The 56,328-nt window shown below is 67.4% G+C and carries 56 protein-coding genes, 1 tRNA gene and 1 pseudogene (1 of these 58 only partly in view); 32 read left to right on the forward strand and 26 right to left on the reverse strand.

Features of this window, described 5'->3' with window-relative positions:
• Positions 1-603: pseudogene (locus ABZ909_RS36850) on the forward strand (manganese transporter); the annotation flags it as partial.
• A gap of 201 nt (positions 604-804) precedes the next feature.
• Here ABZ909_RS36850 and ABZ909_RS36855 read toward each other — a convergent pair.
• From ABZ909_RS36855 to ABZ909_RS36865, 3 genes are all read right to left on the reverse strand, one after another.
• The gene (locus tag ABZ909_RS36855) at positions 805-1,080 is read right to left on the reverse strand and encodes a hypothetical protein (protein ID WP_357009537.1); all 276 of its coding nucleotides are present in this window, start codon (positions 1,078-1,080) and stop codon (positions 805-807) included.
• Positions 1,081-1,328: 248 nt separating this feature from the next.
• On the reverse strand, positions 1,329-2,237 hold the full coding sequence (locus ABZ909_RS36860) for a LysR family transcriptional regulator (RefSeq protein ID WP_357009541.1): 909 nt from the start codon (positions 2,235-2,237) through the stop codon (positions 1,329-1,331).
• A 46-nt stretch (positions 2,238-2,283) separates the two neighbouring features.
• Complete coding sequence (locus ABZ909_RS36865) at positions 2,284-2,838, reverse strand: inositol oxygenase family protein (protein WP_357009544.1); 555 nt, start codon at positions 2,836-2,838, stop codon at positions 2,284-2,286.
• Positions 2,839-3,023: 185 nt separating this feature from the next.
• Here ABZ909_RS36865 and ABZ909_RS36870 point away from each other — a divergent pair, with 185 nt between their 5' ends.
• Positions 3,024-3,791, forward strand: coding sequence for an SDR family oxidoreductase (locus ABZ909_RS36870; RefSeq protein ID WP_357009547.1), 768 nt, complete (start codon positions 3,024-3,026; stop codon positions 3,789-3,791).
• Between the two features lie 145 nt (positions 3,792-3,936).
• Positions 3,937-4,068: a hypothetical protein gene (locus ABZ909_RS36875; RefSeq protein ID WP_357009550.1), complete on the forward strand. Its 132-nt coding sequence runs from the start codon at positions 3,937-3,939 to the stop codon at positions 4,066-4,068.
• On the opposite strand, the gene ABZ909_RS36880 is transcribed toward ABZ909_RS36875, so the two are convergent.
• The 5 genes from ABZ909_RS36880 to ABZ909_RS36900 form a co-directional block, all read right to left on the reverse strand.
• Positions 4,065-5,750, reverse strand: coding sequence for a bifunctional UDP-sugar hydrolase/5'-nucleotidase (locus tag ABZ909_RS36880; protein WP_357009553.1), 1,686 nt, complete (start codon positions 5,748-5,750; stop codon positions 4,065-4,067). The two genes, ABZ909_RS36875 and ABZ909_RS36880, sit on opposite strands and share 4 nt — an antisense overlap.
• A gap of 285 nt (positions 5,751-6,035) precedes the next feature.
• Positions 6,036-7,181: an LLM class flavin-dependent oxidoreductase gene (locus tag ABZ909_RS36885; RefSeq protein ID WP_357009555.1), complete on the reverse strand. Its 1,146-nt coding sequence runs from the start codon at positions 7,179-7,181 to the stop codon at positions 6,036-6,038.
• 10 nt (positions 7,182-7,191) lie between these two features.
• Positions 7,192-8,187, reverse strand: a complete 996-nt coding sequence (locus tag ABZ909_RS36890; RefSeq protein WP_357009557.1) for an ABC transporter substrate-binding protein — start codon at positions 8,185-8,187, stop codon at positions 7,192-7,194.
• Complete coding sequence (locus ABZ909_RS36895; protein ID WP_357009559.1) at positions 8,184-8,981, reverse strand: ABC transporter ATP-binding protein; 798 nt, start codon at positions 8,979-8,981, stop codon at positions 8,184-8,186. The genes ABZ909_RS36890 and ABZ909_RS36895 overlap by 4 nt, the downstream gene beginning before the upstream one ends.
• On the reverse strand, positions 8,954-9,766 hold the full coding sequence (locus ABZ909_RS36900; RefSeq protein WP_357009561.1) for an ABC transporter permease: 813 nt from the start codon (positions 9,764-9,766) through the stop codon (positions 8,954-8,956). The genes ABZ909_RS36895 and ABZ909_RS36900 overlap by 28 nt, the downstream gene beginning before the upstream one ends.
• A gap of 175 nt (positions 9,767-9,941) precedes the next feature.
• Here ABZ909_RS36900 and ABZ909_RS36905 point away from each other — a divergent pair, with 175 nt between their 5' ends.
• Positions 9,942-10,142: a hypothetical protein gene (locus ABZ909_RS36905; RefSeq protein ID WP_357009563.1), complete on the forward strand. Its 201-nt coding sequence runs from the start codon at positions 9,942-9,944 to the stop codon at positions 10,140-10,142.
• A 79-nt stretch (positions 10,143-10,221) separates the two neighbouring features.
• Here ABZ909_RS36905 and ectB read toward each other — a convergent pair whose 3' ends face one another.
• Positions 10,222-11,484, reverse strand: coding sequence for a diaminobutyrate--2-oxoglutarate transaminase (ectB, locus tag ABZ909_RS36910; protein ID WP_357009565.1), 1,263 nt, complete (start codon positions 11,482-11,484; stop codon positions 10,222-10,224).
• Positions 11,485-11,693: 209 nt separating this feature from the next.
• Here ectB and ABZ909_RS36915 point away from each other — a divergent pair, with 209 nt between their 5' ends.
• From ABZ909_RS36915 to ABZ909_RS36925, 3 genes are read left to right on the forward strand one after another with little or no spacing between them, the layout of a single operon-like run.
• Positions 11,694-12,497, forward strand: coding sequence for an ABC-2 family transporter protein (locus tag ABZ909_RS36915; RefSeq protein WP_357009568.1), 804 nt, complete (start codon positions 11,694-11,696; stop codon positions 12,495-12,497).
• Entirely contained in the window at positions 12,490-13,323 is an 834-nt protein-coding gene (locus ABZ909_RS36920; protein ID WP_357009571.1) for an ABC-2 family transporter protein, read from the forward strand. Before ABZ909_RS36915 ends, ABZ909_RS36920 begins: the two co-directional genes overlap by 8 nt.
• The gene (locus ABZ909_RS36925; RefSeq protein WP_357009574.1) at positions 13,320-14,309 is read left to right on the forward strand and encodes an ATP-binding cassette domain-containing protein; all 990 of its coding nucleotides are present in this window, start codon (positions 13,320-13,322) and stop codon (positions 14,307-14,309) included. The genes ABZ909_RS36920 and ABZ909_RS36925 overlap by 4 nt, the downstream gene beginning before the upstream one ends.
• Here ABZ909_RS36925 and ABZ909_RS36930 read toward each other — a convergent pair.
• A complete protein-coding gene (locus ABZ909_RS36930) occupies positions 14,273-14,914 on the reverse strand; it encodes a DUF4389 domain-containing protein (protein WP_357009577.1) in 642 nt (213 codons plus the stop codon). The genes ABZ909_RS36925 and ABZ909_RS36930 overlap by 37 nt on opposite strands.
• Before the next feature lie 274 nt (positions 14,915-15,188).
• Between ABZ909_RS36930 and ABZ909_RS36935 the strand changes: the two genes are divergently transcribed.
• From ABZ909_RS36935 to ABZ909_RS36950, 4 genes are read left to right on the forward strand one after another with little or no spacing between them, the layout of a single operon-like run.
• Positions 15,189-17,738, forward strand: a complete 2,550-nt coding sequence (locus ABZ909_RS36935) for a nitrate- and nitrite sensing domain-containing protein (protein WP_357009579.1) — start codon at positions 15,189-15,191, stop codon at positions 17,736-17,738.
• Between the two features lie 11 nt (positions 17,739-17,749).
• Positions 17,750-18,178 (forward strand): roadblock/LC7 domain-containing protein, encoded by a 429-nt coding sequence (locus tag ABZ909_RS36940; protein ID WP_354834451.1) that lies wholly within the window; start codon positions 17,750-17,752, stop codon positions 18,176-18,178.
• Positions 18,175-18,612: a DUF742 domain-containing protein gene (locus ABZ909_RS36945; protein ID WP_357009582.1), complete on the forward strand. Its 438-nt coding sequence runs from the start codon at positions 18,175-18,177 to the stop codon at positions 18,610-18,612. The genes ABZ909_RS36940 and ABZ909_RS36945 overlap by 4 nt, the downstream gene beginning before the upstream one ends.
• 16 nt (positions 18,613-18,628) lie before the next feature.
• Positions 18,629-19,189, forward strand: coding sequence for an ATP/GTP-binding protein (locus tag ABZ909_RS36950; RefSeq protein ID WP_357009750.1), 561 nt, complete (start codon positions 18,629-18,631; stop codon positions 19,187-19,189).
• A 339-nt stretch (positions 19,190-19,528) separates the two neighbouring features.
• Here ABZ909_RS36950 and ABZ909_RS36955 read toward each other — a convergent pair whose 3' ends face one another.
• On the reverse strand, positions 19,529-19,807 hold the full coding sequence (locus ABZ909_RS36955; RefSeq protein ID WP_357009584.1) for a hypothetical protein: 279 nt from the start codon (positions 19,805-19,807) through the stop codon (positions 19,529-19,531).
• 504 nt (positions 19,808-20,311) lie between these two features.
• Here ABZ909_RS36955 and ABZ909_RS36960 point away from each other — a divergent pair.
• On the forward strand, positions 20,312-20,911 hold the full coding sequence (locus ABZ909_RS36960) for a DUF4254 domain-containing protein (protein WP_357009586.1): 600 nt from the start codon (positions 20,312-20,314) through the stop codon (positions 20,909-20,911).
• A 6-nt stretch (positions 20,912-20,917) separates the two neighbouring features.
• Here ABZ909_RS36960 and ABZ909_RS36965 read toward each other — a convergent pair whose 3' ends face one another.
• The 3 genes from ABZ909_RS36965 to ABZ909_RS36975 are packed head-to-tail and all read right to left on the reverse strand — an operon-like array spanning position 20,918 to position 23,644.
• Positions 20,918-21,256, reverse strand: a complete 339-nt coding sequence (locus ABZ909_RS36965) for a hypothetical protein (protein ID WP_357009589.1) — start codon at positions 21,254-21,256, stop codon at positions 20,918-20,920.
• Complete coding sequence (locus tag ABZ909_RS36970) at positions 21,257-22,405, reverse strand: acyl-CoA desaturase (RefSeq protein WP_357009591.1); 1,149 nt, start codon at positions 22,403-22,405, stop codon at positions 21,257-21,259.
• 30 nt (positions 22,406-22,435) lie between these two features.
• A complete protein-coding gene (locus tag ABZ909_RS36975) occupies positions 22,436-23,644 on the reverse strand; it encodes an FAD-binding oxidoreductase (RefSeq protein WP_357009593.1) in 1,209 nt (402 codons plus the stop codon).
• 222 nt (positions 23,645-23,866) lie between these two features.
• Here ABZ909_RS36975 and ABZ909_RS36980 point away from each other — a divergent pair, with 222 nt between their 5' ends.
• Positions 23,867-24,478, forward strand: a complete 612-nt coding sequence (locus ABZ909_RS36980; protein ID WP_357009595.1) for a TetR family transcriptional regulator — start codon at positions 23,867-23,869, stop codon at positions 24,476-24,478.
• Between the two features lie 71 nt (positions 24,479-24,549).
• Here the strand turns inward: ABZ909_RS36980 and ABZ909_RS36985 are convergent, their stop codons facing one another.
• From ABZ909_RS36985 to ABZ909_RS36995, 3 genes are all read right to left on the reverse strand, one after another.
• Positions 24,550-25,884: an MFS transporter gene (locus ABZ909_RS36985; RefSeq protein WP_357009598.1), complete on the reverse strand. Its 1,335-nt coding sequence runs from the start codon at positions 25,882-25,884 to the stop codon at positions 24,550-24,552.
• A gap of 100 nt (positions 25,885-25,984) precedes the next feature.
• The gene (locus ABZ909_RS36990) at positions 25,985-26,968 is read right to left on the reverse strand and encodes a helix-turn-helix transcriptional regulator (protein ID WP_357009599.1); all 984 of its coding nucleotides are present in this window, start codon (positions 26,966-26,968) and stop codon (positions 25,985-25,987) included.
• Positions 26,969-27,093: 125 nt separating this feature from the next.
• Positions 27,094-27,561, reverse strand: a complete 468-nt coding sequence (locus ABZ909_RS36995) for a hypothetical protein (protein ID WP_357009600.1) — start codon at positions 27,559-27,561, stop codon at positions 27,094-27,096.
• Between the two features lie 414 nt (positions 27,562-27,975).
• On the opposite strand from ABZ909_RS36995, the gene ABZ909_RS37000 reads away from it, so the two are divergent.
• Positions 27,976-29,400, forward strand: coding sequence for an MFS transporter (locus ABZ909_RS37000; RefSeq protein WP_357009602.1), 1,425 nt, complete (start codon positions 27,976-27,978; stop codon positions 29,398-29,400).
• A 24-nt stretch (positions 29,401-29,424) separates the two neighbouring features.
• Here the strand turns inward: ABZ909_RS37000 and ABZ909_RS37005 are convergent, their stop codons facing one another.
• Together ABZ909_RS37005 and ABZ909_RS37010 are read right to left on the reverse strand one after the other, a co-directional pair.
• On the reverse strand, positions 29,425-30,072 hold the full coding sequence (locus ABZ909_RS37005) for a response regulator transcription factor (RefSeq protein ID WP_357009605.1): 648 nt from the start codon (positions 30,070-30,072) through the stop codon (positions 29,425-29,427).
• A 4-nt stretch (positions 30,073-30,076) separates the two neighbouring features.
• Entirely contained in the window at positions 30,077-31,249 is a 1,173-nt protein-coding gene (locus tag ABZ909_RS37010; protein ID WP_357009607.1) for a histidine kinase, read from the reverse strand.
• A gap of 108 nt (positions 31,250-31,357) precedes the next feature.
• Between ABZ909_RS37010 and ABZ909_RS37015 the strand changes: the two genes are divergently transcribed.
• On the forward strand, positions 31,358-32,299 hold the full coding sequence (locus ABZ909_RS37015; protein ID WP_357009609.1) for an ATP-binding cassette domain-containing protein: 942 nt from the start codon (positions 31,358-31,360) through the stop codon (positions 32,297-32,299).
• A gap of 2 nt (positions 32,300-32,301) precedes the next feature.
• The gene (locus ABZ909_RS37020; protein WP_357009611.1) at positions 32,302-33,045 is read left to right on the forward strand and encodes a hypothetical protein; all 744 of its coding nucleotides are present in this window, start codon (positions 32,302-32,304) and stop codon (positions 33,043-33,045) included.
• A gap of 109 nt (positions 33,046-33,154) precedes the next feature.
• On the opposite strand, the gene ABZ909_RS37025 is transcribed toward ABZ909_RS37020, so the two are convergent.
• Positions 33,155-33,358 (reverse strand): cold-shock protein, encoded by a 204-nt coding sequence (locus ABZ909_RS37025; protein ID WP_040813159.1) that lies wholly within the window; start codon positions 33,356-33,358, stop codon positions 33,155-33,157.
• A gap of 476 nt (positions 33,359-33,834) precedes the next feature.
• Between ABZ909_RS37025 and ABZ909_RS37030 the strand changes: the two genes are divergently transcribed.
• The 7 genes from ABZ909_RS37030 to lysA all read left to right on the forward strand — a co-directional run bounded on the left by ABZ909_RS37030 (position 33,835) and on the right by lysA (position 40,620).
• Complete coding sequence (locus ABZ909_RS37030) at positions 33,835-34,269, forward strand: flavodoxin family protein (protein ID WP_357009613.1); 435 nt, start codon at positions 33,835-33,837, stop codon at positions 34,267-34,269.
• A 171-nt stretch (positions 34,270-34,440) separates the two neighbouring features.
• The gene (locus tag ABZ909_RS37035) at positions 34,441-35,019 is read left to right on the forward strand and encodes a PadR family transcriptional regulator (RefSeq protein ID WP_357009616.1); all 579 of its coding nucleotides are present in this window, start codon (positions 34,441-34,443) and stop codon (positions 35,017-35,019) included.
• The gene (locus ABZ909_RS37040; protein ID WP_357009618.1) at positions 35,016-37,043 is read left to right on the forward strand and encodes an NADPH-dependent 2,4-dienoyl-CoA reductase; all 2,028 of its coding nucleotides are present in this window, start codon (positions 35,016-35,018) and stop codon (positions 37,041-37,043) included. Before ABZ909_RS37035 ends, ABZ909_RS37040 begins: the two co-directional genes overlap by 4 nt.
• The gene (locus tag ABZ909_RS37045) at positions 37,043-37,633 is read left to right on the forward strand and encodes a VOC family protein (RefSeq protein ID WP_357009620.1); all 591 of its coding nucleotides are present in this window, start codon (positions 37,043-37,045) and stop codon (positions 37,631-37,633) included. Before ABZ909_RS37040 ends, ABZ909_RS37045 begins: the two co-directional genes overlap by 1 nt.
• A gap of 136 nt (positions 37,634-37,769) precedes the next feature.
• On the forward strand, positions 37,770-38,192 hold the full coding sequence (locus tag ABZ909_RS37050) for a DUF4189 domain-containing protein (protein WP_357009622.1): 423 nt from the start codon (positions 37,770-37,772) through the stop codon (positions 38,190-38,192).
• Positions 38,193-38,346: 154 nt separating this feature from the next.
• Positions 38,347-39,141 carry a mycolate reductase gene (cmrA, locus tag ABZ909_RS37055; protein WP_354834405.1) on the forward strand — a complete coding sequence of 265 codons (795 nt, stop codon included), beginning with the start codon at positions 38,347-38,349 and terminating at the stop codon, positions 39,139-39,141.
• A gap of 132 nt (positions 39,142-39,273) precedes the next feature.
• The gene (gene lysA, locus ABZ909_RS37060; RefSeq protein ID WP_357009627.1) at positions 39,274-40,620 is read left to right on the forward strand and encodes a diaminopimelate decarboxylase; all 1,347 of its coding nucleotides are present in this window, start codon (positions 39,274-39,276) and stop codon (positions 40,618-40,620) included.
• A gap of 6 nt (positions 40,621-40,626) precedes the next feature.
• On the opposite strand, the gene ABZ909_RS37065 is transcribed toward lysA, so the two are convergent.
• On the reverse strand, positions 40,627-42,357 hold the full coding sequence (locus ABZ909_RS37065; protein WP_357009630.1) for a helicase HerA-like domain-containing protein: 1,731 nt from the start codon (positions 42,355-42,357) through the stop codon (positions 40,627-40,629).
• A 192-nt stretch (positions 42,358-42,549) separates the two neighbouring features.
• Between ABZ909_RS37065 and orn the strand changes: the two genes are divergently transcribed.
• Both orn and ABZ909_RS37075 read left to right on the forward strand, forming a co-directional pair.
• Complete coding sequence (gene orn, locus ABZ909_RS37070; protein ID WP_357009633.1) at positions 42,550-43,173, forward strand: oligoribonuclease; 624 nt, start codon at positions 42,550-42,552, stop codon at positions 43,171-43,173.
• A gap of 66 nt (positions 43,174-43,239) precedes the next feature.
• Positions 43,240-43,312, forward strand: a tRNA-His gene (locus ABZ909_RS37075).
• 266 nt (positions 43,313-43,578) lie between these two features.
• Here the strand turns inward: ABZ909_RS37075 and ABZ909_RS37080 are convergent.
• The 4 genes from ABZ909_RS37080 to ABZ909_RS37095 form a co-directional block, all read right to left on the reverse strand.
• The gene (locus ABZ909_RS37080; protein ID WP_357009636.1) at positions 43,579-44,484 is read right to left on the reverse strand and encodes an SDR family oxidoreductase; all 906 of its coding nucleotides are present in this window, start codon (positions 44,482-44,484) and stop codon (positions 43,579-43,581) included.
• Between the two features lie 50 nt (positions 44,485-44,534).
• Positions 44,535-45,365, reverse strand: coding sequence for an SDR family oxidoreductase (locus ABZ909_RS37085; RefSeq protein WP_357009639.1), 831 nt, complete (start codon positions 45,363-45,365; stop codon positions 44,535-44,537).
• Positions 45,366-45,431: 66 nt separating this feature from the next.
• Positions 45,432-46,283, reverse strand: a complete 852-nt coding sequence (locus ABZ909_RS37090; protein WP_357009641.1) for an alpha/beta hydrolase — start codon at positions 46,281-46,283, stop codon at positions 45,432-45,434.
• 114 nt (positions 46,284-46,397) lie between these two features.
• A complete protein-coding gene (locus ABZ909_RS37095) occupies positions 46,398-47,282 on the reverse strand; it encodes an aldo/keto reductase (protein WP_357009644.1) in 885 nt (294 codons plus the stop codon).
• Positions 47,283-47,484: 202 nt separating this feature from the next.
• Here ABZ909_RS37095 and ABZ909_RS37100 point away from each other — a divergent pair, with 202 nt between their 5' ends.
• From ABZ909_RS37100 to ABZ909_RS37125, 6 genes are all read left to right on the forward strand, one after another.
• A complete protein-coding gene (locus ABZ909_RS37100) occupies positions 47,485-47,913 on the forward strand; it encodes a hypothetical protein (RefSeq protein ID WP_357009647.1) in 429 nt (142 codons plus the stop codon).
• Between the two features lie 332 nt (positions 47,914-48,245).
• Positions 48,246-49,100, forward strand: coding sequence for an alpha/beta hydrolase (locus tag ABZ909_RS37105; protein ID WP_357009650.1), 855 nt, complete (start codon positions 48,246-48,248; stop codon positions 49,098-49,100).
• Between the two features lie 133 nt (positions 49,101-49,233).
• On the forward strand, positions 49,234-49,977 hold the full coding sequence (locus tag ABZ909_RS37110) for an MBL fold metallo-hydrolase (protein WP_357009653.1): 744 nt from the start codon (positions 49,234-49,236) through the stop codon (positions 49,975-49,977).
• Between the two features lie 111 nt (positions 49,978-50,088).
• Complete coding sequence (locus ABZ909_RS37115; protein ID WP_357009656.1) at positions 50,089-50,694, forward strand: FHA domain-containing protein; 606 nt, start codon at positions 50,089-50,091, stop codon at positions 50,692-50,694.
• A 237-nt stretch (positions 50,695-50,931) separates the two neighbouring features.
• On the forward strand, positions 50,932-51,687 hold the full coding sequence (locus tag ABZ909_RS37120; protein WP_357009658.1) for an ATP-binding protein: 756 nt from the start codon (positions 50,932-50,934) through the stop codon (positions 51,685-51,687).
• Positions 51,688-51,766: 79 nt separating this feature from the next.
• The gene (locus tag ABZ909_RS37125) at positions 51,767-54,499 is read left to right on the forward strand and encodes an AAA family ATPase (RefSeq protein WP_357009753.1); all 2,733 of its coding nucleotides are present in this window, start codon (positions 51,767-51,769) and stop codon (positions 54,497-54,499) included.
• Between the two features lie 7 nt (positions 54,500-54,506).
• Here the strand turns inward: ABZ909_RS37125 and ABZ909_RS37130 are convergent, their stop codons facing one another.
• Positions 54,507-55,301, reverse strand: a complete 795-nt coding sequence (locus ABZ909_RS37130; RefSeq protein WP_357009661.1) for an alpha/beta hydrolase — start codon at positions 55,299-55,301, stop codon at positions 54,507-54,509.
• Between the two features lie 290 nt (positions 55,302-55,591).
• Between ABZ909_RS37130 and ABZ909_RS37135 the strand changes: the two genes are divergently transcribed.
• Positions 55,592-56,328 carry the start of an AAA family ATPase gene (locus ABZ909_RS37135; RefSeq protein ID WP_357009664.1) on the forward strand. It continues 1,975 nt past the right edge of the window, so only the first 737 of its 2,712 coding nucleotides appear in the window; the start codon lies at positions 55,592-55,594; its stop codon lies off the right edge, out of view.

A 56,328-nucleotide genomic window follows, 5' to 3' on the forward strand; every position in this document is an offset into this window, starting at 1 on the left:
GTCGCCGCCGCGGTGTCCTTCAGCCCCGATCACGTGCTCGGCCTGCTGACCCAGGGCGTACAGGCGCTGGCGGGTGTGCTGCTGCCCTCGGCCACGGTGTTCCTGGTGCTGCTCTGCAACGACAAGGCCGTCCTCGGACCGTGGGTGAACACGGTGCGGCAGAACATCGTCGCGGGCGTCATCGTCTGGTCGCTGGTGCTGCTGTCGCTGGCGCTGACCGCGGCCACCTTCTTCCCCGACTTGTCCACGCTGACCCTCGAAATCGGCTTCGGCGTGGGCGCTCTGGTCGGTGTCCTCGGCGGGGCGGGCATGCTCATCGCCTGGCAGCGCGGTCGTCGCCGCAATGCCGAGCGGACCGCGGCCGAGCTCGGCGGACTGGATCCGGACCAGGTGGAGGAGCTGGACGCCACCCCGCTCACCAAGGCTGAGCGCAAGGCCATCATGGAGGCCGACCGCGACACCTGGCGCACCCCCGCGCTCGACACCCTCGAGCGGCCAGCGTTCTCCGCCGCACGCACGGTGGGAATGTTCGCCCTGCGCGGTTACCTGCTCGTCGCCGTGATCCTGGTGGGCGTCAAAATCTTCCAGTCCATCGGCGGCTGATCCGCCACGACTTGCGGCCGCAGCCCCTGCGCATCATCACCGCTGCGCTCGGGCTGCGGCCGTTTTCGATGAAGCTCAGCAGTGTGCCGAATGAAATCGGTTATCACCGAACAGGTTTGGACAAATCTGGTTCGGGGAATACCCGGGATGCACCGCCACACGGTGTTCATGGTCGCCGACCATGCAGGCGGAGCGATCCCGTCAGAGACCGTCGAGATCGGGAATGGGGGGCAGGACCGGCTCGGGCCACTCCTCCAGGGTTGCCACCTGCAGGTGGATGAAGGCCGCGATGCGGTGACGGGCCGAGGACGGAAGTCGCTCGATATCGGCCGCGCTCAGGACGTGTGCGCCGAGGGAGAGGGGCTGTGGCGCTTCGGGGTCAGGCGATTCCGGAACTACCTCTAGCTTTGGCCGCGAAGCAGTGCCCGGAATGTCTGGCTCATCCGGGTCTGCTGCTGCGGCGGCGGTTCGCACCATGCCGTGACCATAACCCTTTGATAACGCCCGCGGGGAGGCGTTGGCGCACTTGTGTCTTCGGGCTGCGAATTCAGCGAAGCCATTGTATTGGCGAGAGAAATATGCAGGCAGCCTCGGCCCTTTGGAAATTCGGTGGGCCCGCGCCGGAAGACTATGGTGATGGGCGTCACTCTGTCAACACTCCGGACGAAACTCCCCGGAATGATGCGAAAACTCCCGTGGACGCCACGAAAACTCCCGCGGGCGACTCAGAGTGGGCGGCACGCAATGGCATACAAATCACGCGCCGGACCGGTCGGCTTCTGTCCGATCGGCCATACCGCACGCAGCTGCCGCTCCAGATCCAGGCCGGTCACCATGGGCGACATCAGGATGCCCTCGGCCAGTTCGGTGGCCACCGCCAGGGAACTCAGCACGGCCGGCGCGATGCCGTCGGCGACGGCGGTCTTGATCGCCGTGGTCGAGGACAGCTCCAGCGCGACATTCGGCTCCCAGCCCGGCATTCCGGCGGTCATGGCGCGCTCGAAGGAGTTCCGGGTGCCCGATCCGGGCTCGCGATAGATGAGCGGGCTGCGCGCCAGCTCGGCCGCGTCGATCTCGGCCCGGCGGGCCCAGGGGTGACCGGGCGCTACCACCACGACCAGCCGATCCCGGCCCACCACATGGCTTTCCAGTTCGGTCGGCAGGCGCGGGCTCTCCACGAACCCGATGCCAGCCCGGCCCTCGAGCACCGCCTTGGCAACCTCGGCCGAATTGCCCGATTCCAGGGCGATGGAGGTGTCCGGCATCCGCGCGCGCAGGCCCACCAGCCATTTCGGGAACAGGTACTCCGCGACGGTCTGGCTGGCCGCCACCCGCAGCCGCGAATCTCGTTGCGCGCGCAGGCTGTCGATCCCGGCATCCAGCCGCGCGGCCGCGTCCACCACATCGCGCGCCCATTCGACGATGAGCGAGCCCGCCGCCGTCGGCCGCGAGCCGAGCGTAGTCCGCTCCAGCACCGGCACGCCCACCAACTGCTCGAGATAGCGGATGCGCGAGCTGGCGGAGGGCTGACTGATGCCGTGCGCCTTGGCCGCCCGCCCGAGGCTGCCCAGCTCGATCACCGACAACAGCAGATCGAGGGCGGCCAGATCGGGAACGCGTGGGGACAACGGCACGGAGCGAGTCTATGCAGACCGCCCGGCCCGGTCCGGCGACTCGCGGTCAGCGGGCGGCGGCCACCCGCTCGACCACCGGCCGCCAGATCTCGAGGGGATGGACGGTCAGGCCGACCACCTTGCCCGCGTCGTCGGCGCGCCGCAGCGCGAGGGCCGCGGCGAAATCGGGATCGCGCTCGAAGGCCGTGGTCTCCGCGGGCGTCATGGGCCCGCCCTGCGCCACCAGGGTGCGCCGGCTCGACGGCGAAAGCGCCTCGGCGTGTACCGAATCCGTGGCCGCCAGATACCGCTTGGCCACGACGTGCAGTTCGACCAGACGCGCGACCCGCGCGCCGAGCAGGGCCCGGACCGCGTCCCCGCCGTGGACCCCGTGTCCCGCGTCGTCGCCGGGCACCAGCACGTGCCCGATATCGTGCACCAGCCCGGCCACCTGGAGTTCCTCGTCGCCGGGAAAATCCCGGCGCAGGAGCTCTGCGCACTGCCGGTCGTGGTCGAGGATGTCGACCGGATCGCCACTGCGGTCAGGCATGTCCCAGACGTCCGCGCAGCCGGCCAGCAGAGTCATGAGTTCGTCGACGGTGCCGATGGGCGCGCGGTTCACGCCCGCACCCTACGGGAATACCCGCACCGCCACCCGGATTGAAGTAGTTGACATATCAACAATATGGATTAGGGTGCGCCGCCGAGCCGATTCGGCCCGCATCGGACACTATTCAGCAAACCAACTGTGTGGCCGGCGAACGGGTCACCACGCCTGCGCGCCGGTTCCGCTGGAAGGAGCCTCCCATGCACGATCTGAGCGGCAAGACGATTCTCATCACCGGCGCGGCCCGGGGCATCGGCGCCGCGGCCGCCAGGCAGGCGGTCGAGGCCGGCGCGAATGTCGTGATCGCCGACGTGCTCGACGACGAGGGCAAGGCGCTGGCTGCCCAGTTGGGCTCGCGGGTCGCCTATCAGCACCTCGACGTCACCTCCGAACTCGACTGGGCCACCGCGCTGGCCGCGGCCCGCGACGCCTTCGGCGGCAGCGTGCACGGCCTGGTGAACAATGCCGGCATCTCGACCGGGGAGCTCCTGGCCGATGAATCGGTCGAGCACTTCCGCAAGGTCATCGACATCAATCTGGTCGGCGTCTTCCTGGGTATGCGCACCTTCATCCCCGCGCTCAAGCAGGCGGGCGGCGGCTCGATCGTCAATATCTCCTCCGCCGCCGGGCTCATGGGCCTGGCGCTGACCGGCAGCTACGGCGCGTCCAAGTGGGCGGTTCGCGGCATGTCCAAGGTCGCCGCCATCGAGAACGGCATCGACCGGATTCGAGTGAACTCCGTGCACCCGGGCATGACCTACACCCCGATGACCGCACCGGTCGGCATCCAGCTGGGCGAGGGCGGCTATCCCAATACCCCGATGGCCCGGGTCGGCGAGGCCGATGAGATCGCCTCCGCCATCGTCTTCCTGCTCTCGGACGCGTCCTCCTACGTCACCGGTGCGGAACTCGCGGTGGACGGCGGCTGGACCGCCGGGCCGACCGTGAAATACGTGATGGGCCAATAGCACTCCACCCCGGCCGGAAGCCCTGAGACGTGAGAGACCTGGGCTTCGACCATGGCGGCCAAGGCTCCCGCGGCGCTGGACACCGCACCGGCCGGGAAGATCCCCCACGGAGTTCCGATACCGGGATCGGTTCGATGATCCCCGGGTGCAGTGGGTACGCCGGGTCTGGCGGGGAGCGTTCCGCTTCGACCCGCAACCCGCCGACGACCTGGTCCGGGAGTTCGCCGCCGCCTACTACCAGGCGGATCCGGCTCCGGTCGAGGAGTTCCGGCGCTAGTGCTTCTCGATGCGGCTCGCGGGCGGTGTGACCGCCCCGCGGCCGCGCAGGTAGGTCTCCAGGGCGTCGAGATCGATGGGGCCGACCAGGGTTTCGCGGCTCTGCTGGAACACGGTGAAGCCGTCGCCCCCGGCGGCCAGGAAGTTATTGGTCGAAACCCGGTAGACCGCTGCGGGATTCAGCGGCTGCCCGGCCACCCGGACGCTGCCGTCGACCACCTTGTGCCCCTTGGGCGCGGCGTCGGAATAGGTGTAGGTGATGCCCGCGACCGACAGTACGCCGGGCTTGCTCACGTTGTCCCATTGCTGCTCCAGCAGATTCAGGATCTGCTGTCCGGTCAGCGCCACCGCCACCACCTGATTGCCGAAGGGCTGCACCGTGTAGGCCTGCTCGTAGGTGATGTCGCCGCCGGTCAGCCCCGCGCGCACCCCGCCCGGATTCATGAAGGCCGCCACGGCCTGCACGGTGGTCATGGCATCGAGCATGGCGTCGGCGATGACGTCGCCGAGCGGGGAATCCCCGGCCGGAGCGGGCTCGGCGGGCACCGGCGCGGTGGCCGTGCCGATCACCCGCTCGGCCAGCGGTTTCGCCTGTCCGGCAAAGTAATCCACCAGCTGGGCGGCGGCGGGCGCGGGCGTGACATCGCGGGTGACGACCCGGTTGACGGCCTTCGCCTCGACCTTGCCGTCGTGGAAGCGCAGGGTGACGTCGGTGACGAGGCGGCCGAAGGAGGCGGCCTGGGTGACCACCTTGCCGTCCAGTGTGCAGTTGTAGGCCTGATGGCTGTGCGCGGTGAGCAGCACCGACACCGCGGCATCGGTCCGGTGGGCCAGTGCCTGGACGTCGGGTGAGATGCCGGCGCAGCCGTTGTAATCGACCGGGCCGCCGTGGGTTTGCTGGGCGCCGCCGTCGTGGAGCAGCGCCACCACGGTTTCCGCGCCCGCGGCCTTCATCTCGGGCACGTACTTGCCGATGGCATCGGTCTCGTCGCCGAAGCGGTAGCCGCGAATGCCCTCGGGCATGACGATGTGCTCGGTGTCGGTGGTGACGACGCCGATGACGCCGATCTTGTGGCCGCCCAGCTCGAGCATGGTCCACGCCTTCAGCCCCGGCGGGAGCTGGCCGTTGCCGTCGGTGACATTGGCGGCCAGATACGGGAACTTCGCCCCGGTGAACGGCTCGCCCGGCGTGCAGCCGTCGGCGGCGCATCCGCCCTGCTGGAGGCGCTGCAATTCGGCTACGCCGTGGTCGAATTCGTGATTGCCGACCGCCGAGGCCGCGACACCCACCGAGTTCAGGAAGTCGATGGTCGGCTCGTCGTGGAACAGCGAGGAAACGAGTGGGCTGGCCCCGATATTGTCTCCGGCCGACAGGATGGCGCTGTCCGGATAGGCCGCCTTCAACCGCGCCAGATGCGCGGCCAGGTACGCCGCTCCCCCGGCGATGTACGCCCCGACCTTGCCGTTGGCGCCGTCCGGCGGTTGCAGATTCCCGTGCAGGTCGTTGATCCCGAACAGGTGTACTTCACCCGGTTGCGCCTTCGGCAGATCGCCGGTCGACACCAGCGGCACCGCGGTCGAGGTGGCGGGGGTCGCGTTGTCCGCACCCCCGCAGCCCGCCACCAGGCCCAGACTCAGTGCCGCCGCCGCGCACAGTCCCAGAACACGCCGCCGACCGCTCATACCTGTCGACTGTGGCAGACGCGGTCGACGGTCGCACGACGACCGGGTGAATTCCGGTGCTACCGAGCCCTGTTCATCGAGGCCGCGATCCGGCCTGTTCGCCCGAGCCACGGTCGGCACGAGTCACCCGGGTCTGTCGGCCGCGGCGACGGATTCCCAGATGTCCACGATGCGCAGGTTGCTCGCCAGGGACTCGGGTCCGAGCGCCTCGTACACCTCCCGATACCGCTGCAATCCGGCCGCCGCACCCTCGGGTGCGGCGGCCCGGGCCCGGCTACTTCGGGTCTAGCTGCTGGACGCGCTGGCGAACGGGGTCGCGGCGGGCACAGCCGGGCGGCGGATCGGGTGCCGCCACAAGCCCTTTCGCTCCAGGATCGGCAATACGCCCTCACCGAACCAGTAGGCCTCCTCCAGGTGCGGGTAACCGGAGAGCACGAAGTGGGAGATGCCGGCCTTTGAATACTCGATGAGGCGTTCGGCCACCTCCTCGTGCGAGCCGACCAGCGCCGTGCCCGCTCCGCCGCGCACCAGGCCCACGCCCGCCCACAGGTTCGGGGCGATCTCGAGCCGGTCGGTGCTGCCGTTGTGTAGCTCCGACATCCGGCGCTGCCCCTCGGATTCGCTCTTGGCCAGGGCGTTCTGGACGCGCTCGATATCGGCCGGGTCGATCCCGGCCAACAGCTTGTCGGCCACCGCCCACGCCTCCTCGGCGGTGTCGCGGGTGATCACGTGGATGCGCAGGCCGTAGTCCAGCTTGCGGCCGTGGTCCACAGCCAGCCCGCGGATCCAGTCGAGCTTGCGGCTGATCGCCAGCACCGGTTCACCCCAGGTGAGGTAGGTGTCGGCGTACCGGGCCGCGATGGGTCCCGCCGGCGCCGAGGAACCGCCGAAGAACACCGGCGGCACCGGATCGGGCCGATTGCTGAGCAAGGCGTTCTCGACGTGAATGTGCTCGCCGCGGAACGTGACCGGCTCGTGCGAGTTCCACAGCGACCGCACCACGTCCAGGAACTCTCCGGTCCGGGCGTACCGGGCCGCCTTGTCGGCGAAGTCGCCGTAGGCCGCCTGCTCCAGCGGTTCGCCGCCGGTCACCACATTGATGAAGAGCCGTCCCGCGGAATGCCGCTGGAAGGTGCCCGCCATCTGCGCGGCCAGGGTGGGGCTCATCAGGCCCGGGCGCAGGGCCACCAGGAATTTCAGCGTCTCGGTGGTCTCGACCAGCATGGCGGTGGTCAGCCAGGCGTCCTCGCACCAGGAACCGGTGGGGGTGAGCACAGCCTCGAAGCCGTTGGTCTCGGCGGCCGCGGCGATCTGGTTCAGGTAGTGCAGCGAGGCCGGGCGGTCACCCGACATCGGGGTGCCGTGCCCGCCGGCCACCAGCCCGCGGGAGTCGCCGGAGGTGGGCAGGAACCAATGGAACGACAAGCTCATGCGGGGACTCCTAAGCGGTGAATCGGTCGTTGTAGCGGGTGTCGATGAAGTCGGCGATCCGGACCTTGCCCGGAATCAGCTTGGCGTCGGAGAAACCGTCGGCCACTTGCTGTTCCGCGGCGATCGTCGCGTCATCGAGCGGGTGATCCTGGTAGTTGGCGCGATTCACGGCCAGGAGCGTGACGTCGTAGGGCACCCCGGTGATGGCGGCGGACTGTTTGGCCCAGTCCTCGCGATGGCCGGTGATCCACGCGTGCGCACGCTGGATCCGCACCAGCAGGTCCCGCACCGCGGCCGCATTCGCCTTGTTCTGCAACGTCTTCGAGCCCGTGACGAAGAAGCTGTCCGGCTTCACGTAGCCGGTGCCGTCCACCAGCACCCGATTACCGCTCAGTTCGGCCTGGGCCACATAGGGATCCCAGACCGTCCACGCGTCCACCCGCCCGGTGGACAGCGCCGCGAGCGCGTCGGCGGGTTGCAGGTACTGCGGCTCGATATCGGAGAAGGTGAGCCCGGCCTTGGTCAGCACCGACAGCAGGTGGTAGTGCGCGGAGCTGCCCTTGGTGACCGCGATCTTCTTGCCGCGCAGGTCCTTCGGATCCTTGATCGACGAATCCTTGGGCACCACCAGACCGTTTCCGGCCGCCCCGGAGTCGTACGAGCCGACAATCTTGATCTGCGACTTGGCCGCCGCCGCGAACACCGGCGGGGCGTCGCCGACGCCGCCGAAGTCGATGGATCCGGCATTGATGGCCTCGAGCAGCGGCGGTCCAGCCGTGAAGGTGGACCATTCGACCTTGTACGGGAGCCCCTTGCCCTCACCGGAGACGTCCAGCAGGGCTTGCAACGCAAGACCTTTCTGATCGCCGATGTGCAGGGTCACCTGCGACAGGTCCACCGATCCGTCCGCGTTCACGCCCTTGGTGTCGTCATTGCCGGACGAGCACGCCGCACTGAACAGGGCCGTGGCGACCACCAGGGCGGCGAACAGGCGCTTGGATCTCATTCGGTGGTTCCTTCCGGGATGACACCCAGCTCGGCGAGCAATGCCGTACGCAGGGCCAGGAATTCGGGATGGTCGCGCCGGCGCGGGCGCGGCAAGTCGATGGGGATCTCGCGGGCGATTCGGCCACCGTCGAGCACCAGGGCGCGATCGGCGAGCAGCACCGCCTCGTCCACGTCGTGGGTGACCAGCAGCACGCCGGGCCGGTGCCGGGCCCACAGATCCAGCACCAAGCCGTGAATTGTGATGCGGGTCAGGGCATCCAGGGCGCTGAAGGGTTCGTCGAGCAGCAGCAGATCCGGCTCGCGGACCAGGGCGCGGGCCAGCGAGGCCCGCTGCGCCTCACCGCCGGAGAGGGTCAGCGGCCAGGCCGCGCCGCGCTCGGCCAGGCCCACCTCCGCCAGCGCGGCTGCGGCGGCGGCCCTGCGGTTTTCGTGGCGCAGACCGAGAGTCACGTTGTCGCGCACGCGTTTCCACGGCACCAGACGCGGTTCCTGGAAGGCGACCGCGACTTCGCCGGATACGGTGAGCTCGCCGCCGGTCTCATCGTCCAGGCCCGCCAGCGCCCGCAGCAGGGTGGATTTGCCGGAGCCGCTGCGCCCGAGCAGGGCCACGAACTCACCGGGGCGGATGTCGAGATCCAGTCCGTGCAGGACCCGACGTTCGCCGAAGTCCTTGACCAGACCCCGAATTCGCGCCACCGGGGAATCGGCCAGGGCCGCCGCCGTCTCCTCGAGCTCGGCCAGCGTCGCCGCGATCACCGAATCGGTCAGGGTGCCAGGAAGCCGCGTCGCCATGACAGCGCTCTCCTCTCGATCGAACGAACCAACGCGTCGGTGAGCAGCCCGAGCACGCTGTAGACGAGCAGGCCGACCACGATGACGTCGGTGCGCAGGAACTCGCGAGCGTCGTTGATCATGAAGCCCAGACCCGCATCGGCATTGACCTGCTCGGCGACAATGAGCGCCAGCCAGGCCACGCCCAGCGACTGACGCAGGCCGACCAGCGTCTGCGGCAGCGCGCCCGGCAGTACGATGTGCCGGATCAGGCCCGCCCGGCTCAGCCGCTGCACCCGGGCCAGCTCGGCCAGCTTGCCGTCCACGCCGCGGATGCCCGCGAAGGTATTGAGGTACAGGGGAATCGCCACCCCGAAGGCGACCAGCACGATCTTGGGCAGCTCCCCGATCCCGAACCACAGGATGAACAGCGGGATCAGCCCGTAGAACGGCAGCGTCCGCAGCATCTGCATCAGCGGGTCGACCAGGTACTCCCCGGCCCGGCTCAGCCCGGCCAGCAGGGCCAGCCCGATGCCGGCCACCGCGCCGATGGCGAAGCCCAGTGCGGCACGCCGCAGCGACACCGACACCGCCTTGGTGAGCGTGCCGTCCTTGATCAGGTCGACGGCCGTCTGCACGACGGTCACCGGGGAGGCGAGCAGCCGCTCGGGCAGCACACCGGTCGAACTGGCGATCTGCCAGACCACCACCAGCAGCACCGGCGCGACGAAGCGCGCCAGCACGGAGACGCTCGGCAGGCGGGGCCGGCCGGTAATGGGCCTGGCCTGCACGGCAATTGCGGACACGACAGCACCTCGGGCGAACGGGAACGGGGACGGTGGCGGCGGTGGGCCTTCGTCCGCCACACCCTGACCTTGCCGGTCCGGCCCCGCCCGGTCACCGGTTGAAATCCGCGTGATTCTGGGCTTGCCCCTGCCCCGGCTGCCACAATGAATCTGCGACGAGGAGCCGAGGACGACCATGAGCAGTCCGAATCATCCGCTCACCGTCGGATCCCGATTCGGGCCCTACCGGCTCGACCGGCCGCGGGGGATGGGCGAGGTGTTAGACGATCTGCACCTGTTCGTGGTGGTCACCGGATCGATAGCCGAGTATCCCGGCAACTCACCCAAGAACGACGCGGCCCTGCTCGCCTGGTTCCAGCAACACTTCACGACATAGCGAAATAGGTGGTGCCGGGTTCCCTCCGCAGCTGGGAACCCGGCACCGGGTCGGCACCGGTGTGGGCGGTGGCCGACGTCTAGTGGCCGTCGCGGACGATCTCCACGGCGCGGGTGAGAATGCCCAGGCCGTGGGTGATCTCGTCATCGCTGACGGTCAGGGGTGGGAGCAGCTTCACGACTTCGTCGTTGGCGCCGGAGGTTTCGACCAGCAGGCCGTGCTCGAAGGCGACCTGGCAGACCTTCTCGGACTGTGAGGCATCCTCGAAGACCAGGCCGTGCACCAGGCCGCGACCGCGGGTGGAGATGCCGGTGAAGGATTCGGTCAGCGCGACCAGGTGCTCGTGCACGCGCGCGCCCTTGGCCAAGGTGGCGAGCTGCAGGCGGTCGTCGGACCAGTAGTGGCGCAGCGCGACCTCGGCGGTGACGAAGGCCGCGTTGTTACCACGGAAGGTGCCGTTGTGCTCACCGGGCGCCCACTGGTCCAGGTCCCGGCGCATGAGCACCAGCGCCATGGGCAGGCCGTAGCCGCCGATCGACTTCGAGAGCGCGACGATATCGGGGGTGATGCCCGCGACCTCGAAGGAGAAGAACGGGCCGGTGCGGCCGCAGCCCATCTGCACGTCGTCGACAATGAGCAGAATGCCACGGGCCGAGCACAATTCGGACAGCTGCCGCAGCCATTCGGCGCGGGCCACATTGATCCCGCCCTCGCCCTGCACCGTCTCGACGATGACCGCGGCGGGCTTGTCCAGCCCCGACGAGCTGTCGTCGAGGGCGCGGCGCATCCACGAGAAGTCCTCGGGCTCATCGAGGTAGCCGTCGTAGGGCATCGGGGAGGCGTGCACCAGCGGGACGCCCGCGCCGGCGCGCTTGGCGGCATTGCCGGTTACCGACAGTGCACCCAGCGTCATGCCGTGGAAGGCGTTGGTGAAGTTCAGGACGGTGGTGCGGCCGGTGACCTTGCGCGCCAGCTTGAGTGCGGCCTCGACGGCATTGGCTCCGGTCGGGCCGGGGAACTGGACCTTGTAGTCCAGCCCGCGCGGGACGAGCACCAGATCTCGCATGGCCTCGAGCAGCCGGCGCTTGGCGACGGTGGACATGTCCAGGGCGTGGGTGATGCCGTCGCCGAGGAGGTAGTCGATCAGCGCCTGCTTGAGCAGCGGATTGTTGTGGCCGTAGTTGAGCGCGCCCGCGCCGGCGAAGAAGTCGAGGTACTCCTTGCCGTTCTCGTCGGTGAGCCAGGCGCCGCTGGCGGTGTCGAACACCGTCGGCCAGGAACGGCAATAACCACGCACGTTGGATTCGAGAGCCTCGAAAACGTTCGTGTCGGCAATGGTCATCGGCGGTCCTAGCGTCGCAACTAAGTGAAACGCTGATGTTTCTATCACAGGAACCGAGCCGTGAAACCTTTTTCCGGCGAATCGGACGCAGATACTCCGCGCGTGACGCACACCGCAACAAACTGGCATCGAGCATAACTCGGCCCCGAGCGAACAGGTCACGCAACCCGATTGCAGGACAACGACCGCGGCCGTAGTGTCAACCTCTTGTGCGCAGCGACGTGGGGGTCTACTGGCAGCTGGTCAAGGCAGGGTTCCGCAGGCAATCGCATTACCGGCTCGCCATGCTGGCGGGCCTGTTCACCAATCTCGTGTTCGGCTTCGTGCGGGCGGCCGTGCTCATGACGGCCGTGCGCGTGAACAGCGGATTCGGCGGCTACGACCGCGGGACCATCGGCGCCTACATCTGGCTGTCGCAGGGACTGCTGGGAGCCATCGCCTTCTGGATGCTGCCCGACATCGTGGAGCGCATCCGCACCGGGGACGTCGCCATCGACTTCCTGCGGCCCATCGACATCCAATTCGCGCACCTGGCCGAATATCTGGGCCGGGCGGCGTTCTCCCTGCTACCACGCGGCATACCCAGCATTCTCGTCGGCGTGCTCACCTTCGGGCTCGCGTTCCCGGACACGCCGGGACCGTACGTGCTGGGCGCCCTCAGCCTGCTGCTGGCCATGACGCTGTCGTTCCTGTCCATGTTCGCGGTCAGCCTGGCCGGGTTCTGGCTCATCGAGACCCGCGGGCTGCGCGCCCTGCACATGATCCTGGGCACCTTCCTGGCCGGGCTGTTCGCGCCGGTGCACCTGTTTCCGGGCTGGTTGCGCGATATTGCCTACGCGACACCCTTCCCGTCCATGCTGCAGTGGCCCATCGATGTGCTGTCCGGTCGCGTGGCCGGCAGGGAAGCGGTGGAAATCGTTGTCGTGCAATGCTTCTGGTTGGTCGTGCTGGTGGGCGCCGGGCAGCTGCTGCTGCGGGCCGGGCGCCGCAAACTGGAGGTGCAGGGTGGGTGAGGCACGTCCCTCCGCTCCGCCTCTCCGCGCTAGGCTGACGCCCTACCGCGCCGTGCTGGGTTCGCGGGTGCGCGCGCAACGCGCCTATCCGCTGTCCTTCGCCGCGGATGTGGTGAGCGCCTTCCTGATCGGGCTGGTGGAGTTCGCCGAAATGTGGGTGATCTTCCACAATGTGCCCCGGCTGGGCGGTCTGGACCTGAACGCCATGCTGCTGCTGTTCGGCATGAGCAACACCTGTTTCGCCATCGCCGACATGGTGGTCGGGCACGTCGACACGCTCCCCACCTACATCCGGATGGGCAAGCTGGACGCCTTCTACCTGCGGCCGCAACCCCTGCTGCTGCAGCTCATGACCAGCGATATCCAGCTGCGCCGGGTGGCGCGCATCGCGGTGGCCGCCACCGTGCTGTCATTCGGCCTGGCGCGCAACGACATCCAGTGGACCCCGGCGCACCTGGCGCTGTTCGCCGTCACGGTGCTGTCCGGAATCGCGATCTTCGCCGGGCTTTTCGTGTGCGCGGCCGGGGCGCAGTTCTTCCTCATCGACGGCGCGGAGCTGACCAACGCCTTCACCTACGGCGGGTCGTACGCGTCCATGCAACCCACCTCGGTGTTCCCGGCACCGATGAAGCTCGTGTTCGGATTTCTGGTTCCGGTCGCCTTCACCTCCTATCTGCCCGCCATCGCTCTGCTCGGGCTGCCCGGGCCCGCTCCGCTGCCGAGCTGGCTGGCGTGGGCGGCGCCGGTGGCGGCGGCGTGGGTGTGGGCGGCCGCGCTGTTCCTGTGGAGACTCGGGACCAGGCACTATCAAGGAGGCGGCGGGTGAACGGTGCCATCATCGATATCGAGGGGCTGACAAGGACTTTCGTGCTGAGCAAGAAGGAGGGCCGCTGGCGGCGCCGGCGCGAGGTGCTCACCGCGGTGGACGACATGAGCTTCCGGGTCGCGCCGGGCGCGGCGGTCGGTTACATCGGCGCGAACGGGGCGGGCAAGTCCACCACCATCAAGATGATCACCGGCATCCTGGTGCCCTCGGCCGGGCGGCTGCGCACCTGCGGGCTGGACCCGGTGCGGCAACGTCGCGAGCTGGCCGGGCGCATCGGCGTGGTGTTCGGGCAGCGCTCGCAGCTGTGGTGGGATCTGCCACTGCGCGAATCGTTCTCGATCCTGGCCGCCATCCACCGGCTCGCCCCGGCGGCGGCGCGCACCCGCACCACCGAGCTCGTCGAGCAGCTGGAGATGGGCGGCACCCTCGATACCCCGGTTCGGCAGCTGTCGCTGGGCCAGCGCATGCGCGCGGAAGTCGCGGCGGCCCTGCTGCATTCGCCCGAACTGGTCATTCTCGACGAACCGACCATCGGCCTGGATGTGCTCTCCAAGCAGCGATTACGCGAATTCCTGCGCTACGAGCGCACCCAGCGCGGCACCACCCTGCTGCTCACCACACACGATATGGGCGATATCGAGCGGCTGTGCGAGCGGGTGCTGGTGGTGGACCACGGCCGGCTGGTCTACGACGGCTCGCTGACCGGGCTCGGCGCGACCGTCGGTGCGCAACGGGTGCTCACCGTCGATCTCGCCGAGCCCACCCCCGACCTGGCCGACCTGCCCGGCGCCAAACTGCTCGACAGTCAGGGTGCGGGCATGCGGCAGCGGCTGGCCTTCGACACCGAGATCACCACTGCCGCACAGCTGCTCACGGCCGTCTCGGCGCGCGCCGAGGTCCGCGACCTGTCCATCGAGGAACCCGATATCGAGGACGTGGTGCGGCGGCTCTACGAGGCCGCGGCGTCGGGCTCTCTCGCGCCCTGATCGAGCCGGAACGGCGGGTAGGCGTCGGTCATCAGGGACGCGTAGGCGCGCACCCGTAGCGACCAGCGGTTGATACCCATGGCGAAGTCGTAGAGCCCCGGGAGATAGGCCCCGGTGAAGAGCAACCCGATCAGGGCGATGATCACCAGGATCGGGAGCAACGACATCATGTTGCGCCCACCGCCCATGAACGCGGCGACGATCAGATACTGCGGGATCGCCAGCAGCCACCATTTGATCAGGACCAGACCGCGGCTGAGCTGTTCGGGATAGTCGACTTCCAGGTCGGCCGGGTAGCCCGGATCGGGTTGCAGGCTGAAGGGCGGGTAGCGGTCCGTCCCCAGCTGCGAGAAGGCGTAGAAACGCACGCGCCAACTCCAGCGCATCACACCGACATTGAAGTCGAAGAGCGCCCTCGGATACGCGCCGGTAATAAGGATTGCGAAAAAGGCCACGATGGTGACCACCAAATACGCAATGCTCAGGACGATCAGTACGAGCACGTGTGGAATGGCAAGTATCCACTTAACTATCCACATCCAGCGGGACAACCCCGGGTCGAGGTCTCCCCGCACACGCACCGGATAAGCGGGACTGGGCTGCATGTCCGTCACTCCTCTCGAGCGCGGCGGCCTCCTTCCGGCAGCCGCCGGAACAGCGGTGAGCCGTTGTTCATCCCAATGTTTCCCCGGCGACGCGAAGATCACATCTGCTTCTCACACATTGTGACCAGATTTGTAATAGCGCGCGCGACGGCGAGTTCCGCACACCACATCGACATGTTTCGAATTGCGGCAAGGGGTCGGGTGTGCGACGTTGCTGACTATTCTCCATGTGCCCGGCCCGGGTCGGCACGACAGCTGATTTACGGGAGACCGAGTGAGAGTGCGTCCGGCGAAACTGTTGCCAACGGGTAACGTGAAGCTCACGCCGCCAATGGAATTGATCCGGCCACGCACTATCCGGGCTCGCCTGCGCCGCATTCTGATCGTGTCGGTGGCGCTGGTGCTGGCGCTGCTGACGATCGTCATCACCCGTGAGGTGAACGACTACCGCGACACCGGAGACACCGCCCAGGCGGTCCATCTCGCACTGGCGGTACAGGACCTGGTCCATGAGGTGCAGCGCGAACGCGGTCTCACCAATGGACTGCTCGGCGGTGACACCGCGTCCCGCACGGCGCTCGGCAATCAGCGCCTGGCCACCGACAGCGCATTGCAGGAACTCAACTCCACGCTGAACCAGCAGCCGCCGGGGGCCGATCTGGTGCGCACCGCGCTCCAGCAGTTCTCCGGAGTGACCGCCACGCGCGCCGATGTGGACGCCGGGCACGCCGACCGGTCGGCCTCGTTCACCTTCTATACCAATGCGATCGGCACGCTGGACCAGGCGCGGCCCGGCCTCGATCACGCTCTCGACAGCCGGCTGTGGCGGGGGCTGCAGAGCCTCTACGCGCTCGGCGACGTCAAGGAGTTCACCGGTCAGGAACGCGGCTTCCTCAACGGCGTCTTCGCCGCGGGCGCGTTCGCACCGGGCGAGTACGTGAAGTTCCTCGATATCCGAGCCGCCAAACAGGCCGCGGTGACGGCCTTCGAACGCGATGCCACACCCGCACAGCGTTCGCAGCTCTACACCGCGATGCGAACCGATGAGTCGGCGCGGGCGGGCGACGCGGAGACCATCGCCCTCGCCTCCGAGCGCGGTCCGATCACCGAATCGGTCAACCCCGCCGACTGGTGGCGCCAGATGAGCTCCATCATCGACGGCGAACGCACCGTCCAGCGCGATATCGGCGGCCAGATCACCTCCCGGGCAAGCGAACTGCGCCGCGATGCCGCCCTGCGCCTGTCCCTCTACGTGCTGGCCGCCCTGCTCGCCATCGCCGCCGAGGTGGCGCTGGTGGTCGCCACCGTACGGGCGATCGTGCGGCCGCTGGCCGAGCTGTCCACGGAGGCCGACCGGGTGGCCGGTAAGCGGCTGCCGCAGCTCATCGAAGCCTGGCAGACCTCCGAGGGCGCGGACCCGGACCCGCCCGAACCGGTGCGCGCCGACGAGAGCGCGGGCGCCGAGATCGTGTCCGTGGCCCGTGCGCTGGACCGGGTGCAGACCACCGCCTACGAACTCGCCTCCGCGCAGGCGCGGCTGCGCCGCAACAGCACCGAGTCCATGGCCAACCTGGCGCGGCGCAATCAGAATCTGGTGCGCCGCCAGCTCGGGCTGATCAGCGAGTTCGAGCGGGAGGAGCTCGACCCCAGCACGCTGGCCAACCTCTTCGAACTCGACCACCTGGCCACCCGCATGCGGCGCAACGCCGAGAGCCTGCTGGTGCTGGTCGGCGAGTCCAGCCCGCGCCGCTGGTCGAAACCCATTCCGCTGACCGATGTCATCCGCGCCGGCCTGTCCGAGGTCGACGACTACCGGCGGGTGGTGCTGCGCCGGGTGGACGAGATCTCCATCGCAGGCGCGCATGTCAGCGAGGTCGCGCACATGCTGGCCGAACTCATCGAGAACGGGCTGTCCTTCTCCCCGCCCGATCTGGAGGTGGAGATCTACGGCCGTCGGCTCGGCTCGCGCTACATGCTCGCCATCGTCGACCACGGCGTCGGCATGCCGCCCGATCAGCTCGCCACCGCCAATGCCCGTCTGTGCGGCGAAGCCGACTTCCTCGTCGCGCCCACCCGCTTCCTGGGCCACTATGTGGTCGGCCGCCTGGCCCGGCGCCTGGGCATCGAGGTCGAGCTCACGGTGTCCCCCACCAGTGGCGTGGTGGCCCGGCTGCTGCTGCCGGGCGATCTGCTCGGCGACCCCGGCGCGGAACTTCCCGCCCCGCCCGAGGATTCGAAACACGCTGCGGGGGCGCAGCTTCCGACGGTCGTCGACACCATGCCGGACCCGAAACCGGGCCGCCACAGCTCGGGCCACACCCCCGGCTCGGCCGACACGGAACGCCCGCAGCGTGCGACGCCCGCCCGCAACGATGTCGCCAACGGCTCACCCGCGGGCCCGCACTCGATCAAGCTCGTTCCGTTACCCACCGCTACTCTGACCACCCCGCCGCACACCCCGGCGGCCCCACCGCACGCCACCGCCGCCGAGCGTCTCTTCGGCGGGCCGACCACGGGTTCGTTCGCCATTCAGCCGCCGGCGGCGGGATCCCCGGCGGGCCCGGTTCCGGCGAGCTCACCGGGCGCGGCGGCCGACGTTTCGGGAGCCGTCCCGGAGGTGCAACGTACGCGAAACGGTCTCGTCAAGCGGAACCGGAAGACTCGCGAGAATCCGGGCGTCACACCGGGCGGCGCCCAACCGGCGGCCGCGCGGCCGGTCGCGGACCGCTCACCCGACGAGATACGCAGCATGCTCGCCGGATTCCGGTCCGGCCATCAGCGTGGGCAGACCGGCGAACCGCCCCGGCCCGGATCGACAGCATAGGAGGACACCGGGTGACGACCCACTACACCGACACCGATCCGCACACTTTCAACTGGCTGCTGGCCGACTTCGTGCGCACCACCGACGGGGTGCGCGACGCTGTGGCGGTGTCCTCCGACGGGCTACTCATGGCCATGTCCCAGGGCCTGGACCGGACCGCGGGCGACCGGCTCGCCGCCATCGTGTCCGGGCTCACCAGCCTGGGCCGAAGCGCTTCGCGCAGTTACGATTTCGACGGACTGCGACTGATCATGATCGAGATGGGGCGCGGATTCCTGCTGGTCTCGGCCATGAGTAATGGCAGCTGCATCGGCGTGATCGCCGACAACGGCGCCGATGTGGGCCTGGTCGGCTATCAGATGGCCGTGCTGGCCGACCGCGCCGGCGCGCTGCTGACCCCCGCCCTGATCACCGAATTGCGGGAGTCCTTGAGCCGATGAATGATTCGCATCGGCTGCCGGACGCGCGCATGATCGCGTCCGGCCGCCCGCGCGGCTGGTCCGGCGCCGCCGCGTCCGAAAGACCCACGCGAGATACGAGATTGGCCGACGATGAGGAACAGGTGGTGCGACCGTTCATGATGACCTCGGGGCGGACTACGCCATTGGTCGACGGCCTGCGCATCGAAACCCTGGTGCGCGCCACCCCCGCGGCGCTGTCCGCGCCGCTGCGGTTCGAGCTGGAGCGGGTGGTGCGACTGTGCCAGCGCCCGCACTCGATCGCCGAAATCGGTGCGGCCCTGCGGGTTCCGATCGGGGTGGCGCGGGTGTTGGTGAGCGATCTGGTATCCGAAGGACACGTCTCGGTCGGCCGGACCGATGAACTCTCCACCGCTGCTCTGGAAAGGATCCGGGACCTTGTTCGGAACCTCTGACCCCGCCGCCGTACCGCTGGCCTCCTCGGTGAAAATCGTGACCAGCGGCGGATTCGGCGTCGGCAAGACCACTTTCATCGGAGCGATCTCGGAGATCGAGCCGCTCGCCACCGAAGCCGCCATGACCGAAGTGTCGGTGGGACTGGACGATCCGGGCCTGGCCACCGGCAAGACCACCACCACCGTGGCTCTCGACTTCGGCCGCATCACCCTGGATTCCAGTCTGGTGCTCTACCTGTTCGGCACTCCCGGCCAGGAGCGGTTCGAATTCCTCTGGGACGACCTGCTCGACGGCGCGCTCGGTGGCGTCATCCTGGTCGACACCGGCCGCGTCGAGGACTGCTACCCGGTACTGGACTTCTTCGAGCAGCGCGGCACCCCGTTCGTGGTGGCGGTCAACCGCTTCGACGCCGGACCGCGCTTCGCGCTCGACGAGGTCCGCGAGGCGCTGGACCTCTCCCCCACCATCCACCTCATGGATTGCGATGCCCGCGACCGCGAATCGGTGAAACTTGTCCTGGTGGCCCTGCTCGAGCAGATCCTCCAGGCCCGCCGGGCTCCCGCCCTGGCCGTCTGACAAAAAATCGCCCCGGATGCGAACGCACCCGGGGCGATTGCCCGAAAACCCTTCGCTCTAATGCGAATTAACGGCCGAAGGATCCCGTCCACAGGGTGTTGAGCAGACCACCCAGGGCCGCGCTACCGGTGTCCAGCACGCCGTTCAGCGCAGCGGAACCAGTTTGGATGATAACCGGGATCATGTTTCAACCTCTCTCTAGTGGACGCCGCCGTCCGGGATTTCCGTTCGGCGACCGGACCCACACTGCCGAGGGACACTTAGGCGAACCTTGCCAGTAGCTGAGAGGTCGCTAAGACGGGTTGTGTGACCCGTCACAGAGAGAGGACCGTCCAGTTCCTACTGCGGCGGCGCCGCGCCCGCCGAATACAGGCTCACCTCGCCGTCCTCCCCCAGAAACGCGTTGACCAGCATCGTTCCGCTGGAACGTAATTCGCCGGGGTCCGGCGCGGCGGTCGTGACGGAGACCTGTGGCAGCGCACCCCAGTTCACGACAAACCGATCGGGCGGTCCGTTGTCACTGGACAGATGGGCGAGGCGGAACACGGACACCGTCCGGCGAACAATCAGATTACGGACGACTTCGGCAATTCGCTCCGGGTCTTCCAGCGCGAACATGAAACCGAATCGCAGTTCCGGCGATGACACATAGGCGGGCACGAATATCGAGGCTAACGGACTGCGGCGCGCCGCGCCCCCGGCGCGCCGCATAGATAGCTATTCATAAGCCTCGGTAACCGCACCCGCCGGCGAGAAGCCTCGCCCCGGTCGAGCCCCGCCCTCGAACCTGTCTCGCACACCGCCCGCAGCGGTGTCGATCGGCCTTCAACCGCAGCGACCATGTGACCGTCTTGTAATGCTGTATAACGATTTTCAGGCAGCTTCGCCGATCACGCGCCGGATGGTTGCGCCCCTCCGACTATCGCGCTTTCCTGAATATGTCCCGCATTATCGGACAGTCTTCTCATCGCATCGTCGCGGATTTCCCGGTTACTTCACCGTGTCGCTGGTGGTGGGCTGTTGCGTTCCGGGTGCGGGGCTGCGCCGGAGCCGAGGGGAGCCCCTCCCCGAAACCCCCTCGGCCCTGGCGCATCCACACATGCGACGCCGAGGGTGGGAATCATGGCAATCGACTACACCGGAGCGGGTTTCGGGGCCGAGCTCCCATCGCCATCAACGCTGTTGCGCGCCTTCCGGGAACCGGTCAGCTCCGATCGTCGCGATCGCGACGTCCTCGAATCAGCCCACGAACTGGTGCGATGCCATGAGCATCGATATCGCGCCCTGGACACGGCGCATGCCACCGACGCCACCCCCGACGATGTCGCCGACAGCACCCACCGTGTCGACCGGATCGACGAGCGCCGGACCGAGCTGGTGGCCCGCATCGACGAGTGGGTGGCGGTGAACATTCCGCACCGCGCCGGGGCCTCGTTGCACACCGAGACCCTCGGCGCGGTCATCGACCGGATGGCCGCGAAATGGGTTGCCGCACAACGGGCTCTGGGCAATGCCGAGTCCGAGCCGGTGCGGGCTTCGAAAGCGACCGACGGGCGCGCGCGGCGACGCGCGGTGGCGCATCGCATCAGCGAGGACCGGCCCCGCCGCGGGGTGGACACGGAGGCCCACCTGCAGTGGTACCGGCTCGCCGAGCTCGCCGACGGCTATCGGGATCTGATCACGGAGGTCGCCCAGCATCGCCGGCGACTGCCGACCTGGTAGGCCCGGCTAACGCGGGTCGACGACTTCGGCGTCGATGACGTCCTCGCCCGGGACGCGCTCGCCGTGGACCGGCTTCGTCGCCGAATCGTCCTGTGCGGGTGCGGGTTCCGGGGCTTCTTCGTCGAGGTCGTCGGTCAGGTTCGCGGCGCGCTGCGCGGCCGCGTCCTGCGCGGCGGCCGCGGCGGCTTCACGCATCTCGATGGCGTCGGTGATCCAGTCACCGATCTCGCGGGTCACCTCGGCGACGGTGCCCGTGATGATCGAGGCGATATTGCCGACGTGCCGTGCTCCCGACGACGTCAATTCCTGGATCAGATCCTTGTTGCTCTCGAATTTAGAAATCATTTACACGCCCACTTCGCTCGCCTGCCCCCGGCGCATCACGATAACACCGGCCTGTGCTGAATTCTTGACCAGGAACGGCGGCAGCGCCAGCTTGAACAGCTTCAACCACACCGACCCGATCTGCCGGGAGAAGCGTCCGGTGTTGTAGGGCAGGCCGTGCTTTTCACACAGCGCCTTCACCTCGGGGGCGATTTCCGGGTACCGGTTGGCCGGCAGATCCGGGAACAGGTGGTGCTCGATCTGGTGCGACAGGTTGCCGGACATGATGTGGAAGAGCTTGCCGCCCTTGATATTGGCCGAGCCCAGCATCTGGCGCACGTACCACTCACCCTGAGTCTCCTCGGCGCACTCCTCCTGAGTGAACGTCTGTACGCCGGTCGGGAAGTGGCCACAGAAGATGATCGAGAACGTCCACAGGTTGCGCACGATATTGGCGGTGAAGTTGGCCGCCAGCGTGGACAGGAACAGCGGTCCGGTCAGCGCCGGGAAGACCACGTAGTCCTTGAGCACCTGCCTGCTGGCCTTGCGCCACTGGCCCTTGACCAGCGTCTTGACCTCCTGCCAGGACTTCTTGCCCCGGACGATGTTCTCGACCTCGAGGTCGTGGCCCATCACGCCCCACTCGAACGCGACCATCAGCGCGAAGGCGTAGAACGGGTTGCCCAGCCGCAGCACGTTCCAGCTCTGCGCCTCGTCCACGCGCAGGATGCCGTAACCGATGTCGCGGTCCATATCGAGGATGTTGGTGTAGGTGTGGTGCATGTAGTTGTGCGAGTGCCGCCACTGGTCGCCCGGGCAGACCGTATCCCATTCGAAGACACGGGAATTCAGGGTCGGCTCACGCATCCAGTCCCACTGGCCGTGCATGACGTTGTGGCCGATCTCCATATTGTCGAGAATCTTCGACGCGCTCAGCGCGGCCACGCCGGCCAGCCAGAACGGCGGCAGGAAGCCCAGGTAGAGCAGGCCGCGGCCGGCGATCTCCAGGCCGCGCTGGGCCTTGATGACCTTGTAGATGTATTCGCGGTCCCGGTCGCCCAGGTCCGCGGTGACGCGGGCGCGCAGCGCGTCGAGTTCGCGGCCGATCTCCTCGACCTGGTCGACGCTGAGCACCAGCGGGCCCTCGGTGGTTTCGGTGAGGATCGCCATGATCCCTCCTGTTCAGATGGCAGAAATGAGTCAGAGAGCGAGGTCGACGTCCCCGACGGGGGCGTTGATGCAGATCTGGATGGGCTGATCCGGGTCGCTGTCGAGCTGCCCGGTGCGCAGATTGCGGGTGCAGCCGCTGCGCTTGACGGCCGTGCAGGAGAAGCAGATGCCCATGCGGCAGCCGTACTCCGGGTTCAGGCCCGCGGATTCGGCCTGCTCGAGCAGGCTTTCGCCGGTGTTCTCGGCGACCACGCCGCTGTCGGAGAAGGTCACCTTGCCCTCGGCGTCGGCCGGGTCCACCACCGCGGTGGTGAGGGTGAACTCCTCGCTGTGCAGCCGATCGCCGAGCTGTTCGGCCTCGTAGACGGTGCGCACCGCGGCCATCAGGCCGGGCGGTCCGCACAGGTAGGTCTGCGCGGACGGGAACCAGGGCGCGAGCGATTCCAGCTCGTCGTAGCCGAAGTTGGCGTCGCGCTCTGCCTGATTTGCCCGCCGCTTCGCTGCGGGCGGATTCGCGGTCCCGAGGTCTCGATTCTTCCCTCCCTCCGCTCCTCCGCTTCGCTCCCCCACTCCACTCGGTCCAGAATCGAGCGCTCCGCCTCCCCACACTTGGCCGCGAACCGCCTCCGGGTAGCGGAATTCGATGCGGACATTGCTGTGCTGCATGGCGATCGCCTCGAGTTCCTGGCGATGCGGCACCCATTCCGGAGAACGGTTGTAATGCAGGAAAAGGATGCGGCCGCGGTAGCCCTCGTCGGCGAGGGTGCGCAGCATGGACAGCACCGGCGTGATGCCGCTGCCGCCGCTGATCAGCACGATCTGCTCGGGCCGCGGCTCGGGCAGGTGGAACGCCCCGGCGGCGGGTTCCAGGTCCACCACCATGCCGGGAATCGCGTTCTCGTGCAGGTGGTTCGAGACCAGGCCGTGCGGGTGGGCCTTGACGGTGAGTTCGATGTGCCGGTCGCGGCGTCCCTCGGCATTGACCGGCGAATAGCAGCGGGTGTGGCGGACGCCGTCGATCACGACGCCGATCTGCACGTATTGTCCCGCCACATGCCCGGACCACTGCCGGGCGGGCTCGAGCGTGAGGGTGACCGAGCCAACCGCGCTGCGCCGCACGTGGGTGATCTTCGCGCGCATCGAGCGCCGGGTCAGGGTCGGGCGCACCAGCTCGAGGTAGCGATCCAGCGGGTGCGGGGTGGTCATTGTCTTCTGCACCAGGTCGAGTAGTCCGACCATGTGAGCCTCCTGTCGCGTCGCCGGGCTGAGCGACGCCTCTTCGCAGTCGATGCGCCTCCGGTGTGACCTCGATGTCATACCGGATCCCGATGTCATTTCGGTGCACATCTGTACACTGAGATAGTGTGCCGGGCGAAGCCACTCCAGTTCAACCGGCAGTTCGTGTGACCCACACGACATCTTGCGAATGGAACGAATGTGAACGCATGTATGGTGATCGAGATGAGCGAGCAGGCAGCTACCCGAGTCGAGCGCAAGGAGCGCACCCGCGCGGCGCTACTCGACGGCACCCTCGCCCTGGCCGCGGACCGCGGCTTCGCGGCCCTGTCCCTGCGTGAGATCGCACGCTCGGCCGGCATCGTGCCCACCGCGTTCTACCGGCACTTCGCCTCGCTCGACGAACTCGGCACCACACTGGTCGAGGAGGGCGTGCGCCAATTGCGCCTGGCGCTAAGGGAAATGCGGCGCACCCCGAACGCGACACTGGCACAGACCGTGCGCTTCGTCTTCGACCAGGTCGACGGGAAACGCGACCTGTGGGGCTTCCTGATTCGCGAACGCCACGGCGGCTCGGCCGCGCTGCGCGGGGCCATCGCGGTCGAAATGCAGCTCATCGAACGAGAATTGGTGGTCGATCTGTCCCGGGTGCGGGCGCTGGACGCCTGGTCGCCCGACGATCTGGAACTGGCCGCGGATCTCATCGTGTCCACGGTCGCCGACCGGATCGCCGACTACCTGATGGCCGAATCCCGGGAGAGCGCGCGGACCGTGGAGCGTGCCGTCCTGCAGGTGCGGCTCATCGCGCTCGGCATGGGCGCGTGGCGTCCCTCATAGACACGGGCGCGTGGCGTCCCTCATAGACATGGGCGCTCGGCGGCCGTCATAGCGTTGAGCCGTTCCTGAAATCAGCGGCCGCGCAAATCATCTCCGCGCACCGGCAGCAAGAGCATCAGGCCGACGATCAGGACCAGAAGCAGGCCAACGATTCCCGCCCGCTCAGCGTCGAACGCCCACACGAAGAAGCCGAAAAGCGTTGGGGCCAGAAAGGATACGGCGCGCCCCGTGGTGGCATAGAGCCCGAACAGCTGGCCCTCGCGGCCGGGCGGGGACACCCGGGCCAGGAACGAGCGTGCGGAAGCCTGTGCGGGGCCGACGAATACGGTCAGCGCCAAACCGAAGATCCAGAACATGAGCGGACCGGACAGCACCAGCAGGAACGCTCCGCACACGATCATGCCCGCCAGCGAGGCGACGATCACCGCCTTCGGGCCGGTGCGGTCGTCGAATCGGCCGCCGACCAGCGCGCCCAGGGCCGCAACCACATTCGCGGCGACGCCGAACAGCAGCACGTCCGAGTCCGCGATGCCGTACACCCGCACCGCCAGGATCGCGCCGAAGGTGAACACCCCGGCCAGGCCGTCCCGGAACACCGCGCTGGCCAGCAGGAACGCGACGGTGCGCCGATCGACGCGCCACAGTTCCCCGATGTCGCGGAAGAGCACCCGGTACGAACTCAGGAAGGACCGGACCCGCACCGCCGCACCGGGATCGGCCGCGGTGCGCGGCACCTCGGGGACGAACAGGAACAGCGGCACCGCGAATCCGGCGAACCAGACCGCCGCCAGCACCGCCACCAGGCGAATGTTCAGCCCGTCCTCGATCGGAACGCCGAGCAGTCCGCGGTAGTCGTTCTTGCCCGCGATGAAGCCGACGTAGCTGATCAGCAGCAGGATGATCCCGCCGAAATAGCCCATGGCCCAGCCGAACCCGGACACCCGCCCGACGTTGGCGCGCGTGGACACCTGCCGCAGCATGGCGAAGTACGGCACATGCGAGAGCTCGAACGCCGCCGAACCGACGCCCAGCAGGGCCAATCCCAGCCATAGGTAGTGGTAGTCGGCGTGCACGAAGAACATGGCCGCCATCACCAGCACAGTCAGCGAGGTCAGCATTCCCAGTGCCAGCTTGCGCCGAGCGGTGGCGTCGAACCACTGCCCGGCTACCGGCGCGGTCACCGCCACCACCAGCCCCGCCGCTCCCAGCGCCCATCCGAGCCAGGCACTGGGCGAGATCCCGCCCGGCAGCTCCTTGCCCACCTTGTCGGTCAGATACACCGAGAACACGAAGGTCAGGATCACCGCATTGAACGCCGCGCCCGCCCAGTCCCAGAACCCCCACGCCAGCACCGTCCCCCGCCCGGTCGCCTGACCCACGGTGACGTCTCCCGAGCGCTCGCTCATGCAGCGCAGACTAGGCGACCCCGCTCCCCTCCCGCACGACATCCGCGCACCCTGCGCGTCGCGCACATGCGAGAACCGCTCACGCCCAGGCGCTGTCGTGCTACGCCCAGGCGCGGTCGTCGATCGTGAGGGTTCGGCCGTGGGCCTGCTCGACATGTTCGGACCAGGGGCGACGGCGCTCTTCGGTCGTCATGGACAGCAGGGCGTGGAGTTTGTCCCAGGCTTCGGGGTCGGACGGCGTCCAGACCTGCATCCATGCGCCGGCGATGGAGGGCAGGGACATGCTGGTCATGTACATCTCGAGTTCGCCGACGGCGAGGTTGCGGATGACGCGGGTGCGGCCCAGCGGGAGGGCGACGTCGTTGCGCGCCCAGAGTTCCGCGAATTGCGGGCTCGCCGAGACCATGTCGTCGATGAATTCCACCCAGTCGGGGTCGCCGAGGTTGCGGGCGTAGGCGGCGCGCAGGTAGCCGACCATGCGGGCCAGGTGGTCCGGCTCCGAGTGGGGCGGGTAGGGCGTACAGCACTCCTCGGCCAGGAAGACCTTGCGCAGCACGTTCCGGGAGCCGCTCATGAACATCGGATACATCGTCGCGTAGGCGGTATTGCAGGCCAGCACATCGTATTTGGCACTGAACAGGGCTGCGGGCAGCGGATGCATGTGGTCGAGGATGATCTGTACCTCCTCGGGCACCAGTTCCTCGGCGATCGGCGTCGGCACGGTCGGGACGTCGGCGAGCCGATAAAGGTGTGCGTGCTCGGCGCCGTCGAGGCACAGCGCCCGGGCGATCGCATCCAGCACCTGCACACTGCAATTGATATCGCGCCCCTGCTCGAGCCAGGTGTACCAGGTGATCCCCACCCCGGCCAGCTGCGCCACCTCTTCACGCCGCAGCCCCGGGGTGCGCCTGCGCACGCCCGCGGGCAGGCCGACATCCTCCGGGCGGATGCGCGCCCGCCGCGACTTCAGGAAGGTCGACATCTCCTCGCGCCGGGCCTTGCGCACCGAGCGCGAATTGCCATTGCGCACCGCTGCCTCGGCGACGACATCGGTCACCTCACGGGATCCTGCTCCTGACACCATGACTGCATTTTGGCGGCAACCGCGATCGGTATCCAGGTGGTCCCAGTACCGGTATAAGCAGGCTCCTGATATCAGGATCCGGCCCGGCACTCGCGAAGCACGACGATTCCGACCAGCGGTGACCGTCAGAAGCCACCGCCCCCCGGACTGACACCACCACCCCAAATACCACCGTCGGCCGAGCCACCTCCGTCGCCGAAGAAGCCGCTACTGCCGTTACCACCCCAACCGCTGCCATCGACCCAACCGCTACCCCCACCGACGCCACCCCCGTCGTAACCGCCACCGCCGAACCCGCCCCCGCCATAACCAGCACCGTCATAGCCGCCCCCGCCGTAACCAGCACCGGAACCGCCAGGCTGGTCGTCGTAATGGTGGCGGTGATGGTGATGGTGGTGGTTCTGATTGGCCAACATCGAGTAGATCACCCATTGCTCCATACCCGAAGAATCGGCACGTCCCGCACTCCAGCCTGCATAATCCGGAGTGTGATCACGCGCCCGACGCAGACGCCGAGATTCGGAACCCCAGGCCAAGATCGCGATGGACACCACGATGGCCATACCGATGACAATCATGATCGCCAAATGCATCCAACCAGCATGATCCTTGCCAAGCGGACAGACAACCCACACACCGTGGATCCGCATCGATGATCGGACGACCTGGATGACCAGCGGTGCGAAGCCCCCGCACAATCACACATGCCACTCCATTACGCCTGCTGGGGTCGCCGCCACGCGAAACACCTGTCCCGATGTACTACCGCGCCCCTCCGAGGCTTGCCACCGAATCGCAACGGACACGCCATGCGCAACCTTTGCTTCAAGCAGTACGTAACCAAGATGTCACCCCGGCCGCTTCCGTGACCGTCTCGACGCCGCTGAAACCCGGGGTGACACCCTGACTCCATGGTGACGGTATTCGCTAAGGGTATCCAGGTGGTGCCAGTACCCGTATAAACAGACTCCTGTCAGCCGATTCGGCCGCCGCGCACGCTGATTCCCATGACACAGAGCCTGACCCAGTCTCCACCCGCGGCGGCTCCCGCCTCGGTAGCCGTCCGACGTCCCCTCGCAGTCCTGACCGTCATCCTGCTCGGCCAGTTCATGGCGGTGCTGGACGCCGCGATCGTGAACGTCGCCATACCCGCCATCCGAACCTCCCTACACGCCACCGGTTCCGGGCTGCAGCTCATCGTCTCCGGATACGTGATCGCGTACGCGGTGCTGCTCGTCACCGGCGCGCGGCTGGGTGATCGGTTCGGGCAGCGCACCGTGTTTCTCACCGGGCTCGCGCTGTTCACCCTCGCCTCGCTGACCTGCGGTCTGGCCTGGAATTCCTGCTCGCTCATCGTCTTCCGGTTCCTGCAAGGCGTCGGATCGGCAGCCATGGTGCCGCAGGTGATGACCATCCTGCAGCGGGTTTTCGCCGGACCCGCCCGGGCCCGCGCACTGGCGGCCTACGCGACCGTCATCTCCGGCGGCATGGTCGTCGGCCAGATCCTCGGCGGCATCATCGTGACCAGTGATATCGCCGGAACCGGCTGGCGTGGCGTGTTTCTGGTGAACGTGCCGATCGGCCTGGCACTGCTCGCCGCCGCACCGCGGATCCTGCCGGCCGTCACCACCGGCGTGGATCGCAAACTCGATCTTGCCGGGCTGGCCGTCCTGACCGCCTCGGTACTGGCGCTGGTCGTGCCACTCGTGCTCGGGCACGAACAGGATTGGCCGCTGTGGACCCGAATCACCCTGGGCGCGTCCGCTTTCGGTTTCGCCGCCTTCGCGATGGTCGAGCGCTGGGTACATCGCCGCGGCGGGGAACCGCTCTTCGCCGACCGCGTACTGCGCGCCCCCGGCCTGGTGCTCACCGCGGCCACCCTGTTCCTGGTCATGTGCACCTTCGGCGGCTGGATCTTCGTCCTGACCATCCATCTCCAGTCCACTCTCGGCTACAGCGCCCTGCACGCCGGACTGCTGTTCCTCCCCAATGGCGTGACCTTCGGCCTGGTGAGCCTGAATTGGACCCGCATCCCCGCCCGCTTCCACCGCGCGATGATCCCCGTCGGCCTGCTGATCGCCGCCCTGACCACCATCGTCATGGGCCTGCAGATGCGCAGTGGCCATGACATCGCCCCGCTCGAACTGACCGTGTTCGGCCTCATGGGCATCGGCTACGGCCTCGCCTTCAGCCCGCTCATGGCCCGTGCCACCAGCAAGATTCCCCTCGCCCTCGCCGCCGACGCCAGCGGCATCCTCGTCACCTGCGTCCAGCTCGGCGTCGTGATCGGCGTGGCCGGATTCGGCTCGGTGTTCCTCACCCTCGCCGGTTCCACCGCCCTCTCCGCTGCCCACGCCGTCGGCACCACCGCCACCGCCGAGGGCATCACCATCCTGGTCGCCGCGGCGCTCGCGGCCAGGGCCGCTCGCTGACCCGCCGACCGCTCGGGATTCGAATCAGCGGTCGACGAAGCCGGATTCGTAGGCCAGGATCACCGCCTGGGTGCGGTCCCGGGCATCGAGTTTGGTCAGGACGCCACTGACGTGGGTCTTGACGGTCTCGGGTCCGATGTGGAGTTGGTCGGCGATTTCCCGGTTGGACAGTCCGCGGGTCATCAGCAGGAGGACGGTTTCCTCGCGGTCGGTGAGGCCGGCGCGAACGAGTTGCTCACGGGCGCTGGGATTCCCGCGCCCGTGAGCGAGCGCGCGGACGGCCGCGGGGTACAGCAGCGAATCGCCGGTTGCGACAGTCCGTACCGCGTTGGCGATTTCGGCGGGGCGGGCGCGTTTGAGGAGAAACCCGTCGGCGCCGGCGCGCAGGGCGGCGTAGACGTAATCGTCGTTCTCGTACGTGGTGATCACCAGGATCTTCGGTGGCCGCGCGGTGGAACGCAGGATCGCGCGGGTGGTCTCGATGCCGTCCATCAACGGCATTCGCACATCCATGGCGATCACATCGGGGTTCAGCTGTCTGCACAGCGAAACGACGGCCACGCCGTCGGCGGCCTCGCCGATCACGTCGATGTCGGGTTGGGCGTCGAGGATCGCGCGCAGGCCCGCGCGAGCGAGTGGTTCGTCGTCGACGAGCAGGACTGTCACCGGCATTCGATCACCCCCGGACCCGGATCGGTAGCTCGACTCGGACCTGCCACCTGTCGCCGTCGGCGCCGAGCCGCACCGATCCGCCCAGCAGTTCGGCACGCTCGCGAATGCCGCGGAGCCCGGTTCCGGCGCCGGCGGATATCGGGCCGATCAGCTCGTTGGCGATATCGAGGTCGAGCCGGTCCGGCCCGGACAGGACCCGAACCTCGATCGGCACCCGCCCGGCGTGGCGCATGGCATTGGTGATGGCCTCCTGCAGGATTCGGTAGCCCTCCCGTGAGAGCGGACCCGGAATCCGGTGCAGCGGACCGATGACGGTGGCGTCGACCGTCGCACCGGCGGACCGGGCTGCTTCGAACAGACGCTCGGCGTCCGCGAGGGTCGGCCTTTCATGGATCGGACGGTGGGGCTCGCGCAGCACGAGCAGGACCCGATCCAGATCCTCCAGCGCGGCCCGCCCAGTGTCCTCGATGGCGGTCAGTGCGCGTTCGGTGAACTCGGGGTCACCGGTCGCTCGTGCGGCTCCGGCCTGCAGGACCGCGGCGGTCAGGGCGTGGCCGATCGAATCGTGCAGTTCGCGCGCGATCCGATTGTGTTCCAGCAGTTGCTCGGTGCTCTCTTCCAGGGCTCGCAGCCGCTGCGCCGTGGACGGCGCCAGCAGCGTGCGTGCCGCGGCGGTGACCAGGTCACCCAGGCCGATGACGACGATGCCGAGCAGGGCGATGGTCAGCGGTATCAACAGCCCGAACCACCAGTGCGGGTGCGTGATTCGGACGATGGCGTCGTGGGCGGGTGGGCTCCCGGTCGCCGCGCGCACCAGGTCCCGGGTGAGCAGTACGACCGGCACACACGTTGCCAGCAGGATCGCACTCAGTCCGAGCCGGACTTCGAGCCACAACACGGTCCGCCATCGATCCGACCGGTCCACCGAACGGGCGGCCGTGATCGAACGTGGTGGCGCACCGTGTTCGCGGTTGATCAGAAACAGTTGTGCCTGCAGACCCTCCGCCAAGCGTGTCGCAGGGATCAGCCCGACCGGTACCGCGAACGCCGCGGGCAGGTACCAGTGGGTGCGGTCGATGTACAGCCACAGTGCCGCGACGGTGAGCGGCAGCGCCAGATGCAGCCCGCGCGAGTACGTCACCGGATCGGAAAACCGTGCCGCCACCGAACTGATCATGGCTTCATCGTGCCAGCCGCCTCCCGGGCCACGGCTCCCCCGAATTGGGGAGACGATTCACCCGGCAGCGGGAGGACACGGCCCCGACGCGGAACCAGGCTGAGGTCCATGACCACCATCGACCTTCACGAGCTGACCAAGGACTACGGCGCGAAGCGGGTGCTGGACCGGGTCACCTGCTCGGTGCGGCCGGGCCGGGTCACCGGTTTCCTCGGTCCCAATGGCGCGGGCAAGTCCACCACGATGCGGCTCGTACTCGGCCTGGATCGGCCGACCTCGGGCCTTGCGACGGTGGCCGGTCGCCCGTTCACCGCCGCGCGCCGTCCGCAGCGCCTCATCGGCGCTCTCCTCGACCCGTTCGCCATGCATTCGAGCCGGACAGCGTTCGCGCACCTGTCGGCACTCGCCGCCGCGGAAGGGATTCCCCGGCGGCGCGTGGACGACGTGCTGGGAGCAGTCGGTCTCGAGACGGTGGCCGGCAAACGGATCAAGACGTTCTCGCTGGGTATGCGTCAGCGGCTCGGGATCGCCGCCGCGCTGCTGGGCGATCCGCCGGTCCTGATGCTCGACGAGCCGTCCAACGGGCTCGACCCGGAGGGCATCATCTGGCTGCGCAGCACTCTGCGCAGCCTTGCCGACGAGGGCCGGACGGTGTTCGTCTCCAGCCATCTGATGAACGAAACCGCTTCCTTCGCAGACCATCTCGTGGTGCTGGGTCGTGGCAGGGTCCTCGCCGACACCGGCCTCGACGACTTCATCGATCGCCATGCCCGGCCGCGGGTCCGGATTCGCACCGACTCTCCCGAAACGTTGCGCACCGTGCTGACCGATGCCGGCTTCGATCCGGTCGCGGGCGATTCGGGGCGCTGGTATGTCGACGGGGCCCGGGTCGGCACGGTCGGTCCACTGCTCGTCCGCGCCGGTGTCCCGGTCCTCGAACTTGCCGACGAGTCGGGGACTTTGGAGCAGGCGTACCTCGCTCTGACGGCGGACGCCGCCGAGTTCACGTCCGCCACTTCGACCCCGACGACACCGGAAAAGGTGATGTGACAATGTCTTTCACAGCAGTCCTGCGCTCGGAATGGATCAAGGCCCGATCGCTGCCGGTGCTGAGCGGCTTGGTCGCACTGATGTTCGCGGCCACCGTGGGATTTTCGCTGACCGGGACCGTCAGCCTCGGCAGGCACGATGCGGGCAAACCGGGTTTCGATGCGCTGCTGATCTCGTTCTACGGCATCAATTTCGGTCAGCTCGCCGCCATCTGTGTCGGAGCCGTCTGTGCGGCAGCACAGTTCAGGAGCAACGGAGCGCGCATCTGGTTCGCGGCGGTACCGCGGCGGGGCCTGGTGTATTCGGCGAACCTCCTGGTGATCGGCGCGAGCACACTCCTGGCCGGTCTGCCGACCGCGGCGCTGTGTTTCTTCGTCGGGCAACCACTGCTGGGGGCACAGCGGGTGCGGGCCGATGATCCGGCAGCGTTGCGCGCGATCATCGGCTGCACGCTCTATCTCGCGCTGATCGCCCTGTTCGCTGCCGGCCTGGCGACCGTGTTCCGAAACGCCATGGCCGCCATGGGAATTCTCGTACCCGTGGTCCTGTTGCTGTCGTTCACTCTCGGCGACGTCACCCACGACGGCGGCCTCATCCAGTTCCTCCCCGACCGGGCGGGCAGACAGGCACTCGTCCACAACCCCTCGGGAACCCTCGGCCCTTGGACCGGCCTCGCCGTCACCAGCATCTGGGCGGCCACCGCGATGTGGGCCGGATGGGAAAGCCTGCGCCGCAGAGATTTCTGACTTCGGCAAGTCTCCGGAACGACCCCGGAAGCGCGCGAGCGACAACGCGACGCCTCGAAAAAGCACGAAACCCGCGCCGGGCGGCGCGGGTTAGGTGTTGTGTCGGCTCCTAGATGGCGCGGACGTTCTGCGCCTGCGGACCCTTCTGGCCCTGGCCGATCTCGAACTCGACTCGCTGGCCCTCGTCGAGGGACTTGAAACCGGAGCCGGCAATCTCGGAGTAGTGGACGAACACGTCGGGGCCGCCGCCGTCCTGCGCAATGAACCCGAAGCCCTTTTCGCCGTTAAACCACTTCACACTGCCTTGCGACATACTTTTTTATTTCTCCCTGTTGCGAGCCGAGCGATCACATCAACAACCCGTGCTCGCTACCAGCATGGCACACTCCCGCAAGCCCGTCGGCAACGCCCCGATCAGCGACGTCCCGCGCGTCGACGGCGACGGGCCGAGCAACCGGCACAGGAAGCAACACGACAGTGCACTCGACCGGCGGTCTCCGCACCATCGCCCCGGGCCCGGATCCACCGAAAACGACGCATTCCCGCCCGCTCGACCGAAGAAAGCGTCGATTTCCGGTGATCCGGATCAACATCCCGGCACATATGAAATGCCCTAGTTCCAAAGTGATCGACGGAACCATGACCACCAGAATCGGCCGTCGCCACAACGACACCGGTCCGAGAGTGCGAGACCTATGACGGCCGACACACCACTTCGATGTCACGGTCGAGACCGGGGTGGTGTCTCCGAGCATGTCCGATCGATGCGGGTAGCGAAGGAGCGCTGTGATGAAGGCCCTGATCGTGTGTGTTTCGGTGTCGCATGGCAATACGCGGCGGGTGGCGGAGGCCATCGGCGAGGTGCTGGAGGCCACCGTCCTCGAGCCCGAACAGGTCGAGGTGAGCTCACTCGAGGAGTACGACCTGGTGGGTTTCGGGTCGGGGATTTTCAATCAGATGTTCCACCCCCGGCTGCGCGGATTCGTGCGGTCGCTGCCGAAAGCGGAGCGCGGCAGGGCATTCGTGTTCGCCACCAGTGGGTTTCCGCCACAGTTGTGGCCGATGGCACGGCTGGTCCGGCGCGCTGGGTTCGACGTGGTCGACACCTTCTCGGTTCGCGCGTTCGACACCTGGGCTCCGCTGCGAGCGATCGGCGGCGTCAACAAGGGCCGGCCGGATGCCGGTGATCTCGAGGCGGCGCGGGTATTCGCCGCCGGACTGTGAGCACGACAACCAATGTGCCGCCGGTGATTTCGACGGTGGCCTGGTCCTGCACCAGCTTCCCCGAGACGTTCAGCGTCTCGGGGGCGACGCTGTCGGCCTTCGCGTCGGCACCATACCGATGCCTTATGCACTGAATTGCATAGTACGTCTCGTCTCAGTTACCCTGGCTGCATGGCCCTCGAACACGCGCTGCTGGTATCGCTGACCGAACGCGCCAGCTCCGGATATGACCTGGCGCGTCGTTTCGACAAGTCCATCGGATTCTTCTGGAACGCTACCCACCAGCAGATCTATCGCGTGCTCAAGCGCATGGACGAGCAGGGCTGGGTCATCGCGGAGACCGTGCCACAGGAGGGCCGCCCGGACAAGAAGGTCTACACCGTCTCCGACGCCGGCCGGGCCGAACTGATCCGCTGGATCGCCGAACCCGCCGACCTGGAACCCATGCGCAACGAACTCGGCGTGAAGCTGCGAGCCGCCTCCCTCGGCGATGTCGGCGCGCTCACCGCCGAGGTGCAGCGCCACCGCGACCAGCACGCGCATCGGCTCGACCTGTACCGCACCTTCGAGAAGAAGGACTACCCCGCGCCGGATCAGCTCACCGGCCCCAAGCTGCACCAGTACCTCGTCCTGCGCGGCGGCATCCGCGTCGAGGAGGGAATCGTCGACTGGTGCGAGGAAGTACTCGACGCCCTGAAGCGCGACTCAGCCCGGTCGCAGGCGTCCGAACCGAAAGGCTCTCAGCGATGAGCGCGTACCCGCACCTGTTCGAACCGCTGGACCTGGGATTCACCACGCTGCGCAATCGCGTGGTCATGGGTTCCATGCACACCGGCCTCGAGGATCGGGCCTGGCATACCAACCGGCTGGCCGCCTACTTCGCCGAGCGGGCCAAAGGCGGTGTCGGACTGATCATCACGGGCGGCTACGCCCCCAACCGCACCGGCTGGCTGCTGCCCTTCGGCGCCAAGCTGACCAACAAGACCGAGGCCTACCGGCACCGCGCCATCACCAAGGCGGTGCACGCCGAGGGCGGCAAGATCGCGCTGCAGATCCTGCACGCGGGCCGCTACTCCTACATGCCGACCAGCGTGTCCGCCTCCGCCATCAAGGCCCCCATCAACCCGTTCAAGCCCCGCGCGCTCTCGTCCAAGGGCGTCGAGGAGACCATCGACGACTACGCGCGCTGCGCCTACCTGGCCAAGTTCGCCGGGTACGACGGCGTCGAAATCATGGGTGGTGAAGGCTATTTCATCAACCAGTTCCTGGCCGAGCGCACCAACAAGCGCAAGGACAAGTGGGGCGGCTCGCCGGAGAACCGCCGCCGCATCGCGGGCGAGATCGTGCGCCGGGTGCGCGACGCGGTCGGACCGGACTTCATCATCGTCTTCCGGCTGTCCATGGCCGACTTCGTGGAGAAGGGCCAGACCTGGGACGAAATCGCCGCCGTCGCACAGGATGTGGAGGCCGCCGGCGCCACCATCATCAATACCGACATCGGCTGGCACGAGGCCCGGGTGCCCACCATCGTCACCTCGGTGCCGCGTGCGGCGTTCGTGGAGTGGACCGCGAAGGTCAAGGACCTCGTGAACATTCCGGTATGCGCGTCCAACCGGATCAATATGCCCGAGACCGCCGAGGAGATCCTCACCCGTGGCGACTCCGACCTGGTGTCGCTGGCCCGCCCGCTGCTCGCCGACCCGGACTGGGCGCGCAAGGCCCAGGACGCTCGGCCGGACGAGATCAATACCTGCATCGCCTGCAACCAGGCCTGCCTGGACCATGCCTTCCAGGCCAAAACCGTGTCCTGCCTGCTGAATCCGCGCGCCGGGCACGAGACCGAGCTGAAGCTGCTGCCGACCCGCCGGACCCGGAAGTTCGCCGTCGTGGGCGCGGGCCCGGCCGGACTCTCGGCCGCGGTCAGCCTGGCCCAGCGCGGGCACCACGTAGATCTGTTCGAGTCCGACGACAAGGTTGGCGGGCAGTTCGATATCGCTCGCCGGATCCCGGGCAAGGAAGAGTTCAACGAGACCCTGCGCTACTACACTCGGCAGCTCGAAATCACCGGTGTGCGTGTCCATCTCGAGACCCGGGCCACCGCCGAGCAGCTCATCGCGGGCGGCTACGACGAGGTCATCCTGGCCACCGGCGTGAAGCCGCGCATCCCCAATATCCCGGGCATCGACCACCCGAAGGTGCTCACCTACGCCGAGCTGGTGCGCGACGGCAAGCCGGTGGGCAAGAAAGTGGCGGTCATCGGCGCCGGCGGCATCGGCTTCGATGTGAGCGAATTCCTCACCGTCGAAGGACATCCCAGCCTCAAGCTCGACGAGTGGAAGGAAGAGTGGGGCGTCTCCGACGATCCCACCGTCCCCGGCTTCGTCACCACCCCCAAGCCCTCCCCCGCCGCCCGGGAAGTCGTGCTGCTGCAGCGCAAGTCGTCCTCCTTCGGCAAGGGACTGGGCAAGACCAGCGGCTGGGTACACCGGGCCGCGGTCAAGGCCAAGGGCGTCGAACAGATCGGCGGCGTCAACTACGAGCGCATCGACGACCGCGGCCTGCACGTCAGCTTCGGCGAGAAGCGCCAGCGCCCGCAGATCATCGAATGCGACAACGTGATCCTGTGCGCGGGCCAGGAATCCGTGCGCGACCTGCACGAGCCGCTGCAGAACGCGGGCGTGAAGGTGCACCTCATCGGCGGCGCCGACCTGGCCGCCGAACTCGACGCCAAGCGTGCCATCAACCAGGGCACCCGCCTGGCGGCGGCCCTGTAATGCCGAACCTCACCCGCCTGGGACTGCCCGGAGACGAGCAGTCCTGGGCGGCACTGGGTTTCACCGTCAGCGGCGGCCGAATGCAGATCGGCCGCATCGCCTGCGCCCTGGGCGGGCCCGCCTGGGGCTTCGACGAAACCCATGCCGCCCCCGAATCACTCGGCATTCCCTACCTGGAATCGGCTGCGCCCGAAGTTGATTCCACGCGCACGCATCCGAATGGCGTGACTACCGTCGATCACGTCGTCTACTGGGTGCCCGATCTGGACGACGCCGTCACCGATCTGACCGCCGTCCTGGGCATCCCGCCGCGCCGGCGCTTCTTCCCGCGCGGCCCGGAAGGCCCCGAAATGGCCTTCTACCGGGTCGGCGAACCGTTCATCGAAGCCGTGTCCTCCGGCCGCGCGCCCGCCCTGACCGGCGTCGCCTTCCTGTCCTCCGACCTGGACGCCACCGTCGCCGCCGTCCGCGCCGCGGGCGGCCCCATCGGTGACCCCAAACCCGCCGTCCAGGGCGGCCGCATAGCCAGCGTCTGGCACGGTCACCTGAAGTGGGGCATTGCCTTCATGGAGCCCAAGCCCCGGAAATGACCGGGTCACGGGACGACATTTCCCGCCGGAATCGAAATGACCTATACACCAACCGATTCAGATGGTCGGGGATGTCGTACCACCCTGCCATGATCGCGGAGCACTTGCTTCAACGATCCTGGGGGAGAAATTCTCTATGCATCTGTCTCGTAAGGCCGCCGCCGGTGCGGTGGCCTCCGCCGCCGCCGCGCTGATGAGCACCGGTATGGGTACGGCACACGCCGCCTATGACTACTACGGCTCCTTCGCCGTCGCCGACCTGGGCGACCAGTGGTCCGTCGGCTACGCCTACAACGCGCCCGACCAGGGCCGCGCCGACGCCGACGCCATGGACCAGTGCGGCTACTCCAACTGTGTGGTGGCGCTGCGCTGGAACAACGGCTGCGCCGCCCTCGTGGACCGCGACGGCAACCTGTACACCGGCCTGGGCAGCAACCTGGCCACCGCCGAGCGCAATGCCATCGCGGCCAGCGGCCCGGACCCGAACCCGCTGATGGTGAGCCTGGGCAGCGCGGATCCCTCGCAGGCCCACGTCCTCATCTCGAAGTGCACCGCCTGATCTCGGCAGGCACCTCCTGATCCGCCTGCCGGACCCGCCGGGCACGCGCTGAACAGCGTGAACGCGAGCGTGCGGGTGGGGTGGTTTTCCTTTCGTCCACTCCACCCGCACGCCGAGCGCCCCATCCGCACGAACATCGGTAGGCTCGGATCCCGTGAGCCTGCCTGTACCCACCGCCGACAATCGTGCCGTCGTCACCGGAGCCTCCTCCGGGATCGGCACCGCCCTCGCCGAAGAGCTTGCCTCGCGGGGCTACTCGCTGATCCTCGTCGCCCGCCGCGGCGACCTGCTGGCCGAGCTGGCACAGCGGCTGACCGAGCGGTACGGCATCACCGCCGAGGTGCGGGCGGTGGACCTGTCCGACCGCGATCAGCGCGCGCCGCTGGCCAAGGAGCTGGCCGCGCGGGACATCGCGATCTTGTGCAACAACGCCGGTGTCTCCACCTTCGGCCCGCTGGCCAAGCTGGACCTGGACTACGAGCGCGACATCATGGAACTGAATGCCGTTGCCGTGCACGATCTCACGCTGGCCGTGCTGCCGGGCATGCTGGAGCGCCGCGCTGGCGGCATCCTCGTCACCGGGTCGGCGGCGGGCAATATGCCGATTCCGAACAACACCACCTACTCCGCGAGCAAGGCGTTCGTGAACACCTTCTCCGAGTCCCTGCGCGGTGAGCTCAAGGGCACCGGCATCAATGTCACCCTGCTGGCTCCCGGCCCGGTCCGCACCGACAACCCGGACCAGGAGGAGATGGGCAACAAGATCCCGGAGTTCATCTGGGTCACCGCCGCCCACACCGCCAAGATCACCATCGACGCGCTCGCCCGTAACAAGATGCGCGTGGTCCCGGGCCTGATCAGCAAGGGTATGAGCCTGGCCGGGCAGTTCGGCCCGCGCTCGATCACCTCGGTGGTGGCCGGCGCCGCCTACAAGAAGCTCGGCAGCTGATCAGCAAACCGTCAAGATCCGCGGGAGTCTCGTAAAAGGGACGTTGCCGGATATTTCCGGACCGCGGAATCGGCGTAGTCCTGGTGACGGCCCCGCATGAGAGAAAGCGGGGAGCTCTCACCAGGAGACGTCTTGACGCTGCTCGAGATCTTCCCGTCGCTGCGTGACGGTGGTATGGTTCCCCGCCTCGATCCGGCGGTCTGGCCACGCGAAACCCACTACGACGCCGACGGGCGCATCACCGTCGGCGGCGTGGCGCTGGCCGACATCGCCGATCAGTACGGCACGCCGACGTATGTACTCGACGAGGGTGAGGTGCGCACCCGCTGCCAGGCCTATCGCACTCGGTTCCCCGACGCCGAGATCATCTATGCGGGCAAGGCGCTGCTCACCCGCGCGGTAGCCGAATGGATCACCGACGAGGGGCTGTCGCTGGACGTGTGCTCGGCCGGGGAACTGGCGGTGGCGCTGTCCAGCTGGGCCGATCCGGGGCGGATCGTGCTGCACGGCAACGGGAAACCCTTCGCCGAACTGGAGATGGCCGTGAATTGCGGGGTCGGGCGCATCGTGATCGACTCGCTCACCGAGATCACCCTGCTCTCGGCGCTGGCCGAGCGACCGCAGCGGGTGCTGCTGCGTGCCACCCCCGACATCGACATCGACGGGCATCCGGCGGTCCGCACCGGCGTCACCGATCAGAAGTTCGGTTTCCCCATCGGCGGGCGGGCGGTGATGGAGGCGGTGGATCGCATTGTGCGGCAACCGAATCTGACGCTGTCAGGACTGCACTGCCATATCGGGTCGCAGATCTACAACACCTTCCCCTACGGCGAGGCGGTGCGGCGCATGATCGCCGAAATGGCACGCATCCGCGATGAATTCGGCATCACCCTGACCGACCTGGACCTCGGCGGCGGGCACGCGGTGGCCTACCGCAGCGGCGACGCGGAGATGAACCTGGCCGAACTGGCCGACATCATCGAGGATTCGCTGGACGCGGCCTGCGCCCGGCTCGGCTTCCCGCGGCCCCGCATCGCCCTCGAACCCGGCCGCGCCATCGTCGCGCGGGCGGGCATCACGCTGTACCGCGTGCTGTCGATCAAACATGTCGAGCACGGCCACACCTACGTGACCGTGGACGGCGGCATGAGCGACAACCCGCGGGTCGCCCTCTACGGCGCGCGCTACGACGCCGTGGTCGCCAACCGGCATCCCACCGGCCCGCACATGACCGCCACCATCGCCGGACGCTACTGCGAGGCGGGCGACATCCTGGCCCGCGACGTCCGCCTGCCCGCCGACCTGCGGCCCGGCGAGGTGCTGGCGATGCCGTGCACCGGGGCTTACCACCACAGCCTGGCCTCGTCCTACAACGGCGTCGGCCGCCCGCCGATCGTCGCGGTCCGCGACGGCGGGTGCCGGGAGCTGATCCGCCGCGAGACGATCGACGATCTGCTCAGCCGCGATATCGGGCGCTGAGCCGGGCTACCGCTTCCGGGTGCCGAAGATGCTGCGGCTGATCTCGCGCCCGGCGACGGTGGCCGCCGATCGCAGGAAGTTCTTGAACGCCGGGTTGTTGACGATCTTCTCGGCCAACGAATCCTCCTGCGGGGCGGGCCTGACCGAGCCCTTGGCCGCGGCCGCGTCGGCCTGCTGCCGCGCGGTCGCCTGAATCTTCGCGGTCAGGATCTCGTAGGCCGATTCCGCGTCGATGGTCGTCCCGTACTTGCCGTACAGCGTGGACTGCTGTGCGCGGGAACGGATTCCGTCGTCGCCGATGGTGTCCATCAGCGAGCGCGGGGGTTGCATGCGCGCCCAGGCGACCGGGGTCGGTGCGCCCTGCTCCGACAGCACCGTCACCACGGCCTCACCGATTCCGAGTGAGGTGAGCGCCTTTTCGAGATCGTAGGTGGCGGTCTTGGGATAGGTGCGCACCGTCTTCGAGAGTGCCGCTTGGTCTTCCGGCGTGAACGCGCGCAGCGCATGCTGGATGCGCGCACCCAGCTGGGAGAGCACCGGATTCGGGATGTCGGTGGGCAGCTGGGTGCAGAAGAAGACGCCGACGCCCTTGGAGCGGATCAGCTTCACCGTCTGCTCCACCTGGTTCAGGAACGCCTTGGAGGCGCCGGTGAACAGCAGGTGCGCCTCGTCGAAGATGAACACCAGCTTGGGCTTGTCCATATCGCCGACCTCGGGCAGCGTCTGGAACAGGTCGGCCAGCACCCACATCAGGAAGGTCGAGAACATCTGCGGCCGCGCGGCCTGCGCGCCCAGCTCGAACAGGGTGATGACGCCCTGCCCGCCCGCGGTGCGCATGAGATCGGCGGGCTCGAGCTCGGGCTCGCCGAAGAAGGTGTCCCCGCCGTCGGCCTCCAGATTCACCAGTGCGCGCAGGATCACACCCGCGGTCTGCGCGGAGACGCCCCCGATACCCTCGAGATCTTTCTTACCCTCCGGGCCGGTGAGGTATTGGATGACCGCGCGCAGATCCTTCAGATCCAGCAGCGCCAGGCCGTTCCGGTCCGACCAGTGGAAGATCAGCCCGAGGGTGGATTCCTGGGTTTCGTTGAGCCCCAACGCCTTACTGAGCAGGATCGGGCCGAACGAGGTGATGGTGGCGCGAATCGGCACACCGATCCCCCCGGTGCCGAGGGAGACGAACTCACACGGGAAGCCCTGCGGCTTCCAGTCCGGATCGCCGGTCTCCCGGGCGCGGGCCAGCAGTTTGTCGTTGGCCTGCCCCGGCTGCGCCAGACCCGACAGGTCGCCCTTGATATCGGCCAGCACCACCGGCACGCCCGCCGCCGAGAGCTGTTCGGCGATGCCCTGCACGGTCTTGGTCTTACCGGTACCGGTCGCGCCCGCGACCAGGCCGTGGCGGTTCATGGTCTTCATCGGAATCCGCACCCGCGCATCGGGATGCACGGTGTCGCCGACGATCACGGCGCCCAGCTCCAGCGCCGGGCCCTCCATGGCATATCCCGCCGCGATCTCCTGCGCGGCGGCCTCGTCCTCGGCGGCCGAATCAGCGCCCGCGGCAGCGGTTTTCGCCTTGCCGTCGCTCCCCGGAGCCGTCTCCGCGGCCTTGTCCGCCGCCTCCTGATCGGCGGCTTCCTTTTCCGCGGCCTCGGCGGCGGCCGCCGCCTCCGCGGCGATCCGCGCCGCTTCCTCCGCCGCCTTCCGTGCCGCCGCTGCCCTCTCCTGCGGGGTAGTCATCGCGCATCCTCCGTCTGCTCTGCCAACTGCGACTGCCCTGCGAACTACTGCCCTCGGAACTGCCCAACCAACATGCCGACCGCTCGTCATACGCGGACCGGTGTGAACGATACTGCCTGGTCGGGCGGCCGAGCGGGCTCGACGCGGCCGGGCCTCCGGGTCGCGCAATGCCGAAGGGTTAGTGTTTGGCGGGTGGACAAGTACGTGGTGTGGATGGACTGCGAGATGACCGGCCTACAGCTCGACAGCGACAAGCTGATCGAGGTGGCCGCACTCGTGACCGACAGTGACCTCAATATCCTCGGCGAGGGCGTGGACATCGTGATCCACGCCGACGACGCCGCGCTGGCCGCCATGCCGCCGGTGGTGACCGAGATGCACGCCCGCTCCGGGCTCACCGAGGAGGTCCGCCGCTCCACCGTCTCCGTCGCCGAGGCCGAGCAGCAGATCCTCGACTACATCAAGCAGTACGTCCCCACCGCGCGCACGGTCCCGCTGGCCGGCAACTCCATCGCCACCGACCGCGGCTTCATCGCCCGCGACATGCCGGCCCTCGACGCCCACCTGCACTACCGCATGATCGACGTCAGCTCCATCAAGGAACTGGCCCGCCGCTGGTACCCCCGCATCTACTTCGGCCAGCCCGAGAAGGGCCTCGCCCACCGCGCCCTCGCCGATATCAAGGAATCCATCCGCGAGCTCGAGTACTACCGTCGCACCGCCTTCGTCCCCGCCCCCGGCCCCTCCACAGCCGAGATCGCCGCCGTGGCCGCCGAATTGTCCACCCCCGCCGAACCCCCCGTAAACCCATCCTGAACAGCCGATTAGGTACTCACGGCGCGGACCGGTTAAGCTCTACCGCGCCGGAAGTTACCGGCAATGGTGGCTGTAGTTCAGCTGGTAGAGCACCAGGTTGTGATCCTGGGTGTCGCGGGTTCGAGTCCCGTCAGCCACCCCGACACGAGGCCCCGATCCTTCAGGATCGGGGCCTCGTCGCATTTCATCCCCCGAATTCATCTGCACGGCAGCCCAATCCGGCGCCCGGTCCGGCTCCGCGAACTGCGGGCCATATTTTCCGCATCTTCACACGTATTACTTCCGCATTTACAACCATGCAGAGCCCAAATCCGATCAGCCGAGGGCGTGCCACAGCGTGGTACGGCAACGACTCCGGCGCCGTCACCAGCGGTCGGTCGGGGCCGCAGGACATCTCGCAACGGTTCAGCTGTGGTTGTCGGCCTTCGGGCGGGGCATCAGGGTCTGCCACAGCGGGCTGGGTGTCTGGCGATTGCTGGCGTTGTGTTCGTCGAGGTACCAGTCCTGGCCCAGGAGTTGCTTGACGCGGGGAATCGCCTCACCGTCGGGGCCGCTGTAGTAATGGACTTTGCGGGTGTCGCCGTCGGTGACCATGCGCCACATCACCTCGACAGTCAGCGAAGGGTCGGAACGGACCACGTTGGCGGAAAAGAACCGGTCCATCGGCTCCCGGTAGGCGGCAGGCATATCGGCGGGCAGGTCGACCTTGTTGAAGATCTCTGTGTCCATGTTGCCCGGATGCAGAGCCTTGACCGTGACGCCGAACTCGGCGAGTTCGGCATGCAAGCCTTCGGTCAACGCCGCGACTGCGGCTTTGGAGGCCTGATACACCGAGGTGTAGGGGTAACCGGCGTCGGCGCTGATCGAGCTGACGTTCACGATCACCCCGGACCCCTGCTCGCGCAGAATCGGAATGAACGCCTTGTTCAGTGCGATCAGGCCGAAGACATTGGTTTGGAACTGGCGGTGCACCTGGTCCATCGTGCTGGCCTCCAGCGGCCCGGACTGGAGGTAGCCGGCATTGTTGATCAGGGCATCGACCCTGCCGAACTGAGCGCGGGCGAGTTCGCCGAATTCCAGGTCGGCGTGCTCGTCATTCACGTCAAGAAGCAGCGTTTTCACATTCGCCAGCTCGGCATGGGCATCGAGGTCGACCTCCTTGCGAACCGTGGCGACGACGTTCCATCCCGCTTCGCTGAATCGCCGCACAGTCAGGCGTCCGAATCCACTCGAGGTGCCGGTGATGACAATGGTTTTCGCAGACATGCGCCTGTCCTTCCGTTCTGCCGCGAAGCTGCTCTTCGCGGCCATCTTGATGGTTAATGCAGGTAATTTGCGTTAATGGCAAAGGTGGCTTGCAATTAGTTGGTGAAGCCGCCGCCGCAGATGAGGGTCTGCCCGCTGATGAAGTTGGATTCGGGGATGCACAGCAGGTAGACGGCACCCGCCGCTTCGATCGGGGTTCCGGCGCGACCGAGCGGGATCATCTGTTCCATGGCGGAGAACTGGTTCGGGTCGGCACCAACCCTGAGTTTGCGGCCCTCGATGTCGATGGTGCTGTCGCCAGTTGCCGAGGCCTCGGTGAGGCGGGTTTTGATGAGGCCGAATGCCACGGTGTTGACCGTGACGTTGTAGCGACCCCACTCCTTGGCAATAGTCTTGGTCAGGCCGGTGATGCCCGCCTTCGCCGCGGAGTAATTGGCCTGTCCCACATTGCCTCCGGTGCCGACTACCGAGGAGATGTTCACGACCTTGCGGCACGGGACCGGCTCCCCCGCTTCCTTGGCCCGCTTCGTCAGGGCGGCAATCACAGGCTGGGCGGCCCGCAGGATCCGGAACGGGGCTGTGAGGTGCACGTCGAGGATGGCGTTCCACTGTTCGTCGGTCATCCTCTGGATCACCGAATCCCAGGTGTAGCCAGCGTTATTGACGATGATGTCGAGCCCGCCGAAAGAGTCGACGGCGGTCTGTACGAAGCGATCCGCGAAACCGTCTGCGGCGACGTTGCCCGCGCATTCGACGCCCTTCCCGCCTGCTGCCTCGATCGCGGCGACGGTTTCCTCGGCAGGTCCGGCGTCGAGATCGTTGACCACGACGGCCGCACCTTCGGAAGCGAGTTTCAGTGCGATCTCGCGACCGATACCGCGGCCCGAGCCGGAAACAATGGCCACCTTGCCGTCAAGTGTTCCCATGAAGCTCAATACCTTTCAGAATGTTTTCGTTGGGAGACATGGGTTCACCTCGGGATGGCGCGGCGGTCAGTGCGCGGAGCCGTGGGCGGCCCGTTCGATCACCTCGGCCACTCGATCGGGATGCGATACGGCGACCGAATGCGAGGCGGCGATCTCGGTGACCTGGGCGTGCGCCCGTTCTGCCATGAACCGCTGCGCGGCGACCGGGATATTGAGGTCCTGGGTGGTGATCACGTCCCAGCTGGGCTTGCCGGTCCAGGCGGCGACGGTCGCCTTCTCCTCGAGCGCGGACTGCAGGATCGGGCGCTGTGAGGCGGCCTCGAGGGCGGCGCGGTCTGCGGGCACGTCGGCGGCGAACTGGTCGTGGAACTTGGCCTGCTGAATGTACAGATCCGTGCCCGCGCTGCCGTCGGGGGCGGTGAACGGCACCGGGTCGAGGGTGCCGGGCAGGGTGGATCCCGGGAACTTGTTGGTCAGCTCCAGCGCGGACTCGCCCGGGGCGGGCAGGAATGCCGCCACGTAGACCAATGCCTTGACCTGATCGCTGCCCGCCGCGGCGGTGCTGATGACCGATCCGCCGTAGGAGTGCCCGACCAGCACGACGGGGCCGTTGATGTGGCTGATCAGTCCGCGCAGCGTGGTGGCGTCCGAGGCGGGTCCACGTAGCGGATTCGCGGCCGCGACAACGGGATAGCCGTCCTTGCGCAGTTTGTCGACGACGTCGTTCCAACTCGATCCGTCGGCGAAGGCGCCGTGGACCAGCACGACGGTCGGCTTGGGCGCATCCTCGGTCGGTCCGGCATGGGTGGTGGTGCTCGCGGTGCACGCCACGGCGAGGCTGCCGGCCGCCACCGCGGCCGTGACCGCGGCGATGGCCCGGCCGGCGCGGCGGATGCGGGGACGTCGAATGTCGTTCATGTGATTGTCCTTTCGGGGAATTCAGCGGCAGGTTGCGTGGAGTCCACTGTGGGTCGCGCGGCCCTGCCGCCACATCGGTCAACTGACGGCGACCATGACCTGGTCGCCGCGTGGTCACTCAGCGGCGGTGGGGGCCGCTACGTTCGAGAGCCGCTCGAACTGCGCGTCGGACAGCCGTATCCCGGCTGCCGCAATGTTCTGCTCGAGGTGGGCCGGGGACGTCGTACCCGGGATAGGCAGCATCGTGGGCGATCGGTGCAGCAGCCACGCCAACGACACCTGCACCGGGGTCGCGGCGACTTCGGCAGCGACCTCGGCCAGGACGCCGGTCTCGGCGGCATGCGCGCCCGACCCCAGTGGGAACCACGGGAGGAATGCGATGCCTTGCGCGGCCGTGTATTCCACGACGTCCTCGGCCTCGCGGTGGGTGAGGTTGTAGAGGTTCTGCACGCTGGCGATGGGCGCGATCGCCGCGGCAGCCCGGATCTCCTCGACACTGACCTCCGACAGGCCGATATGACGTACCTTGCCCTCGTCGACGAGCTGACGGAGCGCGCCGACCTGGTCGGCGAGCGGGTAGGCCGGGTCGATGCGATGCAGTTGCAGCAGGTCGATGCGGTCGGTTCGCAGCCGCCGGAGCGAAAGTTCGGCCTGTTGACGCAGATAGGCGGGGTGCCCCAGCGGAATCCATTCGGTCGGGGTCGGGTGGACGGCACCAACTTTCGTCGCGACGACGACATCATCGCGATACGGGGCCAAGGCTTCGGCGATCAATTCCTCGGTCTCGCCGAGTGCATAGGCATCGGCGGTGTCGATGAGGTTCACCCCTGATTCGACCGCGTGGCGCAGTAGCGCGAGCGCGGCCTGCCGGTCGGCGGGCGCTCGCCATACATGCAGCATCGCCTCGTCGAAGCCGGGTTCCTGCGCGCCCAATCGCATTGTGCCGTAGCCGATTCGGTTGACAGTGAACACGCCGCCGAGCTGAATTTCGGTCGTCATTTCGGAGATCCCTTTCGTGCTTGTGGAGTCAGCACCAAACTAGGAATCCGCGATCAGCTGCCGCGACAGTCGAATGACGTAATCACAGATGACAAGGGGTGATCGGCGGCTCGACGCCGACCACCGGCGCGACACAGAAATACGTCGCACCAGCGTCACCTGACCGATTCGCCACGTGGTTCGCGACGGCGATCGTATTTCCATGACTACAATCCGTTTTCACCTGACGTCCACCTTGTCTCCCGCCGAGGTTCTGCAGGTACTCACCGATTTCGGGCCGACTCGGCCCGAGGTGTGGCCGAGCATCGACGCCGAGCATTTCGTGGTTCACGAGCGCGGCGAGACCTGGGCCGAGGTCACCGAAGGCACCGCCGCGGCCTGGGAGCGCGCCCGCTACGAGTGGACCCCGGGCGGGCACACCGTCACCGTCACCACGCTGGATTCGAAACTCTTCGGCGCCGGCGGCGGCTGGGTCTTCCGAATCACACCCGACCTGCCGGGATGCCGCGTCGATGTCGAATTGACCCGGACGCCCACTGCCTTCAAGGGCAAGCTCCTGGCAGCACTGCTGCCACTGGTCGGACCCTCCTCGTTGCTCAAGTCCTTCGCCGTACCGCTGCAGGCCGCGTGATGTCCACGCCGTACGCAGTGGCCATCTGGGCCATCCGGAGGAGCCCGAGCGTTTCGCGGACGCGGTCCGGAACTTCACCCTCTCAACGCAATTCATGCCAGCACCATGGGACCGCAATCCAGGGAGACGTGCGTCATGAGTACGAATTCATCCGAAAAACCGCCTATCGCAGAGCTTTTCGTGTGTGGACCGATAGCGATGCTGATCTGGTACCAGCATCGAGCACGCGGTAGCCGTTACGTCGACATCACCGTCACTTGACCGATGCCGCAGCACCTTCTCAGATCCAGACTTCAAACCAACATCCACTTCGACACCGAACAGGAATCACAATGGCCAAGCTGACAGTGGGACGCGAGAACAGCGACACCATCGACATCTACTACGAAGACCATGGCAACGGCCGCCCGGTCGTGCTCATCCATGGGTACCCGCTCAACGGCGCCTCGTGGGAGAAGCAGCAGCGGGACCTGCTCGACGCCGGTTACCGGGTGATCACCTACGACCGGCGCGGTTTCGGCAATTCCAGCCGCCCGACCGTCGGCTACGACTACGACACCTTCACCGCCGACCTGCACGCCCTCGTCGAACATCTGGACCTGACCGACGCCATCCTGGTCGGCTTCTCCATGGGCAGCGGCGAGGTCACGCGCTACCTGAGCCGGTACGGATCGGCGCGCATCACGAAAGCCGTACTGATGGGCGCGATTCCGCCGTATCTGCTCGAGACCGACGACAACCCGGAAGGTGTGGATCAGGCGGTTTTCGACGGCATCAAGGCCGCGGTTATCGCTGACCGGCCCGCCTACTTCAAGGACTTCCTTGACAACTTCTACAACGTCGACGTGCTCGGCGGTACCCGCATCAGCGAACAAGCCTGGCAGAACAGCTTCAATGTCGCGCTGGCCGCCTCGACCCACGCCGCCTACGCGTGCGTCGACACCTGGCTGACCGACTTCCGCGACGATCTGCCCGCCATCGATGTGCCGGTGCTGCTGATCCACGGCGACGAGGACCGGATCCTGCCCTACTCCGCGACCGCGGCCCGGCTCCCCGGCCTGATCAAGGACCTGACCGTGGTGACCGTGCCGGGCGGCCCGCACAACATCGCCTGGACCCACCCCGAGATCGTCAACCCCGCGCTGCTCGAGTTCCTCGCGAACGACAGCGACACGAACGCGCGCTGACACCCTCCCGCGGCCGATCCCGACGCCGTTGCCACGGCCGCCGTCGACTTCACATGCGGCGACTCTTCACGGAGTCGTCCCGATATCGACGGCGGCCGCGCACGGCCCAACCGAGTATGAGCAAGGATTCGAAATGAAGATCGAGCAGGTTTCCGACTCGGTACATATGGTGTCCGGAACCAACGTCAACTGGGCGTTGGTCAGCGATGGTTCCGGCGTCACGGTCATCGACGCCGGCTACCCGGCAGACGCGGCCGCGGTAGTCGAGTCCGTGCGTCAAATCGGTCATACGGTCGGCGATATCGCCGCGGTCCTGGTCACCCACGCCCACCTCGACCATATCGGCGCGATACCAACCCTTGTCGAACAAGCAGGCGTAGCCGTCTACACCGGCGAACACGAGGTCGCGCACGCCAAACGTGAATACCTGCAACAGATCACCGCAGCACAAATGCTGCGGCAATTGACGACACCAGGCGGGGCCCGGTGGGTGACGCAGACAGCACGAGCAGTGATCGGCCACATCGGCATGCGGGTGCCCACCGCGCAGGCAGCGGACCAAACGGTATTGGCTGCATTGCCGGGCGGATTCGTCGCGATCTCCACACCTGGGCACACCGACGGCCATACCGCCTACTTCATGCCCTCCGAAGGGGTGCTGTTCTCCGGAGACGCGCTCGTCACCGGCCACCCTCTCCTGCCGCGAACCGGCCCCCAACTGCTGCCGAAAGTGTTCAACCACAACCAAACCGGCACAAAGACCAGCGTGCACGCGCTCGCCATCGAAGAAGCACATGTCCTGGTCCCCGGACACGGCACAGCAGTACACGAGCACCTGCCGACCCTCATCGGCGAACTGTCCTACCGCCAAGACTGATCGACACCCGGCTCCTTCGGCCGCGCCATCGCGGCCGAAGGAGCCGGGTGACGCTTCGCATCTCGAGCTCGAAAGGAGTCGACACTGGGGACCCATCACGACGGCCCGTTCATGAGGGTCTACGACAACGAAGGCCGACACCGCGAGCTGTCCTTGTCGCCCAGCCGATCACGGATCACCATCGGCCGTTCCCCGAAGGCGGATGTATCGCTGTTCTGGGATGAGGAGGTGTCGCGCCTGCATGCCGTCGCCGAATATCTGGGCGAGCAATGGACGCTGCTCGACGGCGGCCTCTCGCTCAACGGCACGTTCGTCAACGGTGACCGGCTGGCCGGTCGCCACACACTACGACCCGGCGATGTCATGCGTATGGGCAGTTCCCGCATCACTTTTCACGACTTCACCAAAGGCGTCGGAGGTGATCGCACGAGAGCCGCCCGCAGCGATCTGCCGACGCCGAGCTCGCTGACCCCTTCGCAACGCTCGGTCCTGATCGCGCTGTGTCGCCCACGGGTCGCCGGCGCCGACGGCTTCGCCCTACCCGCCACCAATCAGCAGATCGCCGATGAGCTGTTCTTCTCCGTCGATACCGTGAAGGTTCATCTGCGCACCCTGTTCAACAAATTCGGCATAGAAGATCTCCCCCAGAACCAGAAACGCGCGCGACTCGCCAACCTGGCTCTCAAGCACGGCATCGTCTCCGAACGCGATATCTGAATTCCGTTCGGGAGTGACCTCCACCCGGTGCGAACGAGATCGCCGTCACCGGCCGAACAGGGCAAACACGCTGCTGAAGTGAACTGATGACGATCGAATACCGGACCGAGCTCACCATCCCTGGCGCGAGGCCCGGGTGAAGACCAGGGTTCATCCCTGGGGCGATCGGGCCGTTCCTCGGAGATCGTGGACGACGGATGCCGAGCGGCATCCGTCGCTATGAAGGAGCTGGAAGTCGTGGACTGCGAAAGTCGCCCTCGGTTGCCCTCGCTGCGCTGCCGCGTCCACGAACAGGAAGTGCTCGATCGGCTGTTGGTCGATGTGTACTGCGGACACAGCCGAGCACTGGTGCTGCGCGGGGAGTCCGGCGTGGGGAAGACCGCGCTGCTCACCTACCTCGCCGATCGAGTTTCGAAGGGCCGAGTTGTCGGCACGGCCGGGGTCCAGAGCGAATCCGAGATCGAGTACTCGGCCCTCCAACAGATGTGCGTACCGCTGCTGGGCTATACGGGCCGGTTGCCCACGGCCCAAAGAGCGGCCCTGGCAACGACATTGAGGATCGGTTCCGGTGAGCCGCCTGGGCAGCTGCTGACCGGGCTCGCTGTGCTGGGTCTATTCGCTGAGGCCGCGGTCGACGAACCGCTGATCTGTGTCGTGGACGACGTGCAGTGGATCGATCGGATGTCCGCGGCCATTCTCGCTTTCGTCGCCCGCAGGCTGGACACCGAATCGGTGGCTCTGGTTTTCGCCGTGTCCGATCCGGCCCCCGCGCTGGAACCCTCCGATTCCGGACTGCTCTCCGGCCTGCCGGAGCTGCGGGTGGACGGGCTGTGTGAGGACGCCGCCCGGGCGTTGTTGGACGACGTGCTGCCCGCGGCCGTACCTCCCCACGTGCGAGACAGGATCGTCGCCGAAGCACGCGGCAACCCATTGGCGCTATTGGAGCTGTCGCGCGATGAGCACTGCGATCAGACCAACCGTCCGGTCCTTTGACCGGTCGACCGACGCCGATGAGCAAGTTCGCAGCAATAGTGGAACAGGACCGAGGGGCATGGAATCTACCGACAAGACCATGGTGGGCAGAGAGGCCGAGCAGGCGGAGCTTCTGGCTTTCGTCACATCCACCGCAGTCCAGGCTCTTGTTTTGCGAGGGGAGACCGGGGTCGGCAAGACTTCGCTGTTGAGCCATGCTGTCGCGCTTGCGGAGCAAGCGGGACACTCCGTTGTCCGAGCCGCCGGGGTCGAGGCGGAGTCAAAGCTTCCCTATGCCGGGCTGCATCAGCTCCTTCATCCGCTACTTGCGGACATCGAGGGGTTGGATGACGGGAGCCGAGCGGCATTCGACGCCGTGTTCGGCGGAACGAAGAGCGATCCACCGTCGGTCATGACACTCGGCATCGCCGTCCTCACCCTGCTGTCACTGGTCGCCGCCCAGCGGCCGCTGCTGCTGGTCCTCGACGACGGGCAGTGGCTGGACGACTCCAGCGCCGACGTTTGCGGATTCGTCGGGCGCCGTTTGACCGGCAGCCCGGTGAAGCTGCTGGTCGCGATCCGCACCGACATCACCTCGCGTTTCGATACCGCGACACTGCCCGAGCTGCCGATCTCCGCCCTCACCGATGAGGACGCGGCGCGCCTACTCGACCGGCACTACCCGAATCTGGGCAAGGACGTCCGACGCACAGTCCTGGAACAGGCGCAGGGCAACCCGCTGGCGCTACTGGAGATGCCCGTCCACCATGCCGGTCAGGCGGGAGCGGCATCGCTGGAAGACCTTGGTCCGCAAGGCGTGTCGTTGCCCCGGCGACTACAACGCCTGTTCGGCGCACGCATCGAAGCCCTCAGCGAGAGTGTGCGGGCTGAACTCCTGATGGGTGCCCTCGACGGCACCGGTACCCGATCCGATTCCGACACGGTCACCGGGGTGCGCTACCGCATGCGCGACGCCGACCGCGCGGTGGCAGCCGGGCTGCTGGACATCGAGCCGGCCACCGGCGACTTCGTCTTCCGGCACCCCCTCGTGCGTTCCACGATCGTGCAGATGGCTACCCCGAATCAGCGCCGCGCCGCACACCGAACGCTGGCTCGAGTCCATCGAGAGAATCTGGAGCGCCGGGCGACACATCTGGCGGCGGCTACCGTCGACCCTGACGAGGAGGTGGCTGCTGTTCTGGAAGCGGCGGCCGAGTCGGCGACCCGTCGCGGTGGTGCCTTGGCGGCCGTGGCCTGGTTGACCCGCGCCGCCGAGCTGAGCGCGGACCGCGACGAGCGGTCCCGGCGATTGGCCGACGCCGCGTTCGTCGCCGGCCACGCGGCCCGGCTCGGCCAGGCCGATCGACTCGTACGCTCCGACCTGGTACCCGGATCGACAGAGTCGCCTGCTTCGGTCCTGGCCTACGCGTATCAGGCCCTTTTCCAGGACGGAGATGTCCGCTCCACCCACCGGCAGGTCGCAGCGGCGATCACGAAGCTGCGTGATGGTGGGGCAGTGGGCTCCGACGAAGTCCGCACCCGGCTCGTGGTCCTGTTGTCGGTAATCGGTCAGTATGCCGGGGACCGCGCCATCTGGGAACGCACCCATGAGCTCATGGCTTCGATGCGCGACATGGTGACGGAACGTGAACAGTTGTACAGCGCAGTCTGGAGCGATGTGACCCGTCACGGCGCAGACTGGGCCGCGACAGTCGAGCTGGCCACCGCGAACCTGCCGGATCTGGAACCCTGGGACGTCGGACGCCTGGCCGTGGCGGCCTATCACCTGGATATCCTGAGCCAGTACCGGCCCTACCTCCAGCACATCGTGAACCGCGAGTTGACGACGGGAGCCGTAGCCAGCGGCATGGTCATGCTGCACCTGATCATGCTCGATCAAATGGCGGTCGGTGAGTGGGCAGGGGCCGAGGAAACCGGGCAGCGAGTCCTGGAGATCGCGAAAGAGTACGGATACGGCCTGTTCGCGACCCAGAGCCGCGCCTATCTGGCCCAACTCGCAGCGCTGCGCGGACAATCCGCGCGAGCGCGGGACATGCAGGCCGAAGTCGACGCGTGGGCCCGCCCCCGCGGGCTCGGGTTCCTCACCCAGGTGGCCGACTCCGCGGGCGTGCTCGCCGCATTGAGCGCCGGCGACTACGAGGCCGCTTACCTCTATGCCATCGGCATCACGCCTCCGGGCACTTTTCAGGCATATGCCTATCAGGCTTCGCGTACCCTGCTGGACCTCGTCGAGGCCGCTCACCACACCGGGCGGACCGACCAGGCCCGCGCGCACGCACTCGCCGCCCGCGACGCCGGACTGCCGGAAGTGTCACCACGCCTGGCGCTGATCACCTACGGCGCGCTGGCGATGACCGCTGAAAGCGAACGAGAAGCCGCCGACATGTTCGCAAGAGCCGAATCACACCCGGATGCCGAACGTTTTCCGTTCGAGCTGGCGCGGATCCGCCTCGCCCACGGGATACGGGTGCGGCACATCCAGGGGCGGGCGGCAGCCCGTCAATACCTGGTTTCCGCAACCGAGGCGTTCGAGCGGCTCGGCGCGGACGGCTGGGCGGAGCGGGCACGAGTCGAGGTACACGCCACCGGTGCAGGGCCTCGCGCCTCGACGCTGAACCTGACCTCATTGACCTGGCAGGAACGCCGTATCGCCGATTTGGCCGCCGCCGGCCTGACGAACAAGGAGATAGGTACGCGCATGCACTTGTCACCGCGCACGGTCAGCTCGCATCTGTACCGCATCTTCCCGAAGCTGGGCGTCACAACCCGGGCTGCGCTTCGCGATGCGTTGAGCCGGACGGCGGAGGTCTGATCAGCGCTCAGTCTGCTGTGGTCATGGCTGCTATGCCGTTGGCGGCCAGCCAGGTCAGGACATGATCGGCGACCGAACGCCACCCGCTGTCGAACACGAGCGAGTGGCCACGATCAGCGAACTGCTTCAGATCGGTCACCGCGGGTGAATCGCCGTACAACTTGTATACCGAGCGAGTGACGGCATCCGAAACCATCCGATCCTCCTGCCCGGAGATCAGCAACAGCGGTCCACGCGCAGGGTTGGCCGTGTTCACGATGGTGCCGACCGACCCGATGTCGAGACGAGCGAACCCGAGGTCCGCGAGAAGCCCGAGTGGCGCTGGCGCTGCGTACCGTTCGAAGAGTTGCTCGGCTTCCGTCTCACCGACCGCATTGGCGACAACGTCGCGGAAGTCGGCCCGGGACAGCTGCCCGGACTCCAGATGCCCCGCGCCGGGTTGAAACGAGGCATCGCTCAGCGGTACCCCATCAACCGGCAACGGGGCGACCGCAACCGCCGCACAGCCCAGACCCGCGCCGAGGAGTTGCTGGGCGATGAGGCCACCGGCCGAGTGCCCGATGAGCACCGGCGGGTTGTCGTAGGAGAGAACGATCTTTTCGTAATGGGAGCTGAGCGCTGCGAGCCCGAGGTCCTCGAACGTGCCCTCCGCGAAGCGGGCCTGTGCCGCGGTGTCGGATTCGCCGGGCCAGCCCGGGATGCGCACCGCGAAACCGTGCGAGGCGAACCTCTGCGCCCAGCCTTGCAAAGACGACATGTGGAACCATGCACCGTGGATGAGGACTACATGGGTTTGTTTCACGAACCGACCTTCCGATTGCACGACGATCTGCCGCTGGCGCAGTGACTTCCCTCGAGGATCACCGATCGGCAGCCCTACGGAAACCGTCGAATGACTGAAGAAAACGACTCGGCAGGCCGTGTACCGGGCGTATGTCGGTTCGGGCCCGTCCCCATCCCGAGAGGCGAGCCCGCTCGGCGGGGTCGACAGGCCGCTCGGTCCCCCGGAGGTCAGCGGTTCGAATCTGTGGTGAAACCCTGGAAGGGTAGGCGCTGGAAAAAACGCGGATATCCACCCGCAGAGAGATCGTGATGTTGTTTGGGCGAAGTACGGAGTGCGCGAGACTGGACACCCTGCTGACAGCGGCGCGGGATGGGCGTAGCGATGCGCTCGTCATACTGGGTGAGGCAGGCGTCGGGAAGACCGCGCTGCTCGACTATGCCCGGCATGCCGTCAGGGATGTCCGGATCTTGCGAGTCGCCGGCATCGAGTCCGAAATGGAACTGCCCTACGCTGCCCTTCACCAGCTTTGCCTGCCACTGTTGGACGGAGTCGATCGGCTGCCGACGCCCCAGTCCGACGCGCTGGCAACCACATTCGGCTTGCGAGCCGGCGAAGCACCTACCCCGTTCCTCGTCGGGCTCGGCGTGCTCAACCTGCTCGCTGAGGCAGCACGCGAGCAGTCGCTGCTGTGCATCGTCGACGACGCGCACTGGCTCGACGACGCCTCGGCGCAAGTGGTGGCGTTTGTGGCACGTCGGCTACGAGCCGAGTCGACCCTCCTGCTGATCGCGAGCCGGGAACCGATTCCGAGCATGCGAGGCCTGAACGAACTAACGGTTCAGGGTCTCGACGCGGACGCCGCGCTCCGACTATTGAATTCGGCGCTGCGCTGGCCGCTCGACGGCGGCGTCCGCGCCGCGATCCTCGCTGAGGCCCGAGGCAATCCGCTGGCGCTGCTCGAGCTCGCGCTCACCTCACCCGACCGCCTCGCAGGCGGTTTCGGCCTGTTCGACGCCTCCGCCCTGACTGGACGGATCGAGGAGAG

The organism is Nocardia sp. NPDC046763 (genome assembly GCF_040645495.1).
Taxonomy (GTDB): Bacteria; Actinomycetota; Actinomycetes; order Mycobacteriales; family Mycobacteriaceae; genus Nocardia.

Bases quoted from the DNA above. Each gene is read 5' to 3' on its own strand.
- ABZ909_RS36855 (WP_357009537.1), bottom strand. From the start codon at position 1,080: ATGGTGCGAACCGCCGCCGCAGCAGCAGACCCGGATGAGCCAGACATT.
- ABZ909_RS36870 (WP_357009547.1), top strand. From the start codon at position 3,024: ATGCACGATCTGAGCGGCAAGACGATTCTCATCACCGGCGCGGCCCGG.
- ABZ909_RS36880 (WP_357009553.1), bottom strand. From the start codon at position 5,750: ATGAGCGGTCGGCGGCGTGTTCTGGGACTGTGCGCGGCGGCGGCACTG.
- ABZ909_RS36885 (WP_357009555.1), bottom strand. From the start codon at position 7,181: ATGAGCTTGTCGTTCCATTGGTTCCTGCCCACCTCCGGCGACTCCCGC.
- ABZ909_RS36890 (WP_357009557.1), bottom strand. From the start codon at position 8,187: ATGAGATCCAAGCGCCTGTTCGCCGCCCTGGTGGTCGCCACGGCCCTG.
- ABZ909_RS36895 (WP_357009559.1), bottom strand. From the start codon at position 8,981: ATGGCGACGCGGCTTCCTGGCACCCTGACCGATTCGGTGATCGCGGCG.
- ABZ909_RS36905 (WP_357009563.1), top strand. From the start codon at position 9,942: ATGAGCAGTCCGAATCATCCGCTCACCGTCGGATCCCGATTCGGGCCC.
- ectB (WP_357009565.1), bottom strand. From the start codon at position 11,484: ATGACCATTGCCGACACGAACGTTTTCGAGGCTCTCGAATCCAACGTG.
- ABZ909_RS36930 (WP_357009577.1), bottom strand. From the start codon at position 14,914: ATGCAGCCCAGTCCCGCTTATCCGGTGCGTGTGCGGGGAGACCTCGAC.
- ABZ909_RS36945 (WP_357009582.1), top strand. From the start codon at position 18,175: ATGAATGATTCGCATCGGCTGCCGGACGCGCGCATGATCGCGTCCGGC.
- ABZ909_RS36955 (WP_357009584.1), bottom strand. From the start codon at position 19,807: ATGTTCGCGCTGGAAGACCCGGAGCGAATTGCCGAAGTCGTCCGTAAT.
- ABZ909_RS36960 (WP_357009586.1), top strand. From the start codon at position 20,312: ATGGCAATCGACTACACCGGAGCGGGTTTCGGGGCCGAGCTCCCATCG.
- ABZ909_RS36965 (WP_357009589.1), bottom strand. From the start codon at position 21,256: ATGATTTCTAAATTCGAGAGCAACAAGGATCTGATCCAGGAATTGACG.
- ABZ909_RS36970 (WP_357009591.1), bottom strand. From the start codon at position 22,405: ATGGCGATCCTCACCGAAACCACCGAGGGCCCGCTGGTGCTCAGCGTC.
- ABZ909_RS36975 (WP_357009593.1), bottom strand. From the start codon at position 23,644: ATGGTCGGACTACTCGACCTGGTGCAGAAGACAATGACCACCCCGCAC.
- ABZ909_RS36980 (WP_357009595.1), top strand. From the start codon at position 23,867: ATGAGCGAGCAGGCAGCTACCCGAGTCGAGCGCAAGGAGCGCACCCGC.
- ABZ909_RS36985 (WP_357009598.1), bottom strand. From the start codon at position 25,884: ATGAGCGAGCGCTCGGGAGACGTCACCGTGGGTCAGGCGACCGGGCGG.
- ABZ909_RS36990 (WP_357009599.1), bottom strand. From the start codon at position 26,968: ATGGTGTCAGGAGCAGGATCCCGTGAGGTGACCGATGTCGTCGCCGAG.
- ABZ909_RS36995 (WP_357009600.1), bottom strand. From the start codon at position 27,561: ATGCATTTGGCGATCATGATTGTCATCGGTATGGCCATCGTGGTGTCC.
- ABZ909_RS37000 (WP_357009602.1), top strand. From the start codon at position 27,976: ATGACACAGAGCCTGACCCAGTCTCCACCCGCGGCGGCTCCCGCCTCG.
- ABZ909_RS37005 (WP_357009605.1), bottom strand. From the start codon at position 30,072: ATGCCGGTGACAGTCCTGCTCGTCGACGACGAACCACTCGCTCGCGCG.
- ABZ909_RS37010 (WP_357009607.1), bottom strand. From the start codon at position 31,249: ATGATCAGTTCGGTGGCGGCACGGTTTTCCGATCCGGTGACGTACTCG.
- ABZ909_RS37015 (WP_357009609.1), top strand. From the start codon at position 31,358: ATGACCACCATCGACCTTCACGAGCTGACCAAGGACTACGGCGCGAAG.
- ABZ909_RS37020 (WP_357009611.1), top strand. From the start codon at position 32,302: ATGTCTTTCACAGCAGTCCTGCGCTCGGAATGGATCAAGGCCCGATCG.
- ABZ909_RS37025 (WP_040813159.1), bottom strand. From the start codon at position 33,358: ATGTCGCAAGGCAGTGTGAAGTGGTTTAACGGCGAAAAGGGCTTCGGG.
- ABZ909_RS37030 (WP_357009613.1), top strand. From the start codon at position 33,835: ATGAAGGCCCTGATCGTGTGTGTTTCGGTGTCGCATGGCAATACGCGG.
- ABZ909_RS37035 (WP_357009616.1), top strand. From the start codon at position 34,441: ATGGCCCTCGAACACGCGCTGCTGGTATCGCTGACCGAACGCGCCAGC.
- ABZ909_RS37040 (WP_357009618.1), top strand. From the start codon at position 35,016: ATGAGCGCGTACCCGCACCTGTTCGAACCGCTGGACCTGGGATTCACC.
- ABZ909_RS37045 (WP_357009620.1), top strand. From the start codon at position 37,043: ATGCCGAACCTCACCCGCCTGGGACTGCCCGGAGACGAGCAGTCCTGG.
- ABZ909_RS37050 (WP_357009622.1), top strand. From the start codon at position 37,770: ATGCATCTGTCTCGTAAGGCCGCCGCCGGTGCGGTGGCCTCCGCCGCC.
- ABZ909_RS37065 (WP_357009630.1), bottom strand. From the start codon at position 42,357: ATGACTACCCCGCAGGAGAGGGCAGCGGCGGCACGGAAGGCGGCGGAG.
- ABZ909_RS37080 (WP_357009636.1), bottom strand. From the start codon at position 44,484: ATGGCCGCGAAGAGCAGCTTCGCGGCAGAACGGAAGGACAGGCGCATG.
- ABZ909_RS37085 (WP_357009639.1), bottom strand. From the start codon at position 45,365: ATGGGAACACTTGACGGCAAGGTGGCCATTGTTTCCGGCTCGGGCCGC.
- ABZ909_RS37090 (WP_357009641.1), bottom strand. From the start codon at position 46,283: ATGAACGACATTCGACGTCCCCGCATCCGCCGCGCCGGCCGGGCCATC.
- ABZ909_RS37095 (WP_357009644.1), bottom strand. From the start codon at position 47,282: ATGACGACCGAAATTCAGCTCGGCGGCGTGTTCACTGTCAACCGAATC.
- ABZ909_RS37100 (WP_357009647.1), top strand. From the start codon at position 47,485: ATGACTACAATCCGTTTTCACCTGACGTCCACCTTGTCTCCCGCCGAG.
- ABZ909_RS37105 (WP_357009650.1), top strand. From the start codon at position 48,246: ATGGCCAAGCTGACAGTGGGACGCGAGAACAGCGACACCATCGACATC.
- ABZ909_RS37110 (WP_357009653.1), top strand. From the start codon at position 49,234: ATGAAGATCGAGCAGGTTTCCGACTCGGTACATATGGTGTCCGGAACC.
- ABZ909_RS37115 (WP_357009656.1), top strand. From the start codon at position 50,089: ATGAGGGTCTACGACAACGAAGGCCGACACCGCGAGCTGTCCTTGTCG.
- ABZ909_RS37125 (WP_357009753.1), top strand. From the start codon at position 51,767: ATGGTGGGCAGAGAGGCCGAGCAGGCGGAGCTTCTGGCTTTCGTCACA.